The 55046-nt window shown below is 61.9% G+C and carries 44 protein-coding genes and 1 tRNA gene (1 of these 45 running past the window's edge); 28 read left to right on the top strand and 17 right to left on the bottom strand.

Annotated elements, in window-relative coordinates:
• Positions 1-91: 91 nt before the first annotated feature.
• Both VIE67_RS00565 and VIE67_RS00560 read right to left on the bottom strand, forming a co-directional pair.
• Positions 92-757, bottom strand: coding sequence for a TIGR02466 family protein (locus tag VIE67_RS00565; RefSeq protein WP_332022270.1), 666 nt, complete (start codon positions 755-757; stop codon positions 92-94).
• Positions 758-902: 145 nt separating this feature from the next.
• Positions 903-3386 carry an ATP-binding protein gene (locus VIE67_RS00560; RefSeq protein WP_332022269.1) on the bottom strand — a complete coding sequence of 828 codons (2484 nt, stop codon included), beginning with the start codon at positions 3384-3386 and terminating at the stop codon, positions 903-905.
• Between the two features lie 174 nt (positions 3387-3560).
• Here VIE67_RS00560 and VIE67_RS00555 point away from each other — a divergent pair, with 174 nt between their 5' ends.
• Together VIE67_RS00555 and VIE67_RS00550 are read left to right on the top strand one after the other, a co-directional pair.
• Positions 3561-4184 (top strand): hypothetical protein, encoded by a 624-nt coding sequence (locus VIE67_RS00555; protein ID WP_332022268.1) that lies wholly within the window; start codon positions 3561-3563, stop codon positions 4182-4184.
• 114 nt (positions 4185-4298) lie between these two features.
• Positions 4299-6458, top strand: a complete 2160-nt coding sequence (locus VIE67_RS00550) for an IPTL-CTERM sorting domain-containing protein (RefSeq protein WP_332022267.1) — start codon at positions 4299-4301, stop codon at positions 6456-6458.
• 91 nt (positions 6459-6549) lie between these two features.
• Here VIE67_RS00550 and VIE67_RS00545 read toward each other — a convergent pair whose 3' ends face one another.
• Together VIE67_RS00545 and VIE67_RS00540 are read right to left on the bottom strand one after the other, a co-directional pair.
• A complete protein-coding gene (locus VIE67_RS00545) occupies positions 6550-8706 on the bottom strand; it encodes a glycoside hydrolase family 36 protein (protein WP_332022266.1) in 2157 nt (718 codons plus the stop codon).
• Between the two features lie 26 nt (positions 8707-8732).
• Positions 8733-10625 carry an ABC transporter ATP-binding protein gene (locus VIE67_RS00540; RefSeq protein WP_332022279.1) on the bottom strand — a complete coding sequence of 631 codons (1893 nt, stop codon included), beginning with the start codon at positions 10623-10625 and terminating at the stop codon, positions 8733-8735.
• Positions 10626-10905: 280 nt separating this feature from the next.
• Here VIE67_RS00540 and metG point away from each other — a divergent pair, with 280 nt between their 5' ends.
• The 11 genes from metG (at position 10906) to VIE67_RS00485 (ending at position 25458) form a co-directional block, all read left to right on the top strand.
• Positions 10906-13044 (top strand): methionine--tRNA ligase, encoded by a 2139-nt coding sequence (metG, locus tag VIE67_RS00535; protein WP_332022265.1) that lies wholly within the window; start codon positions 10906-10908, stop codon positions 13042-13044.
• A 69-nt stretch (positions 13045-13113) separates the two neighbouring features.
• Positions 13114-14052, top strand: a complete 939-nt coding sequence (locus VIE67_RS00530) for an MBL fold metallo-hydrolase (RefSeq protein ID WP_332022264.1) — start codon at positions 13114-13116, stop codon at positions 14050-14052.
• A 305-nt stretch (positions 14053-14357) separates the two neighbouring features.
• The gene (gene kdpF, locus VIE67_RS00525; protein WP_332022263.1) at positions 14358-14450 is read left to right on the top strand and encodes a K(+)-transporting ATPase subunit F; all 93 of its coding nucleotides are present in this window, start codon (positions 14358-14360) and stop codon (positions 14448-14450) included.
• Positions 14447-16252, top strand: coding sequence for a potassium-transporting ATPase subunit KdpA (gene kdpA, locus VIE67_RS00520; protein ID WP_332022262.1), 1806 nt, complete (start codon positions 14447-14449; stop codon positions 16250-16252). The genes kdpF and kdpA overlap by 4 nt, the downstream gene beginning before the upstream one ends.
• 142 nt (positions 16253-16394) lie before the next feature.
• On the top strand, positions 16395-18464 hold the full coding sequence (gene kdpB / locus VIE67_RS00515; protein ID WP_332022261.1) for a potassium-transporting ATPase subunit KdpB: 2070 nt from the start codon (positions 16395-16397) through the stop codon (positions 18462-18464).
• A gap of 19 nt (positions 18465-18483) precedes the next feature.
• Entirely contained in the window at positions 18484-19053 is a 570-nt protein-coding gene (gene kdpC / locus VIE67_RS00510) for a potassium-transporting ATPase subunit KdpC (RefSeq protein ID WP_343230734.1), read from the top strand.
• 41 nt (positions 19054-19094) lie between these two features.
• On the top strand, positions 19095-21803 hold the full coding sequence (locus VIE67_RS00505) for a DUF4118 domain-containing protein (protein ID WP_332022260.1): 2709 nt from the start codon (positions 19095-19097) through the stop codon (positions 21801-21803).
• Positions 21800-22510, top strand: coding sequence for a response regulator (locus tag VIE67_RS00500; RefSeq protein WP_332022259.1), 711 nt, complete (start codon positions 21800-21802; stop codon positions 22508-22510). The genes VIE67_RS00505 and VIE67_RS00500 overlap by 4 nt, the downstream gene beginning before the upstream one ends.
• A 47-nt stretch (positions 22511-22557) precedes the next feature.
• Positions 22558-23253 carry an RnfABCDGE type electron transport complex subunit B gene (locus tag VIE67_RS00495; protein ID WP_332022258.1) on the top strand — a complete coding sequence of 232 codons (696 nt, stop codon included), beginning with the start codon at positions 22558-22560 and terminating at the stop codon, positions 23251-23253.
• On the top strand, positions 23250-23885 hold the full coding sequence (gene nth, locus VIE67_RS00490; protein WP_332022257.1) for an endonuclease III: 636 nt from the start codon (positions 23250-23252) through the stop codon (positions 23883-23885). The genes VIE67_RS00495 and nth overlap by 4 nt, the downstream gene beginning before the upstream one ends.
• Positions 23886-23922: 37 nt before the next feature.
• A complete protein-coding gene (locus VIE67_RS00485; protein WP_332022256.1) occupies positions 23923-25458 on the top strand; it encodes a CoA-acylating methylmalonate-semialdehyde dehydrogenase in 1536 nt (511 codons plus the stop codon).
• A gap of 151 nt (positions 25459-25609) precedes the next feature.
• Here VIE67_RS00485 and VIE67_RS00480 read toward each other — a convergent pair whose 3' ends face one another.
• Positions 25610-26965, bottom strand: coding sequence for a porin (locus VIE67_RS00480; RefSeq protein ID WP_332022255.1), 1356 nt, complete (start codon positions 26963-26965; stop codon positions 25610-25612).
• 283 nt (positions 26966-27248) lie between these two features.
• On the opposite strand from VIE67_RS00480, the gene VIE67_RS00475 reads away from it, so the two are divergent.
• Together VIE67_RS00475 and VIE67_RS00470 are read left to right on the top strand one after the other, a co-directional pair.
• Complete coding sequence (locus tag VIE67_RS00475) at positions 27249-27383, top strand: hypothetical protein (protein ID WP_332022254.1); 135 nt, start codon at positions 27249-27251, stop codon at positions 27381-27383.
• A gap of 82 nt (positions 27384-27465) precedes the next feature.
• A complete protein-coding gene (locus VIE67_RS00470; RefSeq protein WP_332022253.1) occupies positions 27466-27963 on the top strand; it encodes a hypothetical protein in 498 nt (165 codons plus the stop codon).
• Positions 27964-28070: 107 nt separating this feature from the next.
• Here the strand turns inward: VIE67_RS00470 and VIE67_RS00465 are convergent, their stop codons facing one another.
• Entirely contained in the window at positions 28071-29123 is a 1053-nt protein-coding gene (locus VIE67_RS00465) for a putative porin (protein WP_332022252.1), read from the bottom strand.
• A gap of 277 nt (positions 29124-29400) precedes the next feature.
• The gene (locus VIE67_RS00460) at positions 29401-30780 is read right to left on the bottom strand and encodes a porin (RefSeq protein WP_332022251.1); all 1380 of its coding nucleotides are present in this window, start codon (positions 30778-30780) and stop codon (positions 29401-29403) included.
• Between the two features lie 472 nt (positions 30781-31252).
• Here VIE67_RS00460 and VIE67_RS00455 point away from each other — a divergent pair, with 472 nt between their 5' ends.
• From VIE67_RS00455 to cysK, 8 genes are all read left to right on the top strand, one after another.
• Positions 31253-31654, top strand: a complete 402-nt coding sequence (locus VIE67_RS00455) for a hypothetical protein (protein ID WP_332022250.1) — start codon at positions 31253-31255, stop codon at positions 31652-31654.
• Position 31655: 1 nt separating this feature from the next.
• A complete protein-coding gene (locus tag VIE67_RS00450) occupies positions 31656-32510 on the top strand; it encodes an HvfB family MNIO-type RiPP peptide maturase (protein ID WP_332022249.1) in 855 nt (284 codons plus the stop codon).
• On the top strand, positions 32494-33267 hold the full coding sequence (locus tag VIE67_RS00445; protein WP_332022248.1) for an HvfC family RiPP maturation protein: 774 nt from the start codon (positions 32494-32496) through the stop codon (positions 33265-33267). The genes VIE67_RS00450 and VIE67_RS00445 overlap by 17 nt, the downstream gene beginning before the upstream one ends.
• Positions 33268-33276: 9 nt before the next feature.
• On the top strand, positions 33277-33738 hold the full coding sequence (locus VIE67_RS00440; RefSeq protein WP_332022247.1) for a hypothetical protein: 462 nt from the start codon (positions 33277-33279) through the stop codon (positions 33736-33738).
• A 52-nt stretch (positions 33739-33790) separates the two neighbouring features.
• The gene (rnt, locus tag VIE67_RS00435) at positions 33791-34453 is read left to right on the top strand and encodes a ribonuclease T (RefSeq protein ID WP_332022246.1); all 663 of its coding nucleotides are present in this window, start codon (positions 33791-33793) and stop codon (positions 34451-34453) included.
• A gap of 194 nt (positions 34454-34647) precedes the next feature.
• Positions 34648-34929 (top strand): FmdB family zinc ribbon protein, encoded by a 282-nt coding sequence (locus tag VIE67_RS00430; protein ID WP_332022245.1) that lies wholly within the window; start codon positions 34648-34650, stop codon positions 34927-34929.
• A 101-nt stretch (positions 34930-35030) separates the two neighbouring features.
• Entirely contained in the window at positions 35031-37274 is a 2244-nt protein-coding gene (locus tag VIE67_RS00425) for a prolyl oligopeptidase family serine peptidase (RefSeq protein WP_332022244.1), read from the top strand.
• A gap of 73 nt (positions 37275-37347) precedes the next feature.
• Positions 37348-38286 carry a cysteine synthase A gene (cysK, locus tag VIE67_RS00420; RefSeq protein WP_332022243.1) on the top strand — a complete coding sequence of 313 codons (939 nt, stop codon included), beginning with the start codon at positions 37348-37350 and terminating at the stop codon, positions 38284-38286.
• A gap of 9 nt (positions 38287-38295) precedes the next feature.
• Here cysK and uvrB read toward each other — a convergent pair whose 3' ends face one another.
• On the bottom strand, positions 38296-40332 hold the full coding sequence (gene uvrB / locus VIE67_RS00415) for an excinuclease ABC subunit UvrB (protein WP_332022277.1): 2037 nt from the start codon (positions 40330-40332) through the stop codon (positions 38296-38298).
• 414 nt (positions 40333-40746) lie between these two features.
• Here uvrB and VIE67_RS00410 point away from each other — a divergent pair, with 414 nt between their 5' ends.
• The 3 genes from VIE67_RS00410 to gnd all read left to right on the top strand — a co-directional run bounded on the left by VIE67_RS00410 (position 40747) and on the right by gnd (position 43101).
• Entirely contained in the window at positions 40747-41925 is a 1179-nt protein-coding gene (locus VIE67_RS00410; RefSeq protein ID WP_332022242.1) for an FAD-dependent oxidoreductase, read from the top strand.
• A gap of 96 nt (positions 41926-42021) precedes the next feature.
• Positions 42022-42097, top strand: a tRNA-Asn gene (locus tag VIE67_RS00405).
• A gap of 98 nt (positions 42098-42195) precedes the next feature.
• Positions 42196-43101, top strand: coding sequence for a phosphogluconate dehydrogenase (NAD(+)-dependent, decarboxylating) (gnd, locus tag VIE67_RS00400; RefSeq protein WP_332022241.1), 906 nt, complete (start codon positions 42196-42198; stop codon positions 43099-43101).
• A gap of 195 nt (positions 43102-43296) precedes the next feature.
• Here the strand turns inward: gnd and pgm are convergent, their stop codons facing one another.
• The 7 genes from pgm to grxD form a co-directional block, all read right to left on the bottom strand.
• Positions 43297-44937: a phosphoglucomutase (alpha-D-glucose-1,6-bisphosphate-dependent) gene (gene pgm, locus VIE67_RS00395; RefSeq protein WP_332022240.1), complete on the bottom strand. Its 1641-nt coding sequence runs from the start codon at positions 44935-44937 to the stop codon at positions 43297-43299.
• Between the two features lie 22 nt (positions 44938-44959).
• The gene (locus VIE67_RS00390) at positions 44960-45124 is read right to left on the bottom strand and encodes a hypothetical protein (protein WP_332022239.1); all 165 of its coding nucleotides are present in this window, start codon (positions 45122-45124) and stop codon (positions 44960-44962) included.
• A gap of 125 nt (positions 45125-45249) precedes the next feature.
• Entirely contained in the window at positions 45250-46623 is a 1374-nt protein-coding gene (gene ppnN, locus VIE67_RS00385; RefSeq protein ID WP_332022238.1) for a nucleotide 5'-monophosphate nucleosidase PpnN, read from the bottom strand.
• A 170-nt stretch (positions 46624-46793) separates the two neighbouring features.
• Positions 46794-50081: a TonB-dependent receptor gene (locus tag VIE67_RS00380; protein ID WP_332022237.1), complete on the bottom strand. Its 3288-nt coding sequence runs from the start codon at positions 50079-50081 to the stop codon at positions 46794-46796.
• A 414-nt stretch (positions 50082-50495) separates the two neighbouring features.
• Positions 50496-51089 carry a YhgN family NAAT transporter gene (locus tag VIE67_RS00375; protein WP_414707232.1) on the bottom strand — a complete coding sequence of 198 codons (594 nt, stop codon included), beginning with the start codon at positions 51087-51089 and terminating at the stop codon, positions 50496-50498.
• Between the two features lie 74 nt (positions 51090-51163).
• On the bottom strand, positions 51164-51955 hold the full coding sequence (locus tag VIE67_RS00370; RefSeq protein ID WP_332022235.1) for an SDR family NAD(P)-dependent oxidoreductase: 792 nt from the start codon (positions 51953-51955) through the stop codon (positions 51164-51166).
• Positions 51952-52275, bottom strand: a complete 324-nt coding sequence (gene grxD / locus VIE67_RS00365) for a Grx4 family monothiol glutaredoxin (RefSeq protein WP_332022234.1) — start codon at positions 52273-52275, stop codon at positions 51952-51954. The genes VIE67_RS00370 and grxD overlap by 4 nt, the downstream gene beginning before the upstream one ends.
• A gap of 159 nt (positions 52276-52434) precedes the next feature.
• On the opposite strand from grxD, the gene VIE67_RS00360 reads away from it, so the two are divergent.
• Positions 52435-53013, top strand: a complete 579-nt coding sequence (locus VIE67_RS00360; RefSeq protein WP_332022233.1) for a superoxide dismutase — start codon at positions 52435-52437, stop codon at positions 53011-53013.
• Positions 53014-53113: 100 nt separating this feature from the next.
• Here the strand turns inward: VIE67_RS00360 and VIE67_RS00355 are convergent, their stop codons facing one another.
• Together VIE67_RS00355 and purE are read right to left on the bottom strand one after the other, a co-directional pair.
• Positions 53114-54259 (bottom strand): 5-(carboxyamino)imidazole ribonucleotide synthase, encoded by a 1146-nt coding sequence (locus VIE67_RS00355; protein WP_332022232.1) that lies wholly within the window; start codon positions 54257-54259, stop codon positions 53114-53116.
• Positions 54256-54762: a 5-(carboxyamino)imidazole ribonucleotide mutase gene (purE, locus tag VIE67_RS00350; protein WP_332022231.1), complete on the bottom strand. Its 507-nt coding sequence runs from the start codon at positions 54760-54762 to the stop codon at positions 54256-54258. Before purE ends, VIE67_RS00355 begins: the two co-directional genes overlap by 4 nt.
• A 75-nt stretch (positions 54763-54837) precedes the next feature.
• On the opposite strand from purE, the gene VIE67_RS00345 reads away from it, so the two are divergent.
• A protein-coding gene (locus VIE67_RS00345; protein WP_332022230.1) for a Trm112 family protein crosses the window boundary here: on the top strand, positions 54838-55046 show its 5' portion. The gene runs 58 nt beyond the window's last position; only the first 209 of its 267 coding nucleotides appear in the window; it begins with the start codon at positions 54838-54840; its stop codon lies beyond the right edge, outside the window.

Below are 55046 nucleotides of genomic sequence, written 5' to 3'. Positions count from 1 at the left end.
CATTGCAAGCAAAAGTTTTGCATAGAAAAACGCCGATGACGAGGTTAGTCCGCGGCAGATCCCGGCCGAGCCTCGGTGTTGCGCACTGCGCCTACTTGTCCAGCGCATTGAAGGCGATCGTGATGCGTGGTTCATCGCTGTTGTGCGGCTCCACGTAGTGTTCCATCCAGCACGGGAACAGCACCAGCAGGCCGGCATCAGGCGTGAGCTGAATATCGCTGTAGCCATTGGGCACCGCGCCTTTGACGTAGCCGTGAACCACACCCGGGCGCGGGTCGCGGAACACGAACTTGCCCGAGCCCGAAGGCACCTTCAGGTAAAAACTGCCCGACAGCAGAGACCCTTCATGCACATGCAGGAAGTTGAAGCCGCCGCGGTCGTGCAGATTGATCCACGATTGCAGATGAAACGCGATATCGCCCACGCCCATTTCGCGCAAGGCGCCGACGCACGCCGCGCGCACGGCTTGCTGCACCGGGGCGAAGACGGGTTGCTCGAGCACCGCCATGTCTTCGCTGTTCCAGCCCTGGCGGTTGGTTCGGCCGGCCGGCTTGGGACTGGCCGCGCGCAGAGCCAGCACGGCTGCGATCCATTGTTCCAGATGCGGGGCCAGCGCCGGCAGCTGAACTTGCCAGATGCGGGTCGGGAATAGATCGAAGGACTTCAGTGCCGGCACTGCTGCCGATGGCGGCGTTGAAAACGGCACCTGCCCCGCATCGCCCGGCCCCTTGAAGGTGAAAGTGAAATTTCCGGCCATCCATCGTTTCCCTGGCTGGGCATGCAAGGGGAATCCCGATCTGCCCTGTCGCCTCAATATTGCGCGCGAGCCGGTCGGACCTGCAAGGTCTTAGCGATCAAATCGAATCGAGCTGCGCAGATGAGGCGCCCGCGCGTGTCTCGCGTCAGCCTTGATTGTCCCGGACCGGCGCATGGCTGTCGCCTTGGCCTTCGTTGAGCCAAACTCGCGCCTCACCCAGCGCCGCTTCCAGCGAGAGTTCACGTCCACGCTCGTAGGCGAAGTCGTAAGCCTCGGATCCGAGTACCGCGCGGGGCTTCGAACTCAGCGATGCGAGTATCGGATCGTCAAACGACGTCCGCACTCCTCCCACCTTGTCCACCGCCGCGTCCGACGCACCCTGAAAGCGCGCCGCGGCAAACCAGTTGTCCTGTGCCGCGGCGAGACGTGAGGTGGCATCGAGTGCAAAATGGCCTCGGTACAGCGTGCCCATCTCGGTGACCAGACGTATCGCGGCGGCAAGCGTTTCTCGGGCGCGATCGAGAGCGCCGCGAGCGATGGAGACACGCGCTATATTGACGAGCACGTTATGCAGGTTGTGCAGATCGTGCGCTTTTTCAAACAGCAGCAACGCCTGCTCGTATGCTTCGACGGCCGCTGGAAAGTCGCCTATCACCCTGCAGACCCCGCCCCTTGCTGTCAATGCAAAACCGATGAGACGTTCGTCGCCTGTCCGCGTCGCGATCGCGAGCTCTTCGGCGCAGCATTCGAGCGCCAGTTTGGTCTGGCCAAGCCAACCGTAAGCGAGGGAGATTCGATCAAGGCAATACACCGTCAATTCGTCGTCGGCGTGTTCACGCGCGATCGAGAGTGCTTCCAGAGTTGGATCGAGCGATTCGTGCAATCGACCAAGGACATAGTTATGTTGCCCCAGCGCATAGAGCGCCCTGCCGCGCAACATGGCGCGTGAATCGGAGCTCTTGCGAGCCAGAGCTTCTGCATAGACTCGCTGGCCGTAGACGAAGAGGCCTCGCGCCAGCCAATAGGTGCGCAGATTCACTGCGAGGTCCAGACCCTGGTTCGTGCCGTCACGCGCCCGGTCGCACCAGGCGTGTGCGGCCAGCAGGTTGGGCAACTCGATATCGATCCGCTCCAGCCACTGGCGCATGGATTCTCCGAAGAGATTCGCCTGGGCCTTCCTGGCAAACTCAAGAAAGTGCGCGACGTGACGCTCGCGGACATCGTCACCAGCGCCAGCGGCGTGGAGTCTATCCTGCGCGTAATGGCGTACCGTCTCGAGCATGCTGTAGCGCGGTCCATGTGCAACCGTGCGATCAACCAGTACCAGCGACTTGTCGATCAGGCGCCCGAGTAGCTCGACAACCTGGATCTCTTCGTCATATCCGCCGATCGCAGTCGCGGCCTCCAGGGTCCAGCCGCTCGCAAACAGCGACAAGCGCAGCAAACACTGCTGCTCGTCCGGCGTCAGGTACTCGTAGCTCGACTGCAACGTCGCGAGCAAAGTCTGGTGCCGGGAGATACTGCGCGGGCCTCCGGTCAGCAGGCGAAACCGGTCGTCGAGTTTGCCGAGAATCTGCTCGACGGAAAGCAGCTTTACGCGCGCGGCCGCGAGCTCGAGCGCCAGCGGAATGCCATCGAGTCGGCGGCAGATTTCCGCGACGGCCGCTGCGTTGCCCTCGTTCAGGTCGAACTCCGGAGCGACCTGCCGGGCGCGCTCGACGAATAGGCACACCGCTTCGATCGCGATCAAGCTGCGCGTGTCCTGATCGGGGTCTGCAGACGGCAATGCCAGCGAGCGCACGCGGACGACGCTTTCGCCCGCTATCGCCAGTGCCTCGCGGCTGGTCACTAGCACGCGCGGGCCAGCAGCAGTTCCGAGGATGCTTCCTGCTATTGCGGCACAGGCTTCCACCAGGTGCTCGCAATTGTCGAGCACCAACAAGATCTGTTTGTCGGCAAGCCGCGAGCACAGCGTCGCTTCAATCGGCTTGTCGGCTTCTTCGCGCACCCCGATCGATGTCGCCACTGCCAGCGCCACATGCCGTGGATCCGTCACGGAGGCAAGATCGACGAAACGCAATCCGTCGGGAAACGATGCCGACACGCGCTCCGCCAACTTGATCGCGAGCCGCGTCTTGCCACATCCGCCCATACCGATCAAGGTAAGCAGGCGGGTACTCTGCAGTCGGCCGGCGAGCAGAGCAAGATCGTCTTCGCGACCAACGAAGCTGGTCAGAGGCCGGGGCAGGTTGCTGCCGAGCACCGCCGGCCGCGGGATCTCGCCATCGACCCGCTCGGCGTGCAGCGCAAACCGATATCCGTGCCCTGCGACGGTCGCGATGGAATCCGGCCCAAGCGCCTTGCGCAACGCCGACACGTGGACATGCAGGTTTGCGTCTTCGACGACCCGATTTGGCCAGACGCGCTCGAGCAGTTCGTCCTTCGTGACCAGCTGACCTGCGCGGTCGATCAATACGCTGAGCAGATCGAACGCGCGCGATTCCAGCGGCACCGGTTGACCATCGGCCAGGAGGCGCCGTTCTCCGCGCTGCAGAATGAAGCGGTCGAAGTGAAAATTCGCCGTGCTTCGTCCCTCGTTCACCGTGTCGACCTGCGCGGCATATACCAAGGTTCCTTGCCCAAGGCTTGCCCGGACTTCGAACTGAGAAATTCCTTAGATGGCCTTAAGGACAACGCCGCAGGCCCAGCCGATAGTGACGAGGCGGGCGGGCAAACAGCATTCAGAAATTCGCGACCCGAATGCAAGCGTGTTCCCCAACGGCGTTCCTTCAAAGGATCTCACATGAGCACCTATCGTAACTGCAAACGAGGAGTAGCGGGGCCGATGATCGGATATGTCATGTCGTCGCTGCTGTTGGCCGCGGGGGCGTCCGCCGCTCCAGGCGGCCCCACCGGCAACGGCAATGAAAATCAGATCCAAAAGGGCAATGAAAGTCAGGTCCAAAAAGGTTTCGAGATTAGCCCAATTCCGCTTTCCCAGCTTAATATGGCGGGCAAGAATCCGGCGCTCGTCGGCATGGGAAGCTACCTCGTAAACAGCTCTGGCTGCAACGATTGCCACACGCATCCGGCGTATGCGCCAGGTGGCAATCCGTTCCAGGCACAACCGGAGCAAGTAAATGTCGGCCAGTACATGTCTGGCGGCAGGACATTTCCGCCTTCGCCCTTTGTCTCCGCGAACCTCACACCGGACGCTCTGGGCAAACCCGCTGGCCTGACGTTTGCGCAATTCCGCGAGACCTTGCGCACAGGCCACAACCCGCTTGATCCGCCCGGAGCCCTGCTTCAGATCATGCCGTGGCCGGCGTTCGGCAAAAAGACCGATGGCGATCTGCGCGCCATTTACGAATATCTCAGCGCAATTCCATCGCTCCCGGACAATCCCAACCCCAGCCCGGAGCCCTGAGCCGGCTTGCCTCATCAGGTCGCAATCTTGATACGCCACGCGGCGCCCTCGCAGGGGCGCCGCGGTTGTTTTTGATCTATCCAATTTGCCGGCAACAATCAAGGAAAGACAATCATGCGTTTTCGATCATGCTGGACGGCGATATTCGCCTTGTGCATCGCTTCGCAGTCGTTCGCGGCGACCATCACGGTCACGACCGCAGCGGATACGGCTGTTGCAAACGATGGTGTGGTGACTTTGCGCGAGGCGATTACTGCGATCAACGCAGGTTCATCGGCCGATCCCGACATCGTCGCGCAGTCACCTGGCGTCTTCGGCACCCAAGACAAGATTCAATTCAATATTCCCGGCGCCGGTGTGCACACGATCACTGCGCTGACGAGCCTGCCCACGATTACCAAGCCGGTTTCCGTCAACGGCTATTCGCAACCGGGTTCGAGCGCCAATACCAACGCGCTGAATGCGGGAATCAATGCGGTGCTGCAGATCGAGATCACTTGCCAGCCGGGTGCTGTCGGCATTTCCGTTTCGATAGTTGCGGCCGGCACCTTCACTGTGATCCGCGGGCTCAATGTGCACGGCTGCGGCGGGGACCAAATCTCGATTTCGGCCGACAACGTCGTCATTGCCGGCAATTTCATCGGCACCAATGCCGCCGGCACGGCAGCGATGCCGAATCTGGGCGGAGGGTTTGCGGTTCGCGTGAATTCCGGCAACGGTGTAGCCATCGGCGGATCCACCGCAGCGGATCGCAATCTTCTCTCGGGGAACACACAGGGTGGCGTGATTCTTCCGTTTCCAAGCACGACAGGGCATCTGATTCAGGGCAATTACATCGGGCCGGATGTCACCGGGACTCTTTCATTGGGAGCGTTCACTGGCGAGGGCCTGCGCAATATCGGCGGCGCGAATATCGTCGGTAACCTGATTTCGGGAAATACCGACGGAGGCATCGGCGCGTTCAGCGACAATACGATTCGAGGCAATTTGATAGGCACGCAGCGCGACGGCGTCAGTCCGCTTCCGAACGGCAATTTCGGCGGTATCGCGTTCGACGGTACCAAGTCGATCGTCGGTGGTGCGGGCGCGGGCGCGGGCAACGTCATTGCCTACAACCAGGGCACAGGCGTAAGCCAAAGCTTCGCTTCGTCCGACAACACGATTTCACAGAACTCGATGTTTGGAAACAGCACCGAAGGGATTTGCTTGAATAGCGCGGGGTGTCTCCCGAAATTGAACACGGCGGGCGGCGCGCACAATTATCCGGTCGTGACTACGGCGTCGATCAGCGCGGGCAGCGCAGCCATCGCCGGCACATTCAACAGCGTCGCGGCCAGCGCTTACGTTCTTGAATTCTTCAGCAACGTCAGTTGCCACGCAGTCGGCTATGGCGAGGGAAAGACGTTTATCGGCCAGACGACGGTAACCACCGACGGCGGCGGAAACGCCAGCTTTTCCCTGACATTTGCGGTTCCCGCAGGCGAATCGGTGTTCACGGCCACGGCCACCTCATCCACGGGCTTCACATCTGAATTTTCGCATTGCCTCACAGCGAGCGGCGCACCGGCACCGACGAACACGGCCGTGATGTCCTCACTCAATCCATCGACGCTCGGGCAGTCGGTGACGTTCACGGCGACCGTCTCCGGCGGCACTGCGCCGACCGGGACGGTGCAATTCAAGGACGGCGGCGCCAATCTCGGTGCGCCCGTGACCCTGGTTGGCGTATCGGCGACCTTGGCCACCAGCGCGCTGGCACTCGGCACGCATCCGATCACTGCAATCTACAGCGGCGATGCCGGCAATACGGCGAGCACCTCTCCGGCATTGAACCAAGTGGTCAACGCAGCGGCACTCATACCCACCACGACAACTGTGATTTCATCGCTCAATCCATCGATGCTCGGGCAGTCGGTGACGTTCACTGCGACCGTCTCCGGCGGCACCGTGCCGAGCGGGACGGTGCAGTTCAAGGACGGCGCCGCCAATCTCGGCGTGCCAGTGATCTTGGTTGGCGTATCGGCGACCTTGACCACCAGCACGCTGGCGCTCGGCACGCATCCGATCAGTGCCATCTACAGCGGCGATGCCGGCAATGCGGCGAGCACCTCTACGGTTCTGAATCAGGTCGTCAACCCGGTTGTGGTCGCGCCACCGCCAGTCTCGGCTCCAACACTGTCCGAGTGGGCGTTGATTGCGCTGACGCTGCTGGTTGCTCTCCTCGGGATCAGCCGATTCGATCGGCGCGTTCGCAGCTCATATCGAGTGGATTGACGAAGCGTAATTCGCCGATTGGTGCGGGCGCCAGGTTTCACCGGCGCGCACATCAACGGACAAGAGAATACGATAGGCTGGATCTACGCATTCATTGCACGGCCCCGATCAAAACCAATTCGGAGGAATTCGCCAACGGCAACGTTACGGCCACTCCCGCATCCATCAACTCGCGCCCGCTGCGAACGAAATCCGCCGAACTGCGATCTTGAAAGCGCACGCGATAGTTGCGCCGCAGCTGCAGCCCCTTGAGCACAAAAGTATAGGTTTTGACATTTTCATCAGCACCGTGAAACGCATACACGACGCCCTTGCCGCGCTTCGGGTCGAAATATTCGATGCCATCCCAACCCTTGCCGTCAGCGCGCGGGCCGACATGGTAAAGATCGGCTGTACGGATCAGCGGCCGTAGCGTCGTCTTGTATAGTTGCAGTTCCGCGAGCGCCGCGTCGTGCTGCTCGTGGCTCCAACTCGTCGTATCAAGCATCAGGGTGAACCAACCCATCATTCCGCTGCGCAGCATGTAGCGGAAATTTTCGATGCGCGGCGTCGGCCATTCCTTGACGTAGGTTTCCAGCATCGCCGATGGCAACACATGGCTCGCGTCATAAAACGCCTGACGGTTGGACAGCGGATCGTAGGAATCGATGATCGAGAAGTAATCGCCGTGCGCCGCGCTGCCGAAGTCGACCATGCGGCCACCGTCGTTGCAGATTTCGAGCAGCAGCCCTGGATGGTCGCGTTTGAGTTGCGCGTAGATCGCGTAATAGGCGCGCGTCGCGCGATAGCTCACATCGCTCGAATTCGGGCCGTCCATCCAGATGAAATCCTCGTCGCTATACCGATGCACGTCTTTGGGATCGCAGGTCGCATGCAGATGATCGCCGCGATCGCAGCCTTGGGCGACCACGTAGCCGTCGTGTTCGAGCATGTCCAGATCGTAGTCATGCACGACGCGCTCGACCTCTTTCGACACCCAGGCCTGCACCACCGGTTGGCCGATATCGACCGTGATGCCCTTGAACTCCGCCGGCCGCCAGCCGGGCGGCGGATCGGTGGTCAGCCAGTCGCGCATTGCCGGATTCTCGACACTCATGGCGCCAGGCTGTGAGCTGTTGCCGGCCTGTGCCCAGTCCACCCAGAGGCCGAATTTCAATCCGTGTTGATGCGCGTAACTCGCAATTGTCGCCAGGCCCTGCGGGAATTTTTTCGCATCCGGATACCAGTCGCCGACAGCACGGAACCAGCCCGCGTCGAGGTGAAACATCTCGAAACCCAGATCGTGCGAATCGTCGATCATGCGCCGCGCCTGCGCGGTATCGATTGCCATGCCGCTGCCCCAACTGTTGTTGGTCAACCAGGGATAGGTCGGATCGCGCACGCTGCGCGGATCGTTCAACACTTCGCGCACCCAACGCCGTAACGTATTGCCGGCGTCGTCGATGCTGCCGCGACTTGCGCCGAGGAAAATCGTCGGCGTGACGAAACTCTCGCCCGGCGCCAGACGCGTGCGAAATGGGCCCGGCTGCGGATTAAGTCCGGCGCGGCCTTGCAGGGTGTCGCCATGCCGCTGCAGGCTCAGCGCGATGCGCCCGCTGAACTCCACGCCGAGATACCAGCCGCTGGCCGAGTTGTCAGCAGGCTTCACGAGAAAATACGGAATGATCTCGCGCGGTTCGTCGCCGCGCGGATGTGCGAACGTGCTCGATTCGCCCAGCCAGCGATAGCCGTCGCCGATGTCTGCCAGATGCGTACCGACGGGCGGCGCCTTGCCCGCGCCCTTGTCGATCCACAACTGCTGCAACGATTGATTGGCCTGCGTTTTCCAATCAAAGCTGAAGCTGTCCTGCAGTGGAATCCAGACTTCATGTCCGCTGCGATTCTCAATACTAATCGTATGTTCTAGCGGGCCATGCTGCGAGCGGGCTTGCCACTCCCAAGACAAGCGCAGATCGGGGTTGTGCGTTTCGTAGACCAGGGTCAACGATGTCGCCTGTACACGAGTTGCGGCACGATCGAAACGCCAATGCAGCTCTTTAGTCGCACCATCGACTGTCGCGTGATCGACCAGTGCCTCCGCGGCCGCACTTTCCCACGCGGGGCCTGCCGGCGAGGCAAGGCGCAATATGCGCGGCGCAGATGCCTCCGCCTGCAACGTCAGCTGCGTATCCTGATTGCCGAAATCAATCTTCTGCGTTGCAGCGGCGAGCGTCGGCACAAACGCTGCGGCAAAGCACACAAGTAGCATCGCAAGAGCGCCGTCCCACCGCTTCATCACCGATACCCCGCCGCTTGCAGTTCGAACAGTTCCGCGTAGTGGCCGCTCGCCGCAACCAGCTCGGCATGCGTGCCAGATTCCTCGATGCAACCGTTGCCGAGCACGATGATGCGGTCGGCCATGCGCACGGTCGAGAAGCGATGCGAGATGATCACCGCGGTCCGGCCCGCGGCAAGCTCCTTGAAGCGCTCGAACACCTGATATTCGGCACGCGCATCGAGCGCCGCGGTCGGCTCGTCGAGGATCAGCAACTGCGCATCGCGCATGTACGCACGTGCGATCGCGATCTTCTGCCATTCGCCGCCCGACAGATCGACGCCGCTCTTGAACAGTTTGCCGAGCATCTGGTCGTAACCCTTGGGCAATTTCGCGATCACCTCATTGGCAAGACTGCGCTGCGCCGCATCGGCGATGCGCGCGTGATCGCCTCGTGCCTCGATGCGTCCGACCGCGATGTTGTCCGACGCGGTCAGGTAGTAGCGCACGAAATCCTGAAAGATCACACCGATATTCGCACGCAATTCCTCGAGCGAATACTCGCTCATGTCGCGGCCGTCGAGCAGGATGCGGCCCTCGTCCGGGTCGTAGAGGCGCGCGAGCAGCTTGACCAAGGTCGTCTTGCCAGCGCCGTTTTCGCCGACCAGGGCCAGCACTTCGCCCGCGCGCAGGGTGAAATTCAAATGGCGCACCGCCCAGCGTTCCGCACCCGGATAGCGAAAACCCACGTCCTCGAACACAATGCCGGACTGGATCGGGCGCGGGAAAACCGTCGGACTCTCCGGCGTGCGGATTTCCGGCTGGATCTGGAAGAACGAAAACAGATCGTCCAGATACAGCGCCTGACCGGCGACATTGGAAAAACCGATCAGCAGGTTTTCCAAAAGGTTGCGCAGGCGCCGGAACGAGGCGGAGAGGAAGGTCAAATCGCCGATCGTGAAATCGCCGCGCGCGGTGCGCCAAGCGATCAGCGCATACGCGGTGTAGTAACCCACGGTGCCGATCGTGGTGAACAGTCCGCCCCAACCGGCGCGGCGCAGCGCGATAAGGCGATTGGCGCGATAGATCGATTTCGACAACTCGCGATAGCGCTCGACCAGAAAACCGCTGAGGCCGAAACTCTTCACCTCCTTGGCCATCGACGCGCTCGCGCCAAGCAGGCGCAGGTAGTCGAGTTCGCGCCGCTCGGGCGTCCATTGGAAATTCACCGCATAGCTTTCCGCGTTGAAATGCAGCTCGCTGATGAAGGCCGGCACCAGCGCGACGATGAGCAGCAGGATCAGCCACGGCGCATACACGAACAGGCCGACCGCGAAGCTGACGATGGTGACGATGTCCTGCGCCTGGCCGAGCAGTTGCGACATCAACGCGCTGCGACCGGCGACCTGGCGGCGCGCGCGATCAAGGCGATCCTGCAGATCGGCGTCCTCGAAATCCTCCAGATCGAGCGAGGCCGCGTGCTCCATCAGGCGCACGCTGGTGGTGTTGGAATACAGCTCGGACAGCAGCGAATCGATCAGCGAAACGACGCGACCGAGAATATCCGAGGCGACCGCGAGCGCGAACTCCAGGCCCAGCAGCATCCACAGATGGGTCAATTCGCCGCTGGCCAGCCATTCGTGCCAATCCGCGTGATGGCCGCCGGCACGCAGCAAGTGGGTGACTTCGTCGATGATCAGCTTGCCGACATACAGGGTGAAGACCGGCAGCAGCGCGCGCGTGAAGCGCAGCACGATGGTCGCAAAACTCAGCAGCGGACTGGTGTTCCAGATGCTGCGCAGGTACGGCGGCACATTGCGCAGCGCGACGAAGCGTTCGCGCAGGGTCTGTTTGGGTGGCGGCTCGTTGTGGCCTCTCGGCGCGCCCGCAGCCGTCGTGGTGCGGCCACCCATCGAATATTGACGTGGCATCGCTACTCCTTCCAATTCCTATCCATGACTTAAAACGTAGATCACGAACCCTTCTCCCACCGGAAGAAGGTGATGCGAAGCACCGGATGAGGGAAAGGCCTGCCCAGCGAAAATGTCGCTGCATCGGGCGATGTTCTCCCCTCATCCGCCTAACGGCACCTTCTCCCGGTGGGAGAAGGGCGAGTGTGCTTTGTACCATCCTCTGGGGAACTGGTGAACCGGCATGCGATAATCCGCACCGATCCATTTGGAACCGCAACGGATGTCTGCACGCGATATTCTCGTCACCCACGCCCTGCCCTATGCGAACGGCCCGCTGCATATCGGCCATCTGCTCGGCTATATCCAGAGCGATATCTGGGTGCGCGCGCGGCGCATGGCCGGCGACACCGTGCATTTCGTCTCGGCCGACGACGTGCACGGCACGCCGATCATGCTCGCCGCGGAAAAGGCCGGTGTGGCGCCCGAGGAATTCATCAAAGGCATGCAGACCAGCCACGAGGCGGATTTCCGCGATTTCGGCGTGGCCCACGATTACTACTACACCACGCATTCGTCTGAGAACCGCGAGCTGGCCGAATACGTCTACACGCGCCTGCGCGACACCGGCAAGATCGCGCGGCGTGGCGTGCGCCAATTCTACGATCCACTCAAGGCGATGTTTCTGCCGGACCGCTATATCAAGGGCGAGTGCCCGGTTTGCGGCACGCCGGATCAATACGGCGATAACTGCGAGAACTGTGGCTCGACCTATGCGCCCACGGATCTGAAAAATCCGCATTCGGTCGTCTCGGGTGCGACACCGGAGTTGCGCGAATCGGAACATTACTTTTTCGAGGTCGGCAAATTCGCGGGTTTCCTGCGCGGGTGGCTGGCCGGCGAGGTCGCGCATCCATCGGTCAAGGCCAAGCTCAAGGAATGGCTGGATTCCGAAGGCGGCGTGCGCGACTGGGACATCTCGCGCGACGCACCGTATTTCGGCTTCGAGATTCCCGACACGCAGGGTACAAAATTCTTTTACGTCTGGCTCGATGCGCCGATCGGTTATCTCGCCAGTTTCAAGAAATATTGCTCAAGCGAGCAAGGCCGACAGAAAGGGCTGTCGCCCGCGTACTTCCATCGATTCCTGCGTCCCGACGATCCGGATTTCCTGGCCGAAGCGCAGATGCATCACTTCATTGGCAAGGATATCGTCAACTTTCACGGCTTGTTCTGGCCGGCGATGCTGCAGGGTGCCGGCTATCGCGAGCCGGCCAACCTGCATGTGAACGGCTACCTCACCGTCAACGGCGAGAAGATGTCGAAGTCGCGCGGGACGTTTATCCAGGCGCGTACGTATCTGGATGCGGGGTTGAATCCGGAGTATTTGCGGTATTACTTTGCGACGATGCTGACGTCGGCGCCGACTGACATCGACCTCGACTTGAAGGCATTCGAGGAGCGGGTCAATTCGCATCTGATCGGCAAGTGGGTGAATATCGCGAGTCGTACTGCGGGCTTCGTGTACAAGATTTTCGACGGCAGGCTTGCCGACCAGTTTGACGAACAGGGCAACAAGCTATGGGGCTACTTGCTCAACTTCCACGAAAATACCCCCTTGCGCTATGAAGATGGCTCCTTCTCGGAGCTGACTCGGAATTTCGTGGACATGGCTGACCTCGTCAACGCCTATATCGCGGAGAAGGCGCCTTGGGTCATGGCCAAGGATGAGAGCCAGCGCCAGCAGTTACATGAGGTCTGCACGTTTGCGCTGAGCGCTTTCCGCCTTCTTTCCGGCGTGCTCAAGCCGATCCTCCCGGTCTCCGTGGAGGCAGCCGAACAATTCCTCGCCGCGCCGATCGTCAACTTCGACGATGCCCGTCGCAAACTTTGTGGCCATGTCGTCAACGCCTTCGACCCGCTGCTGTCACGCATCGACGGCAAGCGCATCGAAGCCATGGTGGACGCCTCCAAAGATTCGCTCGCAGCAACACCATCCCCACCCAACCCTCCCCTTGAAGGGGAGGGCTTAAAGCGAAGCGCTGCTGTCTTGAAACCGAGCCCCGAGCCCCGAGTCCCGAGTCCCGGCTCTCTCATCTCCATCGACGACTTCGCCAAACTCGACCTGCGTATCGGCAAGGTGCTGCATTGTGGATTTGTGGACGGCTCGGACAAACTCCTGCGCTTCGAGCTCGATGCGGGCGAGCTGGGCAAGCGGCAGATTTTCTCGGGCATCCGCGCGTCCTATACCGAGCCGGAGAAATTGATCGGGCGCAATGTAGTGTTCATCGCCAACCTCGCGCCGCGCAAGATGCGCTTCGGTGTGTCCGAGGGGATGATCCTGTCCGCGGGCTCCGGCAGCGACAATCTGTTCCTGCTTGATGCGGATCAGGGTGCGCAGCCGGGCATGCCGATCAAATGACCACAGGATGTTGTCATGCCGTGCAGCACAGGGATGTGCGATGACACGGTATCAAACTCCTATTCAAACATGACCAAGGACTTCGACCACGGCATCACAGCGATCGACACGGGATTCTTCCGCCCGTGTTTCGACGCCAGCCATTTGATCGTCGAGCACGGACGCGCGGCCTTTATCGACACCGGCACCAACTACTCGGTGCCGCTGCTGCTCGACGCGTTGCGCGCCAGGCAGCTTGCGGTCGATGCGATCGATTACGTGATCCTGACGCATGTGCATCTGGACCACGCCGGCGGTGCGGGACTGTTGATGCAGCAGCTGCCGAATGCGAAATTGGTCGTGCATCCGCGTGGCGCACGTCACATGATCGATCCGAGCGCCTTGATCGCGGGAGCGACGGCGGTCTACGGCGCAGAGGAAATCACGCACAGCTATGGCGTGCTGGTGCCGGTTCCCGCGCAGCGCGTGATCGAAGCCCCCGACGGCCACGTCGTCGATCTGGCCGAGCGCGAATTGCTCTGCCTCGACACGCCAGGCCATGCACGTCATCACATCAGTATTTACGATGCACGCAGCCGTGCGTTTTTTACCGGCGATACGTTCGGTTTGTCCTATCGCGAGTTCGATACCGATAAGGGCGCATTCATCCTGCCGACCTCGACGCCGGTGCAGTTCGAACCCGATGCGTTGCATGCATCGATCCAGCGCATGCTGGAGCGCGAGCCGACGCAGATGTTCCTAACCCATTACAGTCGCGTAACCGACGTGACGCGCCTGGCCAGCGACCTGTTCGTGCAGATCGATGCGATGGTCGCAATCGCGCGCGTGCATGCGCGCGCTGCCGATCGCCACACGCGTATTGCCGACGACCTGGCGGATTTGTATACTTCGCGCGCGCAGGCGCACGGCTGCCGCTTCGATGCCGCGCAGGTGCGCGAGCTGCTGACGATGGACATCGAGCTCAATACCCAAGGCCTCGAAGTCTGGCTGGACAAGAGCAAGCACTGAATCGCGGGTTCTTCCGGACCGGAGCGTGGCTTTCGTTCTTTACGCGTTTTTTATTTCGTGGCGCGCAATCGCTACACCTTACTTATTTCCCCCGAACTAGATTGGCGCCGTCCCAACAGCAGGTGCGGCCATGGATTTCCCCTATTTGCTTCTTCTGGTTCTGCTGATCGGCGCGACGGCCGGCTTCCTGCGCATGTGCATACGTCTGGAGGATCGCAAGTGATGTGCGTTTGCGCTGCGCTCGGTGCCATGTCGCTCACGCTGACAGGCTTGTATTTCGCGCTTTGCAAAGGGAAGGCACGCCGATGAACTTCGTCTATTGGATCGCTGCGCTGATTGCCGTCGCGTTGAGCGCGTACCTGACGATCGCCCTGCTCAAGCCGGAATGGTTCGAATGACCGCGAACGACTCTCTGCAACTCGGCCTGTATCTGGCCGTCCTGCTGTTGCTGGTCAAGCCGTTGGGCGGTTACATGGCGTCGGTGTTTGCCGACGCGCCCAATCGCATCACGCGCATCGGTGCGCCCATCGAGCGGTTCATCTATCGTGCCAGCGACGTTCGTGCGGACGAAGACATGAACTGGCAGCGCTACGCCGTCGCCATGCTCGCGTTCAACGTGCTCGGCCTGCTCGTCGTCTATCTGTTGCAGCGCGTGCAGCAGTGGTTGCCGCTGAACCCGCAGGGTTTCGGCGCGGTCACGCCCGATTCGGCGATGAACACCGCAATCAGCTTCGCCACGAACACGAACTGGCAGGGGTACGCCGGCGAATCGACGATGAGCTACCTGACCCAGATGCTTGGCCTCGCGGTGCAGAATTTTCTTTCCGCCGCAACCGGCATCGCCGTGCTGATCGCGTTGATCCGCGGTTTCGTGCGCAAGACGGCGCAGGGCATCGGCAATTTCTGGGTCGATGTGACGCGCAGCACGCTCTATGTCCTGCTGCCATTGTCTTTCGTGCTGGCCCTCGCCCTCGTCTGGCAAGGCGTACCGCAGAACTTCAAACCTTACGCAAGCGTGCCGCTGGTGCAGGCGACGATCGCCACCGAAACAGTCAAGGACGCCGACGGCAATGCACTGAAGGACGCCGCGGGCAAGGACGTTACGAAGGAATCTCCGGTCACCGAACAGTCGCTGCCGCTCGGACCGGCCGCTTCGCAGATCGCGATCAAGCAACTCGGCACCAACGGCGGCGGCTACTACAACGCCAACTCCGCGCATCCGTACGAGAATCCGACGCCGCTGTCGAATTTCTTCGAAGCGCTCGCGATCCTGCTACTGCCCGCGGCGCTCTGCTACACCTTCGGCCAGATGGTCGGCGACCGCCGCCAGGGTTGGGCCTTGCTCGCGACCATGCTGGTGATCTTCGTGCCTCTGCTTCTCCTCTGCACAGCCGCGGAACAAGCCGGCAATCCGTTCTTTAGCGCGCTCGGCGTGGATCAGCAGGCGTCGATCGCGCAGGTGGGCGGCAACATGGAGGGCAAGGAGACGCGCTTTGGCATAGTCGATTCGACGATCTGGGCGACCGCGACGACCGCCGCATCGAACGGTTCGGTCAATGCGATGCACGACTCGTTCACTCCACTCGGCGGACTCGTGCCGATGTTGCTTATCCAGCTCGGCGAGGTGATTTTCGGCGGCGTCGGCTCGGGCCTCTACGGCATGCTTGCCTTCACCGTCGTCGCGGTGTTTATCGCCGGCCTGATGGTTGGCCGCACACCGGAATATCTCGGCAAGAAGATCGAAGCCTACGAGATGAAGATGGCAAGCCTGGTCGTGTTGATTCCCTGCACACTTGTTGTAGTCGGCACGGCAATCGCCGTGCTCGCTCCAGGCGGTGTCGCCGGCATCGCCAACCCGGGTATCCACGGCTTCAGCGAGATTCTCTACGCGCTGTCGTCGGCATCGAACAACAACGGCAGCGCGTTCGGCGGACTGTCGGCGAACACGCCGTTCTGGAACGCGCTGCTCGGCATCTGCATGTTCTTCGCGCGTTTCCCGCTTGCGATCAGCATGCTCGCGATTGCCGGCTCGCTCGCGGCGAAAAAACATATTCCGGTTTCGGCCGGCACGCTGCCGACGCATACGCCGCTGTTCGTCGTGCTGCTCGCGAGCACGGTGGTCGTGATCGGCGCGCTGACCTTTCTGCCTGCGCTTGCACTAGGGCCCATCGCTGAGCAGTTGTCGATGCTCGGGCACTGACAGTGCGAAAGCCTGAACCACGGAGAACACAGAGAACACGGAGAAGAGCTTTATTGTTTAAGTCAAATCTTGCTGGCGCTTTTCTCCGTGTTCTCTGTGTTCTCCGTGGTTCAATCTCTCTTGATCTTCGGAATTACGACTCATGACTACCCACCCATCAGCGAATGCGCTCAGCCGGGAATTACTGATCCCAGCGATCGGCGACGCGTTCCACAAGCTTTCGCCGCGCGTGCAGTTCCGCAATCCGGTGATGTTCGTCGTCTTCGTCTGCAGCATCCTGACCACGCTGTTGTGGCTGCAGGCGCTCGGCGGACATGGCGAAGCGCCGGCTGGTTTCATCCTCGGCGTGACGCTGTGGCTGTGGTTTACGCTGTTGTTCGCCAACTTCGCCGAAGCCATTGCCGAAGGTCGCGGCAAGGCACAGGCGGCCTCGTTGCGCGGTGCACGCCGCGACGTGATCGCCAACAAGATTCCGTCGCTGGAGCGGCGCGATGCCGTCAGCGTCGGCGCGGCCAGCGATCTGCGCAAGGGCGATCTCGTTATCATCAAGGCCGGCGAATTCATCCCGGGCGACGGCGAAGTCATCGAGGGCGCAGCGACCGTCGACGAAAGCGCCGTGACCGGCGAATCCGCACCCGTCATCCGCGAATCCGGCGGCGACCGCAGCTCGGTCACCGGCGGTACGCGCGTGTTGTCCGACTGGATCATCGTGCGCATCAGCAGCAATCCGGGCGAGAGCTTTCTCGACCGCATGATCGCAATGGTCGAGGGCGCGTCGCGACGCAAGACGCCGAACGAAATCGCGCTGACCATTCTGCTCGCGAAATTCTCGCTGATCTTCCTGCTCGCCTGCGCAACGTTGCTGCCGTATTCGTTGTACGCCGTGCAGAGTTCCGGGCATGGCGAGCCGGTCACGATCACCGTGCTCGTCGCCCTGCTCGTCTGCCTGATTCCGACCACGATCGGTGGCCTGTTGTCCGCGATCGGCATCGCCGGCATGGACCGCATGATCCAGGCCAATGTGATCGCGATGTCCGGCCGCGCGGTTGAAGCCGCCGGCGATGTCGACGTATTGCTGCTCGACAAGACCGGCACGATCACGCTCGGCAACCGCCAGGCCGTTGCATTTCATCCTGCGCCCAGCGTCGATGTGAACGCGCTGGCCGACGCCGCGCAACTGGCTTCGCTGGCCGATGAAACGCCCGAGGGCCGCAGCATCGTCGTACTGGCCAAGGACAAGTTCGGCCTGAGGGAACGCGAGATCGGCGGCAGCAACACGGTCTTCGTGCCGTTTACTACGCAGACGCGCATGAGTGGTGCCGATATCGGTGCGCGCAAGATTCGCAAAGGCGCGCTCGATGCGGTGAAGAATCATCTCGCCGTGCTGGGTGGCGACCTGCCCCAGGCCGTCGTCAAGGTCGCCGAGGACATCGCGCGCAAAGGCGGCACACCGCTGATCGTCGTCGAAGGTGCCTGTGCCCTCGGCGTGATCGAGCTCAAGGACATCGTCAAGGGCGGCATCCGCGAGCGTTTTGCCGAGCTGCGCCGCATGGGCATCCGCACGATCATGATCACCGGCGACAATCCACTGACCGCAGCCTCGATCGCGGCCGAGGCAGGCGTCGACGACTACCTTGCCGAAGCGACGCCCGAAGCCAAGCTCAAACTGATCCGCGACATCCAGGCCGAAGGCCGACTCGTCGCGATGTGCGGCGACGGCACCAACGATGCGCCCGCGCTGGCGCAGGCCGACGTGGCCGTGGCGATGAACAGCGGCACGCAGGCGGCCAAGGAAGCCGGCAACATGGTCGATCTGGACTCCAATCCGACCAAGCTGATCGAGGTCGTCGAGATCGGCAAGCAGTTGCTCATCACGCGCGGCGCACTGACCACGTTTTCGATCGCCAACGACGTGGCCAAGTATTTCGCTATCATCCCGGCCGCATTCGCAAGCACCTACCCCGCGCTGAACATGCTCAACATCATGCACTTGGCCACGCCGCAGAGCGCGATCCTGTCGGCGGTGATCTTCAACGCGCTGATCATCATTTTCCTGATCCCGCTCGCGCTCAAAGGCGTGCGCTATCGCGCTATCGGCGCCGGCGAGCTGTTGCGCCGCAATCTGCTGGTCTACGGGGTCACCGGCCTAATCGTGCCGTTTATCGGCATCAAGATCGTTGATCTGTTGCTTCTCACGCTCGGCCTCGTCTAACGATTTCGCGGAGCAAACCATGATTACCCTGCTGCGCCCGGCCTGCCTATTGTTCCTGGTTCTTAGCATCGTCACCGGCATCGTTTACCCGCTCGCGGTGACTGGTGCGGCGCAACTGTTGTTCCCGTACGCCGCGAACGGCAGCCTGATCGTGCAAGACGGCAAGGCATTCGGCTCCGAATTGATCGGGCAACCATTCGCCGATCCGAAGTACTTCTGGGCACGGCCGTCGGCGACAGCCCCGTTCGCGGACAACTCGGCCTCGTCGAGCGGTTCGAATCTGGGCCCGACCAACCATGCACTGATCGACGCGGTCGCGCAGCGCATCGATGCGCTGCGCGCCGCCGATCCGGCCAACGCAGATCCGATTCCGGTTGATCTCGTGACCGCATCGGCCAGCGGCCTGGACCCGGACATCTCGCCGGCTGCCGCGCGCTATCAGATCGCCCGCGTTGCGCGCGCGCGCGGCCTGTCGATCGCCGCTGTCGAAAAGCAGGTCGCAGCCGCAACGCAAGACCGTTTGTTAGGCGTGCTCGGCGAACCGCGCGTCAACGTACTCAAGCTCAACCTCGCGCTCGACCGCAAATAACCGATAGCCGACGGCGCGCTCGCTGCGTGCGACAATTCGGCATGGCCGCCAACCTGCCCGACAGTCGCCCTGACCCCGACGCTCTGCTTGCGCGCGTGCGGCGCGAAGAAGCGCGACGGCGGCGCGGTCGGCTGAAAATCTTTTTCGGCGCTGCCGCTGGCGTTGGCAAGAGCTATGCAATGCTGGAGGCTGCGCGCAGGCAGAAGGCCGACGGCGCCGATGTCGTCGTAGGCTATGTCGAACTGCACGGGCGGCCCGAAACCGAAGCCCTGCTCAGCGGGCTGGAGGCCCTGCCGCCGCAGGCGCTGGAACATCGTGGCCTGACGCTGGCTGAATTCGATCTCGATGCGTCGCTGCTGCGAAATCCACAAATTATTATTGTCGACGAACTCGCCCACAGCAATCATCCCGGCGCGCGCCACCCGAAGCGCTGGATGGATATCGTCGAACTGCTCGATGCCGGCATCGATGTCTACACGACAGTCAACGTACAGCACGTCGAAAGCCTCAACGACATTGTTGCGCAGATTACCGGCGTCACGGTGCGCGAAACGATTCCCGATCGCGTATTCGATGCAGCGGACGAAGTCGAGCTCGTCGACCTGCCGCCGGACGATCTGCTGCGGCGCGTGCGCGAAGGCAAGGTCTATACGCCGGAGAAAAGCCGGCATGCACTCGATACGTTTTTCCGCAAGGGCAATCTGATCGCGTTGCGTCAACTCGCTTTGCGCGCGACGGCCGAGCGCGTCGACGCGGCCATGCGCGAGTACCGCGACGATCATGCGATCAGCGACACCTGGGCGGCCGGCGAACGCGTGCTCGTTTGCGTCGGACCGGATCCTCTGTCCGAACGTCTGGTACGCGCCGCGCGCCGGCTGGCGTCGGCGCTGCATGCTCAATGGCATGCGATCTATGTGGAGACTCCGAACCTCACCCGTCTGCCGCGACCGGCGCGCGACCGCGTCCTGGAAACGCTCAAGCTCGCCGAGAGTCTCGGCGCCCAAGCCGCCAATCTCAGCGGCGAAAGCGTGGCAGGCGAGGTTCTCGCGTTCGCGCGCCAGCATAACGTCAGCAAGATCATCGTCGGCAAGCCGAGCCGGCCGCGCTGGCTGGATCGTTTTCCGCCGTCGCTGGTCGACGAGATCGTGCGGCGCAGCGGCCACATCGACGTCTACGTGATCACCGGCGAAGAGGATGCGGAAAGGACTCCCATGCGGGCGAGACTACCTGTTCGCACGAGTCGCTGGCCGGCATACGCCCGGAGCGCCGCCGTCGTCGCGGCGATCACCGTGCTGTGTGCGCCGCTGTATCCGCACATCGAGCGGACAAATCTCGTGATGCTGTATTTGCTCGGTACCGTGCTCACCGCGGTACGCTTCGGCCGTGGACCGTCGGTGCTCGCGGCCATCCTCAGCGTTGGCCTGTTCGACTTCCTGTTCGTGCCGCCGGAATACTCGTTCGCGGTTTCCGACACGCAATATCTGATCACATTTGCGGTGATGCTCGCGACCGGGCTCATTATCAGCAATCTCGCCGCGCTCGGCCGGCGCCAGGCCAGCGTCGCGCGCGCCCGCGAACGACGCGCGGCCGAGCTGTACGCCCTGTCGCGCGAACTCGCCCAGAGCCGCGATGTCGGCGAGCTCGGCGAAATCCTGCGCAGGCATCTGCTTGCCGGCATCGAGGGTCACGCCGCCGTGCTGCTGCCGGATGCGGACGGCAAGGTGCAGGACCCCGGGCGCTTCTGCGCACGTGGCGCAAGCGAGGCTCGCTATCCGGTACCAGGCAACGACCTCGGCATTGCCCAATGGGCCTACGATCACCGCGAGAAGGCCGGTCATGGCACGGACACGCTGGCCAGCGCCGAAGCGATCTTCCTGCCGCTGAATGCGCTCAGGCGCTGCATCGGCGTGCTTGCGCTGCGGCCGACCGATGCGCGCCAGCTCGACATGCCGGAGCAGATGCACCTGGTCGAATCGCTAGTCAACCAGACCGCGATCGCCATGGAACGGGTGCAGCTGGCACAGACTGCGCAGGCAGCCGACATGCAGATCGAATCCGAAAGGCTGCGCAATGTGCTGCTCAGCTCCATCTCGCACGATTTCCGCACGCCGTTGGCCAGCATTATCGGCGCGGCTTCGACTTTGAACGACGATACCGCCGGCACACCGCTCGACTCAGCGCAGCGACGCTCATTGCTGACGACAGTGCTCGACGAAGCGCAGCGCCTGCACAGACTCGTCGACAATCTGCTCGAGCTGACGCGGCTGACGCAAGGCCCGGTCGAGATAAAGCGCCAATGGATTGCGATCGAGGAGGTTGTCGGCAGCGTCTTGCATCGTCTGCGCGGGAAGTTGAGCGATCGCCAAGTCGAAGTCCATCTACCCGCCGATCTGCCTTTGCTGTACGTCGACGAGGTACTGATCGAACAGGTACTCTTCAACCTTGCGGAAAATGCGCAGAAGCACGCGAATGGAAGTGCCATCCGGATCGGCGCGGAAGCGTTTCGCGATGTCGTCGTCGTAAGTGTCCGCGATCACGGGCCTGGGCTGCCTTCCGGCGAGGAAACGCGCGTGTTCGAAAAATTCCACCGTGGCCGCAGCGAGGGCGCGCAGAGCGGTTTTGGCCTCGGCCTGACAATCTGCAAAGTCATTGTCGCTGTGCACGGCGGGAGCATCAGCGCACACAATGCTCCGGACGGCGGCGCCGAATTCCGCTTCACGCTGCCGCGCGATGCGGAGCCGCCAGCGTGAACGCAGTGCCGATGAAGCTGCTCGTAATCGAGGACGATCCGCAGATCCAGCGCTTTCTTTCGGCGGCGCTGAAGGCGCACGGCCACACACTCGACATAGCGGGAACCGGCGCCGAGGGGCTGCGTCTGGCGACGCTGCGACAACCCGATGTCCTGATTGTCGATCTGGGTTTGCCCGACATCTCCGGCCTCGACGTCATTGCGCGACTGCGCGAGTGGTTCAGCCGGCCGATTCTCGTGTTGTCGGCGCGCAGCCAGGAAAACGACAAGATTGCAGCGCTCGATGGCGGCGCCGACGACTACCTGACCAAGCCGTTCGGCATCGGCGAGTTGCTTGCGCGCCTGCGCGTCGCGCAACGTCATCTGGCTGAACGCGATGGCGACGCAACCACGCCGCTCATCGAAGCCGGCGGCTTGTCGATCGATCTCGCCGCGCATCGCGTAAAACGCGACGGCGCCGATGTGCACCTGACGCCGATCGAGTACAAGTTGTTGACCACACTGGCGCATCACCGCGGCAAAGTGCTGACCCATCGCCAACTGCTGCGCGAAGTCTGGGGTGCGGCGCATGTCGAATCACCGCACTATCTGCGTATCTACATGCGCGCCCTGCGCCGCAAAATCGAACCCGACCCGGCCCGGCCCCGCCATCTGCTCACCGAAGTCGGCGTCGGCTACCGATTGATCGACGAAGAAGTCGACAGATGACGATGCGCAAGCTGCGTTTCCCCGTGGAAACCTGAGAAAATCGCCGCATGCCACCTGATATAGGTCCAGTAACGGATTTACTTGCGCAACGCATCGACGCGTTGCTGCCGCAAACCCAGTGCACGCGCTGCGGCTATCCGGCCTGCCTCGCCTACGCGCAGGCGATCGCGTGCGACGCAGCGGATATCGATCAGTGCCCGCCCGGTGGCGCGGCTGGCATAGCCGAACTCGCCGCCCTGCTCGGACGCGAAACCAAGCCGCTCAATCCCGTGCATGGCATCGAGAAGCCCGCGGAAATCGCGATGATCGACGAGGAAGCCTGCATCGGCTGCACCAAGTGCATCCTGGTCTGTCCGGTCGATGCGATCGTGGGCGCGTCGAAGATGATGCACACGATCCTCGAACAGGAATGCAGCGGTTGCGAGTTGTGTATCCCGGCCTGCCCGGTCGACTGCATTGCGATGGTCGAAATCGGCGACAGCCGACTGAATGCGCGACTGGGAGTCCGAACGGAAGCGGCTGCAGGGACGGATGCTTGCGGCGAGACCTCAATGACGCGCGCAACTCAATACCGCCGCCGCTATGAGGCGCGCGAAACGCGACTCGCGCGCGAGCGTGCGGAGCGCAACGCCATCCTTGCCGCGAGAAAAGCCGAAGTGCACGGCGCACCCGGCGCGCGCAGCGCAGTGCTCGATGCGATCGCGCGCGCCAAGGCGAAGAAATCCGGGTCGGTCAACCCATGAACGCAGCCACACGGCATGAGATCTTCGTGCGTCTGCGCGAGGTGAATCCGAAACCGACGAGCGAGCTCGAATACGCCACGCCATTTCAATTGCTGATCGCCGTGATCCTGTCGGCGCAGGCTACCGATGTCGGCGTCAACAAGGCGACGAAAAGACTCTTTCCGGTCGCAGGCACGGCGCAGGCGATACTTGCGCTCGGTGAGGAGAAACTGAAAAGTTACATTTCCAGCATTGGACTTTTCAATGCGAAGGCGAAGAACGTTATCGCAACTTGTCGCATGCTGGTCGAACAGTACGGCGGCGCGGTGCCGCGCACGCGCGCAGCGCTCGAAGCGCTGCCCGGTGTCGGCCGCAAGACCGCGAATGTGGTGCTCAATACGGCATTCGGCGTGCCCACGATCGCGGTCGATACGCATATCTTCCGCGTCGCCAATCGCATCGGCCTGGCCAAGGGCAAGACCGTGCGCGCGGTCGAGGACAAACTCGAAAAAGTCGTGCCGGACGAGTTCAAACAGGATGCGCATCACTGGTTGATCCTGCACGGACGCTACGTGTGCAAGGCACGCAAGCCCGACTGTCCGCAGTGCGTGATCCGCGATCTTTGCGAGTACCGGCACAAGAGCGCATCATAGAAAGTCCAACGAGCGTCAGACGACAAACAGGTCAGCCATGAATATCCAATCGCCCGAACTGAAAACGCGCGGAATCGAGACGAGACGCGTCAATCACTTCATCAACGGCCACGAAATCGCCGGCATGAGTGGACGTTCTGGCGATGTCTTCGATCCCGCGCACGGCAGCGTCGCCGCAAAGGTCGCGCTGGCCAGCACCGAAGAAGTGAACAGCGCGGTCGCGGCGGCGCGCGCGGCATTTCCCGCCTGGAGCGAAACTCCACCGCTGCGGCGCGCACGCGTGCTGTTCGCATTCAAGGCATTGCTCGACGCGCACAAGAACGAATTCGCCGAGTTGCTCACGCGCGAGCACGGCAAAGTGCTGTCGGACGCGATGGGCGAGGTCACGCGCGGCATCGAAGTCGTCGAGTTCGCCTGCGCGGCGCCACAGCTGCTCAAGGGCCAATACAGCGACCAGATCGGCGGCGGCATCGACAACTTCAGCCTGCGCCAACCGCTTGGCGTCGTCGCCGGCATCACCCCGTTCAACTTCCCATTCATGGTGCCCCTGTGGATGGTGCCGATCGCGCTCGCCTGCGGCAACACCTTCGTACTCAAGCCGTCCGAACGCGATCCGTCGGCGTCGAACCTGCTCGCCAAACTGCTCAAGCAGGCAGGCCTGCCGGATGGCGTGTTCAACGTCGTGCACGGCGACAAGATCGCGGTCGACGCGTTGATCGCGCATCCCGATGTCGAGGCGCTGTCGTTTGTCGGCTCGACCCCGATTGCGGAGTATATTTATGCACAAGCCAGCGCGCGAGGTAAACGCGTGCAGGCGCTTGGCGGTGCAAAGAATCATCTCATCGTCATGCCCGACGCCGACCTCGAACAGGCCACCGACGCGTTGATCGGCGCCGGGTACGGTTCGGCCGGCGAGCGCTGCATGGCGATCTCGGTCGCGGTCGCGGTCGGTGATGTCGCCGAAAAGCTGATCGCGAAACTCGTGCCGCGCGTGAAGGCGCTCAAGATCGGCAACGGCCTTGACGCCGGCGTCGAAATGGGTCCATTGGTTACCGGCGTACATCGCGAAAAAGTCACCGGCTATATCGAGTCCGGTGTCGCCGAAGGTGCGACATTGCTCGTCGATGGGCGCGGCCACAGCGTCGCCGGACTCGAAGAGGGTTTCTTCATCGGCGGCTGCCTGTTCGATGACGTGACACCCGACATGAAGATTTATCGCGAAGAAATTTTCGGGCCGGTGCTCAGCATCGTGCGCGTACCCGATTTCGCCAGCGCGGTCGAACTGATCAACGCCCACGAATTCGGCAACGGTGTGTCGTGCTACACCTCGGACGGCGGCGTCGCGCGCGCGTTCGCGCGCCAGATCAAGGTCGGCATGGTCGGCGTCAACGTGCCGATACCAGTACCCATGGCCTGGCATTCGTTCGGCGGCTGGAAGCGCTCGCTGTTCGGCGACCACCACATCTACGGCGAGGAAGGCGTGCGCTTCTACACGCGCTACAAGAGCGTGATGCAGCGCTGGCCGGACAGTATCGCCAAAGGCGCGCAGTTCACCATGCCGGTAGCCCACTGAGACGCTGGAGCGCGCCGCGCTTTTTCAGCACGACGTGCGCAGTTCACGATGCCGGACGCGCACTAGCCGTACGAAAAAACAAAGGCCGGGACAAGCCCGGCCTTTGCGATCCATGGCCGACCCTGGCCTTTGTGTATCCCGCAGGGAATCTTTAGAACTGGAAGCGGGCCCCCGCCACAGTCGCGAAAGTCGACTTGTTCAGGAAACCGTTTGAAAGACCGTTAGATACCTTCGAAGTCTGCGCTCCCGCATATACGTCGAAGCGCTTGGTCAGGCGGTAATCGACACGTGCCGACCAAACGTCCTCGTCACCGCTGCAGGTGCCGAGGCTGTTGTTCGAGCAGCTTACCTTGCCATAAGAGTTCTGGTCGTAGTGGTACCACGCGCCAGTAACGTCCAGATCCTTCGTGATGTTGTACTTCACGCCGAGCCAGGAAATCTTGAGGATCTTGTCGCTAAAGAACGCAGCATTGTTCGTGAAGCTTACCCAGTAGCCACCAAGTCCAGCGAAACCGGGGGCTACAGCCAGCGATGGGTTCGAGTAGTCGATCCGCTCGAAACCACCGGAAGCCTTCCAGGGACCGTTGGTGTACGCAGCCAGCAACTGGTAGCCCTCGTTGTCGGAGACCGTTGCGGCAAGAGAATCAAACGGAACGCCAGCCGTTGCAACCTGCGCAGCGCTGAGAGACCCCAACGAAAGAGCGTCCTTCTTCTTTCCGTACAACGCGTCGACCGAGAAACCAGCGTAGTCGAAACCACCCCCGATCTGCCAGGCTTCGCCGGGGCTCGAATTGGTCTTGCCGAACTGATACAGCGCAGCGAGATGGAACATGTCGTACTTGTAGGTGTACTTCACGGACTCGTCCAGGCGCGCATCTTCCGTGTCGCCAAAGCCGCCGGCCACGCCGGAGTAACCGATGATCGACAGCGCGTACGAGCCATTCATCGGATCGTACTTGACGATGTTGTCGAGGGACACCGCATTCTGGCGCCCTAACGTGAGCGTTCCGTAATCCTTCGAACTGAAGCCAGCGTTTGCACCGCGGGCGAACACCTGTCCGGCAAGACTGCCGTCGCCTCCCGACTTCTGGTTGGCGAGAGCGACACCGTTGTTCCCGATAAGACTCTTGGGGGCATCAGAGAGTGCGCCCGATGTCGGCTGGAAACCTATCTCGACATTGGCGATGAAAGAGAACTCGTCGTTGAGCGCCTCTTTCGCGCGCGCACCGATGCGCGACTGGGTCATTGGGTTGGAGACGATGCCCGAAACGGATTTGTTGCTGTTCTTCGAAATCAGCCATTCCGCACCGGGATACCACGAGTCCGTATACGGTGTGCCGTGGTTCTGATACGCCACACCGACGTCAATGGCACCGTAAAGCGTAATACCGTTCCAGGTAAGACTGGTGTCGTCGGCGGCTTTCGCGACGTTGGCAAGGCTCGCGCCGGCGATGCCGGCAACAACGGCCATCGCAAGCATCGACTTTCTATTTGGAGAGTTATTCATGAATTTCACCTCGGGGTGGGATGTTGGACTTGGTATGTGATGCGGCGATGATCTTCCTGCTGCGATCGTTCCATGACGCAAGGCAGTCTGTGCGAAGCACGCATGTTAGAAATTCATTCTGATAGTTACTTTACCGACTATCCGATACCGATGCTGCTTGCGTTGCAACACGATCATGGAATCAACCACCGGAGCCCTCTTCCTGTGCATTTTGGTGCGCAGAATCGCAGTTAGCAGGCCGCGCACCTATTGGACTTAGGTACTAGCTTGCCGAGATTCTATTTTGTCCGCACAGGCCCTGGGATTCAGTGGGGATCATTGTCTTGCCGCACCGGCCTTTCTGATGTTCGTGGCCTACCGCGGCTACAGCGTGATCCTGTTCACGCCGGTCGCGGCCATGGCCGCCGTCCTGGGCTGACCTGAGTAGCCGCTTCTGTAACCGAGACGTCATGCGCGGCGCCTAGGCTTGCGGTTTTGTTACCGCTGCGCTGGAGAAGCCCATGCACATAGCTCGTCATCGCAAGACCCCTCTTGCCGTTCTGCTCGCCGCCTGTCTTTGCACGACCGCTTTTGCGGCAGGCGGCGGCTTTTCCTCGCTCGAAGAGCGCATGTCGTACAAGGAATTCACGGAATACGGGCTGGACAAGCTGGCGCCGGAGCAATTGCGCGGCCTCAACGAGTGGTTGCGCAACCACGGCTCGGGGAGCAGCAGCGTCGCGGCCGTCGCGTACCCGTCGTCAACGCCGCAGGCGTCCGAAGCCACGCCACCACAGATCGTCAGCCGCCTCGCCGACGATTTCAACGGCTGGCACCAGGGTACGATCCTGACGCTTGAGAATGGGCAGCACTGGGAAGTGCGCGACGACGATACCGTCTACGCGCACGACGCTAGCCACCCGCGCGTGACTATCGAGCAGGGGGGGATCATCGGCGGCTGGCGCCTCACGCTCGAAGGCCACAACGATATCGCCCACGTCGTGCCCGTCTCACCGAAATAGCGATCGCAGATCCAGCGGTTCGCGCATTCGCAGCTGACGCGGGACAAAAGCAAAACGGCGGACCGAAGTCCGCCGTTTTTTCTTGCCCGTCCGTCGCCTGCCTTGGCTTAGAACTTCACTTCGGCCCAGAGACCGATTTCATCGCTCTTCGTGTTGGTCGTGCTGAGAGCGTTCTTGAGCGTATCGTGTTTGTACACGCCGGCAATCTTGATGCCTTTGCGCGGCACGAATTCCAAACCCAGGTACTCATACTGCTCTTTCAGCGACGGTACGGTGTCCTGATTCGGCTCGGTATGATCGTAACGGGCGAATACGGCCCAGTCCTTGGTGAAGGAGAACCAGCCCCACGCGGAATATCCTTCCGACGAGTCCTTCAGCGGCGATCCCGTCGCTGCCGTATAGACGATGTTGTTCTTGTTGTTCGACGCGGAAAAGTACTCGGCGCCGAGGCGCAAGTCGGACGTGTTGTACGCGGCAACCGCGTCGAAGCGCGTGAACGTGCGCGTGTCCGACGTCGATGCGAGATTTGCCACGTCCTTGCCCAATTCACCGCTGTATCCACCAACCGCGAGCATCAGACCCGGCAGCGGCTGGATGCCGACGCGGCCTTCGAAGTCGACCGAGTTGGAACGGGTCGGGTTCTTGTAGCCGGCACCGTTGGTCACTGCGGCGTTGTAGTTCCAGAAATTGCCGGCACCGGTGCCGAGAACGTGGATACCCCAATCAGCGGAATTGCCGAAGCCCGATTTGTCGACGAGCGAATTCTCGACGTAGCGCAAACCCGAAAGTCCGTCGACGAACCCGATCCAAGGTTGGTCGTCCGAACCGATGCGCACCGCGAATTCGTTCAACCACTTCGCCTGCAGCCATGCCTTCTTGATGAACAGCTGCGTTTCGGAATCGGCGCTGACATAGTTGAAATCGGTCGTGATGTTGGCCGACCAGAAATCGTCGAACTTGTGATCGATCGTGAGATAGCCACGTTTCACATCGAGGCCGGTGCCAGCCGCGGCCGTGTCCTTGCCTAACGCGGTCTGATCCAGATGGGTGAAATCGATGAACAGGACGCCGCCGGCAACGGTGTTGACGTCCGCGTGAGCGGCGGCGGAGAAACCACCGAGCGCGACGACGAGTGCCGCCGCGATAAGATTCTGGCGCATTGCAATACTCCTACGAGGTTTGAAAAACTGACGGACAGCCCGACCCCGGGGCCGTCGCCAAGAAATCGTTAAAGCGTCAGGGCGCGCAGCTTGACGCCAGGAGGTTGCAATTTGATGTAAGAAATATTGAAGAAATATTGCATCGCTCTCGGGCACGCCTTGCCCGCAGGTACCATGTGCTCGAAATTTCGCACGTAGAGACCTGCACTGATCCATCCGCATCGCGGATACCCAAGGAAAAGGTCAGGATAGACCCGGCCCCTTTTACGAAGCTCGATCAGAACTGGAAGCGAACGCCGACCGTTGGATCGACATTGGACGTGAACAAGAATCCGTTCGAGAGGCCGTCCGACACCTTCGAATAGGCTGCGCCCGCATAGACATCGACACGCTTCGTCAGGCGATAGTCGAGGCGCAGCGAAAACACGTTCTCGTTGCCGCTGCAGTTTGCCGCGGCCTTGATCGAGCACTTGGTTGCGCCGTACGCATTCTGCTCGTAATGGTAGTAGGCGCCGGAAACGTCGAGCTTGGGTGTGATCAGATATTTCAGGCCGATCCACGACACTTCGAACACCTTAGGATGCGCAAACGCGGTGTTGTTGGTTGCGCTGATGTAGTAACCGCCGAGGCCGGAGAATCCGGCGGCGACGGGCAGCGATGGGTTTTCGAACTTGATGTGCTCGTAACCACCCGACACCTTGAACGGCCCCGCCGTATAGGCCGCGCTCAACGTGTAGGACGTGTTGTCCGAGATCGTCGCCGACAACGAATCTTGCGGCAGCGTCTTTATCTGCGTGGCGTTCAACGACGCGAGCGAAATCGAATCCTTCTTGTGCGCATAAACGCTGTCGATCGACAAACCTTGGTAGTCGATGCCGACATTGCCCTGCCACGCCTCGCCCGGGCTGCTGTCCGACTTGCCGAACTGATACAGCGCACCAACATGGAACAGTTCGTACTTGTAGAGATACTTCAGCGTATCGTCGAGCCGCGCGTTTTCGGTATTGCCACCGCCGCTCGCGATGCCCGAGTAGCCGATCAGCGAGAACGCGTAGGAGCTGTTCATCGGATCGAATTTGCCGATGTTGTCGAGCAGGAAGGTGCTGTTGCGTCCGACCGTCAGCGTACCCAGCTGCTTCGAGCTGAACCCCGCATAGGCGACGCCGTTGAACAGTTGGCCTGCGCGCGACGAATCCGAGCCGGATTTCTGGCTGGTCTGCGCCACGCCGTTGTTGTTGATCAGCGACGCCGGGCCGTCGGCGAGCTTGCCGGAGATCGGATTGAATCCCATCTCGGCGTTGAAGATGAAATCGAAGTCGGCGGCGACTTTTTCCTTGCCGCGCAGTCCGAGGCGCGATTGGCTGAGGCCGCCCGGCGTGATCGTCGTGATCGACCTGTTGCTCGCTTTCGAAATCAGAAACAACTCGCCCTGAGCCCAGTCCTGGCTGAGCGGCGCGCCGTGCTGCTCGTGCGACACGGCAACGTCTACGATGCCGTACAGGGTGATGCCGTTCCAAGTCAGCGCGGGATCATCGGCCGCAAATGAGGACAGCGAAACGCAGCCCAACGCCACCGCGGTCACGAGAGAGCGTAGCGGCAGGCTTGCCTTGTTCCCTTTGCAGCGAATGCGCTGAAGCGGGTGTGAAAACTTGATCATCTATTGATTCCTCGAGCGGACCTGGCCGCAAGCATGATTGGCCGTTATCGATATAGTCAAATAACTATATCGATAGTGCACCACAACTTGTTTCATTGCGAAATGCTGCACTGCACACAAAGCCGAATGAGCCCGGCAGACGAATTATTAATGTCCGCGGGACTAATCTCGTGTGAGTTTGCGGACTTGGGTCATGCCCGTGAGGCACGCCTTGGCGCACACCGCCAACGGCTCGTCGCATCGATGTAAGCTTTTTCACTCTATATCTGTCATATCCGCAACGCGTGTAATTGCGCGTGTTCCCGATGTACCGGTTTTGAATGCGGTACAGCGGTGAAGGCTTAGCCTCGGGGGAGGTGCCGCGTTCTACAGATGCTTTACGTCACTTCCATATGGCCGGATGAAAGAATGCCGCCCGGCGGCAATCCTGTGCGGGACCAAATCCCGCTTTTTCAACCACGGAGAAAATCTCATGTCGAACAAAATCGTCAAACCCCTCGCAATCGCCATCGGCAGCACTCTGATCGGCTCGCTCTCACTCGCCCAGATCGCCGCGGCGAATCCGTCGTTCCACATCGCCAGCCTCACCTCGGGCTATGCGCTCGCCGTTGCCGGCGAAGGCAAATGCGGCGAAGGCAGATGCTCGGTCGCCAAGATGGCCAAGCCCGGCGAAACCGCCGTGACCAAGGAAGAAGCCATGGCGCACGGTTTCAGCGAGAGCCAGTTCAAGGCCTGGGACAAGGACAGCGACGGCAAGCTCGAAGCAAACGAGTTGGCCGCGATGCATGCCATCGTCGACACACAGAAGAAAGGCAAGGAAGGTTCCTGCTCGGCCGACAAGAAGGGCAAGGAAGGCTCCTGCAGTAGCCACTAGGATGCAGCAGCGTCCCGCCTTGAACGGCGCCGGACTCGGCCTGCGGCGGGCCCTTCTGGGTCCGCTGCAGGATTCTCCGGATGCGGCGATCGATTTTTTCGAAGCCGCGCCGGAAAACTGGATCAATGTCGGCGGAAAATTCGGCAAGATCTTCCGTTCCTTCACCGAGCGCTATCCGTTCGTCTGTCATGGTTTGTCGCTATCGCTCGGCGGCCCCGCGGCGCTCGACGAAACCCTGCTGCGGAAGATTCGCCGCCTGCTCGACGAACATCAGATCCGCATCTACAGCGAACATCTGTCGTACTGCGCGGACGATGCGCATTTGTACGATCTGCTGCCGATTCCATTCACCGAGGAAGCCGTCGACTGGGTCGCAGCGCGCATTCGCCGCGCGCAGGATATTCTCGGCCGACGTATCGCGGTGGAGAACGTCTCCTACTACGCCGCGCCGGGTCAGCAGATGCGCGAGATCGACTTCACCAACGCGGTGCTGGCCGCGGCGGACTGCGAACTTCTGCTCGACGTGAACAATATCTACGTCAACAGCGTGAACCACCGCTACGACGCGAAAGCCTTCCTCGATGCGTTGCCGGCTGAACGTGTCGCCTACATCCATATCGCCGGCCACTACAACGAGGCGCCCGACCTGATCGTCGACAGCCACGCAGCCGCGGTGATCGATCCGGTCTGGGATCTGCTCGATCACGCCTATGCGCGCTGCGGCGTGCTGCCGACCCTGCTCGAACGCGATTTTCGTTTTCCGCCATTGGGCGAACTGGTCGGCGAACTCGACCATATCCGCGAGATCCAGGCGCGGCACGGTATCGGCGAAGAACGACATGCACGCCGCGCCTGAATCCAGCACGACGCAGCGGCTGCAATACGCCTTCACCGCACACCTGCGCGACCCGATGCATGCGCCCGCGCCTGACGGCATCGAAGACCGCCGCATGGGAATCTATCGCGACCTCGTGTTTGCGAATATCGAAAGCTTTATTTCTTCCAATTTTCCAGTTATTCGCAGTTTATACAATGATACGCAATGGGATGCGCTCGCTCGCGAGTTCCTGCGCGAGCATCGTTGCCATACGCCGTTGTTTCCCGAATTCGGCCGCGAGTTCCTGCGCTATCTGGAAGCGCGCCAGGAGCAGGGGCGCGGCGATCCGCCGTTCCTCGTCGAACTGGCGCACTACGAATGGGCGGAACTGGCGCTGTCGCTGGACGAATCCGACATCGCGTCCGTACCCCACGATCCGCACGGCGATCCCGTGAACGGCGTACCCGTGATTTCGCCTCTCGCCTGTGTGCTCGGCTATCGCTTCCCGGTACAACATATCCGTGCCGAATTCCGTCCCGACCAGGCACCCGCCGAACCGACCCTGTTGCTGCTGGTGCGTGGCCGCGACGATCAGGTGCGTTTCCACGAGATCAATGCGCTGAGCGCGATGCTGATCGAACGTCTGCAGGCGAATGCCGACCGCAGCGGGACACAATGCCTGGACGACGTGCTCGCCCAGTTCGACGCGGGTGTCGCGCACGACCTGCGCGCAGCCGGCGTTTCGATGCTGGTTGACTTGAAAGCACGCGAGGCGATACTTGGCACTCGCGTGTAGCGAGTTGCCATGTCCACACCTGAGCCAGAAGCTCCCGCACAAGTCGAACCGCTGCGCACAAACCTGCGCCGCAACGCCGTCGCCTTGATCAGTCTTACGGTCGCGCTGTTCAGCACGAGCTACAACACCTGGCGCAACCAGGCCACGGAAGCGCATCGCAATGTGCGCGAAGCCTCGTTCCGGCTGATCGAGGAAGCCGGCGGACTGGCGCAGGTGATGCAGCACCGCTACTACGGCGGCGACCACAGTCAGATGAACTGGATCGAAGGCTGGGGCAAGGCCACCCTGATCCGCGATATGGCGCCGCTCGTGTCACCGGCCGTGCAGAAGCGCGCCGATACCGTGTTCGCGACCTGGAAGGAGTGCGCGGGCGATCTCGAAACCGGCCAGGGCGATTCCGCGCAGCGCATCGAGAAGACCCTCGACGACTTGAATGGCGAGATCAGAAACGAATTGCTTGCGCTGCATTGAACAGTCGCACATCGACGTTGTGAGCGACGGCGGCGGCAGTTATGCTCAACGCATGGCCGCACCCGCACTCAGCAACGCGCACTCGATCAAATTCGCCGAACGTTTCCGCGGGTTTCTGCCCGTCGCCGTCGACGTCGAAACCGGCGGCTTCGACAACGAACGCGATGCGCTGCTGGAAATCGCCGCCGTGATCGTGCGCATGGATGAGGCGGGTCTGGTGCATCCCGATCCGGTCGTGTCCACGCATGTCGTACCGTTTCCCGGCGCGAATATCGACCCGCGCTCGCTCGAAATCACCGGTATCGATCCGACCCATCCGTTTCGCGGCGCCGTTGAGGAACGCGAAGCGCTCGAACTGATCTTCAAGCCGATCCGCAAGGCGCTGCGCGACGCCGAATGCCAGCGTGCCGTGCTGGTCGGCCACAACGCCTCGTTCGATCTGGGCTTCCTCAATGCCGCGATCCGCCGCACCGGATACAAGCGCAGCCCGTTTCACCTGTTCAGTTGTTTCGACACCGCAACGCTCGGCGGACTCGCCTACGGCCAGACGGTGCTGAGCCGCGCGGTGCAGGCAGCGGGTTTCGACTGGAACGAGAGCGAGGCGCACTCGGCGGTGTACGACGCCGAGCGCACGGCCCTGCTGTTCTGCGACATCGTCAACCGCTGGAAGACGATGAGCGATGCCTGGCAGGCGCAAACCGGCGCGGCTGCGTAGCGAGCCTCTGAATAAGCTACTGCGCTAGACATCTTGCGCGCCGGCGGTGCTCGGAATCCTCATTTACTTCTCCGTAAACTCCGGTTCCTGCGCTCCGGCGACGCACAAGCTGCCGTCGCTCGCTACGCTTATTCAGAGGCTCCATAGCTTTGGTTTTATCTTTTTTAAACGCCGCATCGAATAAGATTCGCTCCATGCCCATCTACGAATACGCCGCCGTTGCCCAAGGTTGCGCCTATTGCACAGCGCATTTCGATCTGCGGCAGAAGCTCGACGAAGCGGAATTGACCGCCTGCCCGCAATGCGGTGCGCCGGTGCAACGCGTGCTCAGCGCAGCGGGAGTCGCGATCGGCAATGCGCATGTGCTCAAGGAAAGCAACGTCGAGAAGAAAGGCTTCACCCAGTACCGCCGCGCCGGCAACGGCGTATACGAGAAAACCGCGGGCAAGGGACCGAAGTTCATCAGCGGCGATTGACGTTTAGGCGCAGCCGGCAATCATCTGTCATTCCGGCGGGGAATGACGAGCAAGAAATTACCTGATTCCCTCAGTACTCAATACAGCCTCCGGAGTTTGGAATGCGTCATCCTGCACTTCTTTCGCTCGCCTGTGCAGTCTTGATCGCCGCATCTGGGCTCATCGGACCGGCAGCTGCAGCGGACTCGACCAACACACTCACTTATCCCGTCGCAAAAAAGGGATCGCAGGTCGACAACTACCACGGCACCCAAGTCGCCGATCCCTATCGCTGGCTGGAGACGATCGATGCGCCGGATACACGCGCGTGGATCGAAGCCGAGAACAAGCTCTCGTCCGCGTATCTCGCACAGATCCCCGGTCGCGACCGGCTCAAGCAGCGCCTGACTGAACTGTGGAATTTCGAACGCTACAGCCCGCCGCAACTGCGCGGCGGCAAGTATTTCTACACGCGCAACGACGGGTTGCAGAATCAGGCCGTGCTCTACGTCGCCGATGCGCTCGACGCCACGCCGCGCGTGCTGCTCGATCCGAACGCGTTGTCCGCCGACGGCACCGTGGCCCTGAAGAGTTATTCGATCAGCGAGGATGGCAAATACCTGGCCTACGGCCTGTCCTCTGGCGGCTCGGACTGGGAAGAATGGCATGTGCTCGACGTCGACACCGGCAAGGCGACCGGCGACGTGCTCAAGTGGGTCAAGTTTTCGACCGCGAGCTGGCGTCGCGACGGCACCGGCTTCTTCTACAGCTGCTACGACGAACCCAAAGCAGAGGCGCTCAAGGCCGCGAACAAATTTCAGAAACTGTACTTTCATCGACTAGGCGACGATCAGGCGGACGATGAGCTGTTTCACGAGGACAAGGACCAGCCCGACTGGCGCTTCAACGGCGAGGTCAGCGACGACGGCCACTGGCTCGTGATCAGCGTGAACCGCAGCACCGAACCGAAGAATCTCGTGCTCTATCGCGATCTGGCCAAGCGCCACGAGGAGAAGCAGCCGAAGGCGCCGCGGATAACCACAGCGCAGGGGCCAGGACCGAAGGTCGGCGGCAAGCGTGCGCAGAAACAGCCCAGGAAGCACGTGCTGACGCCAGTCGAAACGCTGATCGGCGACTGGAACGCGAGTTACGAATTTCTCGGCAACTCCAAGAACGTGCTGTATTTCCTGACCGATCTCGACGCGCCACGCTATCGCATCGTGGCGATCGACCTCAATAATCCGGACAAGGCACACTGGAAAGAGATCGTCGCGGAAGGCAAGGACACCCTGCAAAGCGCGCGCATCGTCAATCACAAGATCGTCGCCACCTACATGAAGGATGCGCACAGCGAGGTGCGTCTGTTCGACGAAAAGGGTGCGGCGCTCGGCGAGATCGCCCTGCCCGGCATCGGCACGGCCTCGGGCTTCAGCGGACGCACGGACGATGCGGAGACTTTTTATACATTTTCCAGTTATACGACGCCGCCCAGCGTCTATCGCTATGACCTATCGCTGTTTCACGGCGGCGTGTTGCGTACGCCCAAGGTCGCCTTCGATCCGGCGCAGTACGAAACGCAGCAGATTTTCTACACCAGCCGCGATGGCACGCGCGTACCGATGTTTATCACCGCGAAGAAAGGCATGGCTCACAACGGCGCTAATTCAACGATTCTCTACGGCTACGGTGGCTTCAATATTCCCGTACAGCCCGCGTTTTCTCCTGCGGTCGCCACATGGCTCGATCTGGGCGGCGTCTACGCGGTGGCGAATCTGCGCGGCGGCGGCGAATACGGCCGCGATTGGCACGAGGCCGGAATCAAGACGCACAAGCAGAATGTGTTCGACGACTTTATCGGCGCAGCCGAGTGCTTGATCAAGGAGAAGGTTACTTCTGAGCAGAAGCTGGTGATTCGTGGCGGCTCCAACGGCGGTCTGCTCGTCGCCGCGGTCGAACTGCAGCGCCCCGACCTGTTCGCCGCGGCGATCCCGCAGGTCGGCGTGCTCGACATGCTGCGCTTCCGCGACTTCACGATCGGCAAGGCCTGGGAATCGGACTACGGTTCGGTCGACGATGCCGACGAATTCAAGGCGCTGTACGCCTATTCGCCACTGCACAACGTCAAGTCTGGCATCGACTATCCGGCGACCCTGATCCTGACCGGCGATCACGACGACCGCGTATTCCCGGCGCACAGCTTCAAGTTCGCCGCCACGCTGCAGGCCGCCGACCCGCACGGCAGACCCGCGCTGATCCGCATCGAAACCCGTGCCGGGCACGGTCAGGGCAAGCCAACCTCAATGCAGATCGACGAGATTACCGATGTTTATTTGTTTATTCTCAAGGCGCTCGGCCAGACATCCTGAACGGGACTATTATTGAAAGCCCAGCGACATCAACGCGAGACATCCCCGCGTCTCGCCTCAAGCGGAGCCAGCCATGATCTACAACAGCATTCTGGAAACCATCGGTCGCACGCCGATCGTGCGCATCAATCGTCTCGCACCCGCGGGCGTGGAAATGTACGTCAAGGTCGAGGCGTTCAATCCGATGTCCTCGGTGAAAGACCGCCTCGCGATCGGCATCATCCTCGACGCCGAAGCCCGCGGCGCGCTCAAGCCCGGCCAGACTGTGGTCGAGGCCACCTCGGGCAATACCGGCATCGCGCTCGCGATGGTGTGCGCGGTCAAGGGTTATCCGTTCGTCGCCTTCATGACGGAAACCTTCTCGGTCGAGCGGCGCAAACTCATGCGTGCATTCGGCGCGAAAGTGATCCTGACGGCCGCTGCGGAGCGTGGCGCCGGCATGGTCAAGCGCGCCAAGGAATACGCCGACAAGCATGGCGCCTTCCTCGCGCGGCAGTTCGAGAACGAGGCGAATCCCTCGTATCACCGCAACACCACCGGCCCGGAAATCGTGCAGGACTTTGCGGGCAAGCGCCTGGACTGGTTTGTCACCGGCTGGGGCACGGGCGGCACGCTGACCGGTGCCGGCGAAATCATCCGCCTCGCGCGGCCCGACGTGAAAATCGTGCTGACCGAACCGGCGACCGCCGCGCTCGTGTCCGGTCATGAGTGGAAGCCGCACAAGATCCAGGGCTGGACGCCCGACTTCGTTCCGGCTGTGCTCAACCGCAACGTGCCGCATCAGATCGTTCCGGTCGACGAGATGCTCGCGCGCGACACCGCGCGCGCGCTGGCGAAGAGCGAAGGCATTTTCTGCGGCATTTCCTCGGGCGGCACGTTCGCTGCAGCACTCGAAGTCGCCAAGCAGGCCAAGCCGGGCGATGTGATTCTGGCGATGCTGCCGGATACCGGCGAGCGCTATCTGACGACGATCCTGTTCGAAGGAATCAACGAAGGCACCGACGAGGAATAACCGCCGGCGTCAGCCGAGCAAGGCATGCGCCCGCACGCGCTGCAGCTCATCGCGCACGCGTGCGGCTTCCTCGAACTGCAGGTCCTGTGCATGTTTGTACATCTGCGCTTCGAGCTTCTTCAGCTTGGCCGCTAGTTGCGCAGGTGAGAGCAAGCTGTAGTCCACGGTGGGCTCGGCCACGCGGCGCAAACCGTTGGCGCCGCGCCCGCGCGCGCCCTGTGCGTCGGCATCCGCGTCGTCGCGCGCGCCTTCCATGATGTCCATGATCTTGCGTACGATCGAGGTCGGCGTGATGCCGTGTTCGAGGTTGTATTCGATCTGCTTCTGCCGGCGCCGATCGGTTTCGTCCATCGCGCGGCGCATCGAATCGGTCACGCGATCCGCGTAGAGAATCGCCTTGCCGCGCACGTTGCGCGCCACGCGGCCGATGGTCTGGATCAGCGATCCGGTCGAACGCAGGAAGCCTTCCTTGTCCGCATCCAGAATGCCGACCAGCGACACCTCGGGCATGTCCAGACCTTCGCGCAGCAGGTTGATGCCGACCAGCACATCGAACTTGCCCAGGCGCAGATCGCGCAGGATTTCCACGCGCTCGACCGTTTCGATATCCGAATGCAGATAGCGCACGCGCACGCCGTGCTCTTCGAGATAGTCGGTCAGGTTCTCCGACATGCGCTTGGTCAGCGTGGTGACCAGCACGCGGTCGCCCATCTTCACGCGTGCGTGAATTTCGCTGAGCAGATCGTCGACCTGGGTGCGCACCGGACGCACTTCGACCTCCGGATCGATGAGTCCGGTCGGCCGCACGACGAGTTCGACGATGCTGTTCTGCGAGTGCTCGATCTCGTAGCGCGACGGCGTCGCCGAGACGAAGATCGAGCGCGGCGCGCGCTGCTCCCACTCGTCGAATTTCAGCGGGCGGTTATCGAGCGCGGACGGCAGGCGGAAGCCGAATTCGACCAGGGTTTCCTTGCGCGAACGGTCGCCTTTGTACATCGCCCCGAGCTGCGGAATCGTCACGTGCGATTCGTCGACGACCAGCAGCGAATCCGGCGGCAGGTAGTCGAACAAGGTCGGCGGCGGCTCGCCCGGCTTGCGTCCGGTCAGATGGCGCGAATAGTTTTCGATGCCCTGGCAGTAGCCGATTTCCGCCATCATCTCGATATCGAACTGGGTGCGCTGTTGCAAACGCTGCGCCTCGACCAGTTTGTTCGCTTTGTATAATTGTTCCAGGCGTTCCTTGAGCTCAACCTTGATCGTCTCGACCGCATCGAGTACGGTGCGCCGCGTGGTTACGTAATGCGAGCTCGGATACACGACATAGCGCGGCACCTTGCGCAGAATCGCGCCGGTCAGCGGATCGAAGACCGCAAGATTCTCGATCTCGCCGTCGAACAATTCGATGCGCAGCGCATCGGTTTCGCTTTCGGCTGGGAACACGTCGATCACGTCGCCGCGCACGCGGAAGCTGCCGCGATGCAGTTCGTAATCGCCACGCTCGTATTGCAGTTCGGTCAGATGGCGAATCAGTTCGCGCTGGTCCACGCGCTCACCTCGCGCGAGAATCAAACGCATGGACAAATAATCTTCCGGGTCCCCAAGACCATAAATCGCCGACACCGTCGCCACGATCAGCGCATCGGGCCGCGACAGCAGCGCTTTGGTCGCCGCCAGGCGCATCTGCTCGATATGTTCGTTGATGCTGGAATCTTTTTCGATGAACGTGTCGCTGGCGACCACGTAGGCTTCGGGCTGGTAGTAGTCGTAGTAACTGACGAAATACTCCACCGCATTGTGCGGAAAGAATTCCTTGAACTCGCCGTAGAGCTGCGCGGCCAGTGTCTTGTTCGGCGCGAGCACCAGCGTCGGCTTCTGCACCGCCTGCACCACGTTGGCGATCGTGAAAGTCTTGCCCGAGCCGGTCACACCGAGCAGGGTCTGGTGCGCGAGGCCCGCATCGAAACCCTCGATGAGCCGACGAATCGCATCGGGCTGATCGCCAGCGGGCTGGAACGGTGACACCAACTCGAATCGATCGGCGGCCATCTTGCTCATGTGCTGGGTGCGCGAATAACTTGCAAGTATAACGCGACGCGCTGGTCCGACCTGTGTGCGTCACGCTCTGCCACATGGCATATCGGCATTACTTGTACGGCCTATTTCATGTCTTTTTGCCGATCTCGACGTAGGCCGCGCAACGCGGTCGCTTGCATCGATGAAACCGCTTACTCAGAAGTCAGTAAACAGCACGACCTAGATCGCTGTTTCCCCTCTCCCCTTGCGGGAGAGGGTGGCGCGTAGCGCCGGGAGAGGGGAAGGCGCAGCAGGCGCCTGCTGCGCAGGCGTCACCCTCTCCCCAACCCCCCATCAAGGGGGGAGGGGCTCATTCCCACATCAGCAAACCGCACCGCATCGATCCGCCTGTTCCCTTACTTCCTGACCAGCCTGTAAATTACGCCGATGAATCGCAGACTCTTCCTTCGCCAAGGCGGCATGCTCGGCGCTTCGCTGCTCGCTGCCTCGCCGCTCGCGCTGCTTTCCGGCTGCGCGACCACTCCATCAACCCGTTCGCTGCGTCGAGACTACATCGCGCCCGATACGTCCTTTGTTGGCAGCGCCTGCGGCTTGCCGCCGGTTCGCGTATCTGCAGATCGCGAAATTCGCACGGTGGTCGGCCTGCGGCCGTATCGACCATCCGGCTTCGTCGTGCGCGCGGAAAAGCTCGGCGAAACGCTGGTCGTACACAACTACGGGCACGGCGGCGCGGGCATCACGCTGTCGTGGGGTACCGCCAAGCTCGCGGTCGATATCGGTGCGCCGGGACACAGTGGACGCGTCGCGGTGCTCGGCTGCGGCGCGGTCGGTCTGGCAACTGCACGCTTGCTGCAGGAGGCGGGCTTTGCGGTGATCATTTACGCGAAAAACCTGCCGCCGGAAACCACGTCCAATATCGCCGGCGGCCAGTGGTTCCCGGCCTTCCTCTCGGATCCGGCCAAACGCACCGACGCATTCAACCGGCAACTGCTCGCCGCCGCCGACTACGCCTATCGCCGCTACCAACTCATGGTCGGGCCGCGCTTCGGCGTACGCTGGATGCGCAACTATTTCCTGCGCAACAGCGAATTCGCGGAGACCGGCTACATCGGCGAGCAAAGCGTGCTGCGTTCGATGATGCCCGAGTACCGCGACCTTGCGCCTGACGAACACCCGTTCAGCGGCTACAAGTACGTGCGCCAGTTCGACACGATGATCATCGAACCGCCGGTTTATCTCAGCGCCATGCTCGACGAGTTCCACATCGCCGGCGGCGCGATCGTCGTGCGCGAAATCGCCGACCGCGCGCAGATCGAGGCGCTACCCGAGAAACTCGTGTTCAACTGCACCGGCCTCGGCGCCAAGGCCTTGTTCGACGACGAGGAACTAACCCCGGTCAAAGGACAACTGACCATTCTGCTGCCGCAGCCGGAAGTGCAATACGCCGTTTGTCCCGGCGATCTGTACATGTTCCCGCGCTCCGACGGCATCGTCCTAGGCGGAACCCACGAAGAAGGCGTGTGGTCGCTCGAACCCGATCTGGTCCGCAAGCAGCAGATTCTGTCTGCGCACCAGGCGTTTTTTGGGTCGTTTAGAAGCTGTTGAGGGCCGGACCAGCGCGTTGAAAACACGACAGAAACCCACAGTCGCACTTGACGCGCCCGCCATTGTCCCAGAAAATAGGCGGCTCGCTTATGCGATTCCCCGATAGCTCAGTCGGTAGAGCAAGTGACTGTTAATCACTGGGTCGGCGGTTCGAGTCCGTCTCGGGGAGCCACTTCCGAAAGGCCGCATGGATTCCATCCTGCGGCCTTTTTGTCTTTTCGTCTACATATCTAGCTGGCGACACCCCTTTCCGGAACTCGGAGCGTAACGATGGAACTTGGCATGATCGGCCTCGGCCGCATGGGCGCGAACATGGCGCAGCGTCTGGTTCGCGGTGGGCATCGCGTGGTCGGTTTCGATTTCAGCGCGGACAGCCGAGTGCTAGCAGGGAAAAACGGCATCGAGCCGGTTGCCGCGTTGGCGGAAGCCGTCGCCGCGCTGAAGGCACCGCGCGTGCTGTGGCTGATGGTGCCGGCGGGCGCGCCGGTCGACTCCACGATCGAAAATCTGCTGCCGCTGCTCAGTGCGTGCGACACGCTGATCGACGGCGGCAATTCACTCTACAAGGACACGTTGCGGCGCGCGAAACTGCTTGCCGAACACAAAATCCACTACGTCGATTGCGGCACCAGCGGCGGCGTCTGGGGTCTGCAGGAAGGCTATAGCCTGATGATCGGCGGCGACGAGCAAGCCGTGCAGCGCCTACAACCGATCTTCGCCACGCTGGCGCCTGCGGCGGATCGCGGCTGGGGTCGCGTCGGGCCGGTCGGCTCGGGGCACTTCACCAAGATGATCCACAACGGCATCGAATACGGTTTGATGCAGGCCTACGCCGAAGGGTTTTCGATACTGCAGCATAAGCAGGAATTCGCGCTGGATCTGGCGCAGATCGCGCAGATCTGGCGGCACGGCAGCGTGGTGCGCTCCTGGCTGCTCGATCTGACCGCCGATGCGCTGGGAAAAAATCCGACGATGCACGGCATCGCGCCGTTCGTCGCCGATTCCGGCGAAGGCCGCTGGACACTATCGGAGGCGATCGAGCTCGGCGTCTCCACGCCGGTGATCGCGCAGTCCCTGCTCGAACGCCTGCGCTCGCGCGACAAGGATTCGTTCGCCGACAAACTGCTCGCGGCGATGCGCAATCAGTTTGGCGGGCATGAGGTCAAGAAGGAGTAAGCGTACTGTGCAATGCATTTCTGCCTCGCCCTCGCGGGGCTCAAAGCGCGCCCTTCCGGCTGCCGCCACCTTCCCCCGCAAGCGGAGGAAGGATTCACATTGCGATGTTTCGATTTTTCCCTTCCCCTGCGCAGCGGGGGAAGGTGCCGAAGGCGGAAGGGGGCGAGCCCCCGATCGAATGTTTCAGTCCGTCACTCAGCCAGCGCCAATCGTTTTGTCGACGACGCTCTGCGCCTCGCTGAGAATGCGTTTCAGGTGCGCATCATCGATGAAACTTTCCGCATAGATCTTGTAGATGTCTTCGGTGCCTGACGGACGCGCGGCGAACCAGCCGTTTTCCGCCATGACCTTGATGCCGCCGATGCGGCCGTTGTTGCCCGGGGCGCGGTCGAGCACGTGCTGCACCTTTTCGCCCGCCAGCTCGGTGATCTGGATTTTCTCCGGCGTGAGTTGCGACAGCTTTTTCTTCTGCTCGGTATTCGCGCGCGCATCGACGCGGCTGGATTTCGGCTCGCCGAGCACCTGCGTGAGATCACGGTAGTACTCACCCGGATCGCGGCCGCTGCGCGCGGTGATCTCGGCGGAAAGCAGCGCCGCGGCGATGCCGTCCTTGTCGGTCGTCCACACCGTGCCGTCGATGCGCGTGAACGTGGCGCCGGCGCTTTCTTCGCCGCCGAAACCGAGCGAACCGTCGAGCAGGCCGTCGACGAACCACTTGAGCCCGACTGGTGTTTCGTACAGGCGCCGCCCGAGCCGTGCAGCAACGCGGTCGATCATTGCGCTGCTGACCGCGGTCTTGCCGACCGCAGCATCGCTGCGCCAGCGCGGGCGATTGCGGAACAGGTAGTCGATCGCCACGGCCAAGTAATTGTTCGCCGGCAGCAACCCGACGCTGCGCGCGACTATACCGTGGCGGTCGTGATCGGTGTCGCAGGCGAAGGCCACATCGAAGCGATCCTTGAGGCCGATCAAGCGCTGCATCGCGAACGAAGACGACGGATCCATGCGGATGCGGCCGTCCCAGTCGAGCGACATGAAGCGGAAGGTCGGATCGACGGTTTCGCTGACCACGGTCAGATCGAGTTTGTACTGCTCGGCGATGCGCGCCCAGTAGTGCACGCCCGCGCCGCCGAGCGGATCGGCGCCGAGCTTGATCCCGGAGCCGCGGATCACGTCCATGTCGACCGCATTGTGCAGATCGTCGACGTAGGCGCCGAGGAAATCGTGCTCATGCGTCGTCGGCGCGCGGCGCGCCTGCGCGTATGGCATGCGCCGAACTTGCACGAGGCCGCCTTCGATCAGGCGATTGGCCTCGGTTTCGATCCAGCCCGTCGCGTCGGTATCAGCCGGACCGCCATTCGGCGGGTTGTACTTGAAACCGCCGTCCTCGGGCGGGTTGTGCGACGGCGTGATCACAATGCCGTCGGCGAGTCCCGCGCTGCGGCCACCGTTGTACACAAGTATCGAATGCGAGATCGCCGGCGTCGGCGTGTATTCGCCGCCCGCGGCGATCATGGTCTCGATGCCGTTCGCCGCCAGCACTTCGAGCGCCGTGGCGAATGCAGGCTCCGACAACGCGTGCGTGTCGACGCCAATGAACAGGGGTCCGTCGATATTCTTGTTTTTGCGGTAGGTGCACACCGCCTGGCTGACCGCGGCGATATGCGCGTCGTTGAAACTTGCACGCAGCGAGGAGCCGCGATGACCCGAAGTGCCGAATGCTACCCGTTGCGCAGTGATCGCCGGGTCGGGCTTGCCGGTGTAATACGCGGTGATCAGGCGCGGAATGTTTTCGAGCGCGGATTCGGGCGGAAGTTGGCCGGGAGTTGCGTTCATATGATTCGTCCTTCAAGAGCCGTCATTCCAGCGAAAGCTGGAAGGGCTTTACAACAGCGAAGCTGGTCATCCGGTTTGTATACTTTGAAAGAAGAAATGGATCCCAGCCTTCGCTGGGGTGGCGAGCCAAATTATTGTCGAGCCACAGACTCTGGCCAAGCGCGTGCAGTCGTTGCGTCGAATTCATAATGTTTTCCTTCCCGCCACTTCCCTTCTCCCGCCGGGAGAAGGTGGCCCGGAGGCCGGACGAGGGTACGCCCCCGCAGCAAGGTTACGAGGAAGGCGAACCCTCTCCGGGCGGGAGAAGCCTCTTCATGTTTTGACTCGATAGCAGGGCACGTAGGAGCTCGTACCCGGCAACTTCATGCGCTGTTGCGCGACGAAACTGGCGAGCATCTTGTCCAGCGCGCGCATGATTTGTGGATCGCCGTCGATCTCGAACGGACCGTGCTCGGCGATCGCCTTCATGCCGCCCTCCTTGACGTTGCCGGCGACGATGCCGGAGAACGCACGGCGCAAATCCGCCGCGAGCAGATGCGCCGGCTGATCGCGGCGCAAATTCAGCGCGGCCATGTTCGCGTGGGTCGGCTTGAATGGCTTCTGGAACTGCAGTTCGATATGCAGTCCCCAGTTGAAGAAAAACGCATCCTGGCTGTTGATGCGGAACTCGCGCACCTTCTCGATGCCCTTGTGAACGACACGCGCGGTCTCGACCGGATCGTCGATCACGATGCGATAGCGCTGCGCGACCGTGTCGCCAAGCGCGAGGCGCAGGAACTGGTCGATCTGCTGGAAATATTCCGCCGACTCCTTCGGTCCGGCGAACACCAGCGGAAATGGCATGCCGGCATTGTCCGGATGCAGAAGTATACCGAGCAGATAGAGAATCTCTTCCGCGGTGCCGACGCCGCCTGGAAACACGATGATGCCGTGGCCGATGCGCACGAATGCTTCGAGGCGCTTCTCGATGTCCGGCATGATCACGAGGTGATTCACGATCGGGTTCGGCGATTCCGCTGCGATGATGCCGGGCTCAGTGATGCCGATGTAGCGCTTGGAACGCAGGCGCTGCTTGTCGTGCGCGATCGTCGCGCCCTTCATCGGCCCCTTCATCGCGCCCGGTCCGCAGCCGGTGCAGATGTCGAGCCCGCGTAGGCCCAGATCGTAGCCGACGAGCTTTGTATACTTGTATTCCGTGCGCCCGATCGAGTGACCGCCCCAGCAGACGACCAGATTCGGTTCCACGTTCGGCCGCAGCACGCGCGCGTTGCGCAGGATTTCGAACACCGCGTGGGTGATGCCATGCGAGTCGTCCAGGTCGAAGCGGCCCGCATCGATCTGCGTCGCCACATAGGCGATATCGCGCACGACCGCGAACAGCAGTTCGTTGATGCCGCGGATAATCTTGCCTTCGACGAACGCGCGCGCCGGCGCATTGCGCAGTTCGAGTTTCACCCCGCGATCCTGCTGCAGCACCTGGATATCGAAGTCCGGATAGCGCTCGAAAATGCTGCGTGGATCGTCGTCGGTGGAGCCGCCGGAAACGAGCACGGCCAGCGCGCAGCGGCGCAGCAGGTTGTACAGTCCGCCCTTGGTCGCATCGCGCAGGCGCGTGACCTCGTTGCGCGACAGGACGTCCATGCCCGCGGCCGGCGAGATGCGCGCGCTTACAGTCGGATTTGCCATTTATTTTTCCTTGCTTGTGCAATCGACGCGTTCACGGGAAATCTCGTCGTGACGCGGGTCTTGTAGTATCTGGATCGTCGCAGTCATGCGCAAGCCGCCGACAAAAAAACCGGCGTCCTTGCGGACGCCGGTTTCGTGTTGCGGTCGCGCGATCCCTTCGCGCGATCCAATCAGAACTTGTACTTCAGAGTCAGCAGCATCTGCCAGCGGGAAACCACGCGTGCCGGATTGGTGTAAGTGTCGTACAAGGTGTAGGCCTGCGGCGGCCTGCTCAGGTTGTAGACGTAGTGGCCGTTGGCGACGGACGCGGAGGAGACCAGGTTGCGCGTGCCGAAGAAACCGGCGTTTTCGACGTCGCCCCACTTCTTGTTGAGCAAATTCAGGAAGTTGTAGATGTCCAGGCGGACGATGAACTTGTCGTTGCCGAAGAAGCCCGGCAATTCCTGCTGCAGGCCCAGGTCGAGCTGATTCACCCACGGCGAGTTCGAGGCATTGCGTGTGGCAATCTGTCCGCGGCGAGATTTCAGGTACGAGTTGTTGTCGATGAAGGCATTGAAACTATCGATCTGCGCCTGGGTGGCGCTGCCGTAGCTCACGAGCGGGTCGTTTTTCAGCGGGATATAGGCCAGATCATCGAAGGCCAAGGAGTCGCCATTCACGTCACTGCCGAAGGTCCAGCTGTAGGGCAGACCGCTATGACCAGTGTAGAACAACGACGCCGTGGTCTTGTTGTCGCCAAAGAAAGCGTGATCCCAGCTCAACGCAGTCTTGAACGACAACGGAATGTTGAAACGCGAATTCGCCGCAACGATTTCGTTCGCGTTGACGCGTGGGTTGTAGTTGAAGTTCGAATACGCCTGCGAACTGGTGCCCGGGTTGACATCCGTCGAGTGGGTGAAGGTGGCACTGACGGTACCGCTCAAGCCATTTTGCCACGGCTTGCTCAACGCCAGGGTCAGCGAATTGCTCATGCCCTGGCTGGTGTTGGTCAGCTCGGTGGAACGGGTGTTGATCTCCGGGTAGGCGCCGAAGTTGGCGCCGGTGCCGGAGGTGCCAGCGGTCTTCCAATACGAATCGCGACCATCGGGCAAGGTGCCGTTGGTTACTCTGCCGATGTTTGGGGCGATGTAGGCGATGGCGTCGCTGGCCTTGATGAACAGGTACTCGGCCGAGCCGACCAGGCCCCACCACGGCAGCTCGGAGTCGAAGGCCAGGTTGAGCTTCAACGAGGTTGGCAGCTTGAAATTCGGATCGAGGGTGTCGATCTGACAGACGCCGGCTGAACCGCCACATACGCCAGCCGTGACGGTCGCGGGGCCGGGCTGGTGGTTCGGGTCGGGGCTGAAGGGAGGGTTGCCCAGCGAGTTGTTGGTGTACTGTTTCGACCCGACCACGCCGTTGTTGACGTACGGGTTGGACAGCCACACCGTGGGTGGAACGCTTTGGAACAGGCCCACGCCACCGTGCAATTGCATCTTGAGTTCGGTGTCGAAGCTATAGTTGAAGGCCACGCGCGGCTCGACGACCGAATTCCTGCTGCCCAGCTTGGTGTTGCTGGGATAGCCGAAACGGCTCTGCCACACGGGCGCGCCCGCCGTCACGCCGGAAATTCCCGCATTCTCGACCGCAACCGGCGGCGCATGGTCGGAATTCGGCATGTCGATGCGTACGCCGTAGACCAGCGAGAATCTGTCGGTTGCCTGCCAGATGTCCTGCAGGAACGGGCTGATCTGCGTGTACTTCCACGTACCGGCGCTGTCGGCCAGAGTGACGCCGTCCGGCAGGACGTTCACGACGTACGTGCCATAGTTGCCGGCGGCGATCTCGTCCGCAGGCGTGCCATTGCCGTTCTTGTCGTAGAACCCGTACGAACCATGCAGCAACTGGCCGAAAACGTCGGCCGTCTTGTTGCTCAGGTAGTCGAAACCGGCCTTGACGACATGGTCGCCCAAGTGCCAGGTGCCGGCCAATGTGCCGTTGAGGCGCTTGCTGGCGATCGAGTTCTCGTGGCGGAACCGGTCCTCGCCCGCGATAACCCAGTCGACTGAGCCGGGAATGGAGGTGGGGTTATTGGGGCAGTTGGCTGCAACGGCGGTAAAGCACGCATACACCTCGGGCTGGTTCTTGGCCGCCCCATTGGTGTTGTCGAACTTCTGGTAGCCGAGCTTGAACTCGGTGCTGAAGGTGTCGGTCCAGTCGCTGAACAACTGGAAGGAATAATTGTCGGTCTTGCTGGCGGAAGTGTAAAAGTCGCTGGACAGGATGACGCTGGTGGGCAGCACGTATCCGCTGTACGGGGTGGGCTTGCTCTCCTCGGTGCGCTGGTAGGTGAAGCTGGCGCGCTGGCTGTCGGTTATGTTCCAGTCCAGCTTGGCGAGAGAGCGCTTGTCTTCCAGAGTCAAGCCGGAGCCACCGCTGCCATTGGTTCCCGGGTCGATGCCGATGGACGTGAACGCGTGGGCGACTGCATCCACCTGCGCCTGCGAGAGACCCCCGATGCTGCTGACGGCGTCGGTACCGACGCCCTTGATGCCGGTGATCTTCTGGTCTTCGTAGGCGGCAAAGAAGAACAGCTTGTCCTTGATGATCGGGCCACCGAACGTGGCGCCCCAGGTCTTGTTCTTGTCGAAGCCCGAATAATCGGCGCCACCGCGACTGCCGACCATGCTGCTGGCGTCCGTATACGCACCGTACACCGAACCGTGGAACTCATTGGTGCCCGACTTGGTGACGGCGTTGATGTTCGCGCCGACGGAATCGAATGCGGCGTCGTAATCGGTGGCCTTGATTTCGTAAGCGGCGATGGTGTCGGGCGAGATCGGCGACCCGCTGAAGCCCAGGCCGTTGGAGTTCAGGCCGAAGGGATCCCTAACCGACAGGCCGTCGACGCTGATCTCGTTGAAGCGGTTGTTCTGGCCGGCCAGCGAGATCGATCCGTCGTTCTGGTCGGTGACGGTGATGCGCGGGTCGAGACGCGCGATGTCGTCCAGCGAACGGTTGCCGCTGACGGCGGTTTCCAGCGCGCGGCCGCTGACGTAGGTACCCAGGCCCTTGTTGTCCGAGTTGAAGGTCGAGTTCAAGGTGCTGGCGGAGACGATAATGCCTTCGAGCTGCGTCGCCGCTGCGGCGCCTTCGACGAGGTTTGCGGTAGCGACCTGGCCAAGCTCGATGTACACGTTGTCGACATCCACTTCCTTGATGCCGTTGCCCTGCGCTTCAATGTGATACGGGCCACCGACGCGCAAACCCTGCGCCTGATAGCGGCCGTTGGCATCGGTGACGGCATTCGATGCGGTGCCCGACGGCACATGCACGATGCGCACCTTGGCGCCCGCGACGGGGCTGCCATTGGCGCTGGTGACGCGGCCGGAAACACCCGATGTCGTGTCCTGTGCGTAGACCACGCTCGACATCGCAAGGATGGAGGAAAGCACCAGCGGCAACAGCTTCATATTCATCTTCATCATTATTTTGCCCTTTTTGCCCTTTTTGCTTATTTATACTTTGTGCAGCCCGAACGCAAAATCGGCAAGCGGACCCTGCTGTGAAGCCGCAAGATCCCTCTAATTTGCGCGTATGTTTTTCAGCATGAACACCGCATCGGCGTTGATCGGGATAACCCGGAACGCTGAATCGTTAACGCAAGCTTAACTGCACTTTATGACAATTTTCCAACGTTTGCCAGCCCGAGTTTGGAATTTACAAAACTGAACAAGGTGCGGCAAAGTGATGCGACGAAGGTGCCATAACGACCGATCTTAATCGGATCGCTGCCCGTCGGCCCTGTCTGGCGATTCGGGCCCGGATCGCGGCGAATTCGTGCCAGTGCGGGCCGCGACCGCGAAGGGTACGTCTGCAGCGCCCACGCGTGCTCAGCCCAAGCGCAAATACGCGGACACCCCGTCGAGAAACATCTGCACGGACAATGCGACCAGCAGCATTCCGACGAGACGCTCGATCGCGGTCAGCACGCTGTCGCCGAGACAGCGATACAGATAGGTCGACGACAGCAGAATCACGGCCGTCGCGACCCATGCGCCGAACAGTGCGATGCTCCAATCCGCCGTGCGGCCTGGATTGGAATTGGCCATCAGCATCAGGGCCGCCATCGCCGACGGACCGGCGACACCGGGTATCGCCATCGGCACGATAAACGGCTCGGCGCCTTCCGGCCCGCCGAAAATGCTGCCGTCACGCGGCGGAAACACCATCTTCACGCCGATCAGGAACAGCACGATGCCGCCGGCGATGCTCACCGATTCGGGCCGCAGTTGCAGCACCTTGAGCACGAAACCACCGCAGAACAGAATCGCGAACAGCGCGAACAGTGCGATCACCAGTTCGCGCGCGAGCACAAAGCGCCGCCGTTCTGGCGCAACGTTCTTGAGCAGACCGAGGAACACCGGCACGTTGCCGAGCGGATCCATGATCAGGAACAGCAGGATTCCCGCCGACAAGGTGCTGATGCTGGTATCCACGATTCCCCCAACGCCCGAATAATCTTCGCCCGGATGGTGAGCTTAACCCTATTGCTTCCCGCTCAGCGCAAATCCAGGACGCGGCCGCGGGCGGCTCGTGCATCGTCGCCAAGCAGATAGACGACGGCCTGCGCCGTAGTGTCGGCCACCGGCAGGGCGAGCGTATTCTCGCCGAAGTAGGCCGTGCGTCGCAGCATGCTGCGCATCGGCGCGGGCAGCAAGGCGTGTATACGCACGCGGCTCGATTCGCATTCCTCGTGCAGGATCGAAACCAGTCCTGCCAGCGCAAATTTGCTCACGCCGTAAGCGCCCCAAAACGCCTTGCCCACGCGCGCCGGATCATCAAGCACGAAGACCACGCTGGCATCGGTGGGCGAAGTGTCCGCAGTCGCAGCGCCGTGCAGCAAGTCCGCGCAGGCCTGGATCAACAGGAACGGCGCACTCAGATTGACCTGCAGTGCGCGCAGCCACGCCTCGGGCTTGATATCGGCGACCGGCTGCAGACCATCGAAATGCGCGGCGGCGAACACGATGCCATCGAGCCGTGTGTACTCGCGCGCGATCGTTGCCGCGAGATCGGCGTAGTGCTGCGGCGTCGCACCGGAAAGATCGAGCGGGTAAATCGCGGCCGCACCCGGATGCACTGCTTCGATCTCGTCGTATACTTTTTCCAGCGCGCGCGGCGTGCGCCCGAGCAGCACGACGCGCGCACCGGCCTGCGCTGCCGCCAGCGCGCTCGCGCTGCCCAGCGCACCAGCCGCGCCGACGATCAGGACGACGCGATCGTGCAGCGATCCAGCGAGCGGTTTCCAGTCCGCCGGCAAGCGGGCGGCGGCGCCAACGGCGAAATTCACGCGGGCGCTTTCTGCGCCTCTTTCACCATACGCGCCAACTCGCCGCTGTCCTGCAGTTCGAGCGTGATGTCGCAGCCGCCAATCAGCTCGCCGTTGATGAACAGTTGCGGGAAAGTCGGCCAATTGGAATAGCGCGGCAGGTTGGCACGGATGTCCGGATCCTCGAGCACATTCACCGAGGTGAACTGCGCGCCGGCGGTCTTCAGCGCCTGCACGGCGCGCGAGGAAAACCCGCACATCGGAAATTGCGGCGTCCCCTTCATGAACAGCAGGATCGGATGGTCTTGCACGGTTTGCTGAATGCGTTCTTGTATGTCCACGGTGATCTCGTTACTCATTGCTCGCACGATGCTCCATTGTAGCAGCAGCGGCCGCTTGCGATCTGCAACGTAGTGCATGTCTATCGATCGATAACGGTTAGCGCAGGGCGATTGTTTTATACTGCCAATCCCCCAAGTCCACTGCCAAGGAGACGCCCGATGGCGATCGAACTTCCCGCCCTGCCCTACGCGCGCGACGCACTCGCGCCGCATATTTCCGCTGAAACGCTCGACTATCACTACGGCAAGCATCACCAGGCCTATGTCACCAATCTCAATAATCTGATCAAGGGCAGCGAGAACGAGAACCTCGATCTCGTCAGCATCGTCAGGAAGGCGCAAGGCGGCGTGTTCAACAACGCCGCACAGATCTGGAACCACACGTTCTACTGGAACTCGCTTTCACCCAAGGGCGGCGGTGAGCCGAGCGGGAAACTGGCCGATGCGATCGTGAAATCGTTCGGCGGTTTCACCCAGTTCAAGGAGGAATTCTCGAAGACGGCGGTCACGACCTTCGGCTCAGGCTGGGCCTGGCTCGTGCAGCGCGCCGATGGAAGTCTGGGCCTCGTGAGCACGAGCAATGCCGCCACGCCGATTACCGGCGCCGACCGCCCGCTGCTGACTTGCGATGTGTGGGAGCACGCCTATTACATCGACTACCGCAATGCGCGGCCGAAATATGTCGAGGCGTTCTGGAATCTGGTCAATTGGGAATTCGCGGGGAACCAGCTGGCCTGATTTGACTCGCGTCGAAAAAAAGGCCGCCTTGAAGGCGGTCTTTTGCTGCGTGCCTCGCCTCTGCCGTCATTCCCGTGCAAGCGCGAATGACGGGCAGAAGCTAAGCGTGCGAGCGCGATTCCGCCAACGCAGCGATCACGGGCGCCACCTGCGCCTCGCGCCCAAGCGCGCGCGCGACACTCACCAGGCGCTCACGCATTTCCGCTGACCCATCCGCACGCAGGGTTGCGTGCCCGACCTTGCGTCCCGCACGCGGCGATTTGCCGTAGTCGTGCCAATGCGCACGCGGCTCGGCGAGCACCGGCAGCGCGTCGGGCAGCTCGCCGATCCAGTTGAGCATCACGCTGATGCCAAGCGCCGACGTATCGCCCAGCGGCAATCCGAGCACGGCGCGCACATGGTTCTCGAACTGGCTGCAGACCGCGCCTTCGATCGTCCAGTGCCCGGAGTTGTGCACGCGTGGCGCCATTTCGTTGCCCAGCAGGCGGCCGTCGCTGACGAACAGTTCCAGCGCGAACGCACCGACGTAGTCCAGATGTTCGGCGATCGCGCGCGCGTGACTCAGCGCAGGTCCGGTCAACGCTTGCGTGTCCGCCGCCGGCGCGAGGCTTGCGGAGAGAATGCCGTCGGCATGCCAATTCTGTACAAGTGGATAAGTACAGAATTCACCGTTGCGTCCGCGTACCGCGACCAGCGAGACCTCGCGCTCGAATGCGACCCAGGCCTCGAGGATCAGCGGCACGCCGCCGAGTGCGGACCATGCCGCGTCGACGTCGGCTGCGGATTTCAGGCGGAACTGGCCCTTGCCGTCATAGCCGAGGCGGCGCGTCTTCAGCACGGCGGGACAACCGATCGCCGCCAGCACACGTTCGAGATCGGCGCGGCTGTCCACCGCGGCGAACGCGGGCGTATCCAGGCCCAGTTCGCGGAACAGGTTTTTTTCGGCGAGGCGATCCTGGGTGGCGGCGAGCGCGCGCGGATTCGGAAACACTTGCGTACGCTCGGCCAGCCAATGCGCGGTGTCCGCCGGCACGTTTTCGAAATCGAACGTGGCGACGTCGACAGCCTGGGCGAAATCCTCGAGCGCGGCGAAGTCGCGCCAGTCGGCCTTAAGCAGCGGCGCGACTTGGCCGGCACAGGCATCCGGCGCATTGTCCACAACGATAAAACGCACACCGAGCGGCGCGCCCGCGAGCGCGAGCATGCGTGCCAGCTGGCCGCCGCCGAGAATGCCGACCGTACTCATGGATTGCGCGGGTCGGGTTTCGCCAGCACCTGTTCGGTCTGCGCTGCGCGAAAATCCGCGAGCGCACGCGCGACGACCGCGTCTTCGAGGGCGAGCATGCCCGCCGCAAACAGCGCGGCGTTGACCGCCCCGGCCTTGCCAATCGCGAACGTCGCCACCGGCACCCCGGCCGGCATCTGCACGATCGAGAGCAGCGAATCGACGCCGTTGAGCGCCTGCGATTGCACCGGCACGCCGAGTATGGGCAACGCGGTTTTCGCGGCGAGCATGCCCGGCAGATGCGCGGCGCCACCGGCGCCGGCGATGATCGCTTTCAGTCCGCGCGCGGCGGCCTGCGCTGCATAGTCGAACAGCAGATCGGGCGTGCGGTGCGCCGACACCACGCGCACTTCATGCGCGATGCCAAGCTTGCCGAGGATGTCTGCCGCGGGCGCCAGCGTGTCCCAGTCCGAACGCGACCCCATCACGATGCCAATGCGCGGCTGTGTGTCGTCTTTAGTCATGGCCTGATCTGCTCGTGGCCCCGGTGCGGCAAAACCGATATTCTAGGCGTAAATTCCAGCCAGTCATACTTCGTCATGGACAAACGCCTGCTCGACATTCTCTGCTGCCCGGTCACCAAGACGCCGCTCAAGCCGCTGAGCCGCACCCAGCTCGACGCGCTCAACCGCGAAATTTCCCGACATGCGGTGCAGACCATCGCGGGCGCGGAAGTCGCCTCTCCGCTGCAGGCCGGCTTGCTGACCACGGATGGCAAAGTCATCTATCGCATCGAAGACGAGATTCC

It is taken from the genome of Rudaea sp., assembly GCF_036560865.1.
GTDB lineage: Bacteria > Pseudomonadota > Gammaproteobacteria > Xanthomonadales > Rhodanobacteraceae > Rudaea.
Note: the sequence above shows the minus strand (reverse complement) of the source record. Positions and strands in the feature narration are given on the sequence as shown.

What these genes read in the sequence shown, in the direction of transcription:
- VIE67_RS00565 (WP_332022270.1), bottom strand. Translation starts at nt 757, where the DNA reads ATGGCCGGAAATTTCACTTTCACCTTCAAGGGGCCGGGCGATGCGGGG.
- VIE67_RS00555 (WP_332022268.1), top strand. Translation starts at nt 3,561, where the DNA reads ATGAGCACCTATCGTAACTGCAAACGAGGAGTAGCGGGGCCGATGATC.
- VIE67_RS00550 (WP_332022267.1), top strand. Translation starts at nt 4,299, where the DNA reads ATGCGTTTTCGATCATGCTGGACGGCGATATTCGCCTTGTGCATCGCT.
- VIE67_RS00545 (WP_332022266.1), bottom strand. Translation starts at nt 8,706, where the DNA reads ATGCTACTTGTGTGCTTTGCCGCAGCGTTTGTGCCGACGCTCGCCGCT.
- VIE67_RS00540 (WP_332022279.1), bottom strand. Translation starts at nt 10,625, where the DNA reads ATGGGTGGCCGCACCACGACGGCTGCGGGCGCGCCGAGAGGCCACAAC.
- metG (WP_332022265.1), top strand. Translation starts at nt 10,906, where the DNA reads ATGTCTGCACGCGATATTCTCGTCACCCACGCCCTGCCCTATGCGAAC.
- VIE67_RS00530 (WP_332022264.1), top strand. Translation starts at nt 13,114, where the DNA reads ATGACCAAGGACTTCGACCACGGCATCACAGCGATCGACACGGGATTC.
- kdpF (WP_332022263.1), top strand. Translation starts at nt 14,358, where the DNA reads ATGAACTTCGTCTATTGGATCGCTGCGCTGATTGCCGTCGCGTTGAGC.
- kdpA (WP_332022262.1), top strand. Translation starts at nt 14,447, where the DNA reads ATGACCGCGAACGACTCTCTGCAACTCGGCCTGTATCTGGCCGTCCTG.
- kdpB (WP_332022261.1), top strand. Translation starts at nt 16,395, where the DNA reads ATGACTACCCACCCATCAGCGAATGCGCTCAGCCGGGAATTACTGATC.
- kdpC (WP_343230734.1), top strand. Translation starts at nt 18,484, where the DNA reads ATGATTACCCTGCTGCGCCCGGCCTGCCTATTGTTCCTGGTTCTTAGC.
- VIE67_RS00505 (WP_332022260.1), top strand. Translation starts at nt 19,095, where the DNA reads ATGGCCGCCAACCTGCCCGACAGTCGCCCTGACCCCGACGCTCTGCTT.
- VIE67_RS00495 (WP_332022258.1), top strand. Translation starts at nt 22,558, where the DNA reads ATGCCACCTGATATAGGTCCAGTAACGGATTTACTTGCGCAACGCATC.
- nth (WP_332022257.1), top strand. Translation starts at nt 23,250, where the DNA reads ATGAACGCAGCCACACGGCATGAGATCTTCGTGCGTCTGCGCGAGGTG.
- VIE67_RS00485 (WP_332022256.1), top strand. Translation starts at nt 23,923, where the DNA reads ATGAATATCCAATCGCCCGAACTGAAAACGCGCGGAATCGAGACGAGA.
- VIE67_RS00480 (WP_332022255.1), bottom strand. Translation starts at nt 26,965, where the DNA reads ATGAATAACTCTCCAAATAGAAAGTCGATGCTTGCGATGGCCGTTGTT.
- VIE67_RS00470 (WP_332022253.1), top strand. Translation starts at nt 27,466, where the DNA reads ATGCACATAGCTCGTCATCGCAAGACCCCTCTTGCCGTTCTGCTCGCC.
- VIE67_RS00465 (WP_332022252.1), bottom strand. Translation starts at nt 29,123, where the DNA reads ATGCGCCAGAATCTTATCGCGGCGGCACTCGTCGTCGCGCTCGGTGGT.
- VIE67_RS00460 (WP_332022251.1), bottom strand. Translation starts at nt 30,780, where the DNA reads ATGATCAAGTTTTCACACCCGCTTCAGCGCATTCGCTGCAAAGGGAAC.
- VIE67_RS00455 (WP_332022250.1), top strand. Translation starts at nt 31,253, where the DNA reads ATGTCGAACAAAATCGTCAAACCCCTCGCAATCGCCATCGGCAGCACT.
- VIE67_RS00450 (WP_332022249.1), top strand. Translation starts at nt 31,656, where the DNA reads ATGCAGCAGCGTCCCGCCTTGAACGGCGCCGGACTCGGCCTGCGGCGG.
- VIE67_RS00445 (WP_332022248.1), top strand. Translation starts at nt 32,494, where the DNA reads ATGCACGCCGCGCCTGAATCCAGCACGACGCAGCGGCTGCAATACGCC.
- VIE67_RS00440 (WP_332022247.1), top strand. Translation starts at nt 33,277, where the DNA reads ATGTCCACACCTGAGCCAGAAGCTCCCGCACAAGTCGAACCGCTGCGC.
- rnt (WP_332022246.1), top strand. Translation starts at nt 33,791, where the DNA reads ATGGCCGCACCCGCACTCAGCAACGCGCACTCGATCAAATTCGCCGAA.
- VIE67_RS00430 (WP_332022245.1), top strand. Translation starts at nt 34,648, where the DNA reads ATGCCCATCTACGAATACGCCGCCGTTGCCCAAGGTTGCGCCTATTGC.
- VIE67_RS00425 (WP_332022244.1), top strand. Translation starts at nt 35,031, where the DNA reads ATGCGTCATCCTGCACTTCTTTCGCTCGCCTGTGCAGTCTTGATCGCC.
- cysK (WP_332022243.1), top strand. Translation starts at nt 37,348, where the DNA reads ATGATCTACAACAGCATTCTGGAAACCATCGGTCGCACGCCGATCGTG.
- uvrB (WP_332022277.1), bottom strand. Translation starts at nt 40,332, where the DNA reads ATGGCCGCCGATCGATTCGAGTTGGTGTCACCGTTCCAGCCCGCTGGC.
- VIE67_RS00410 (WP_332022242.1), top strand. Translation starts at nt 40,747, where the DNA reads ATGAATCGCAGACTCTTCCTTCGCCAAGGCGGCATGCTCGGCGCTTCG.
- gnd (WP_332022241.1), top strand. Translation starts at nt 42,196, where the DNA reads ATGGAACTTGGCATGATCGGCCTCGGCCGCATGGGCGCGAACATGGCG.
- pgm (WP_332022240.1), bottom strand. Translation starts at nt 44,937, where the DNA reads ATGAACGCAACTCCCGGCCAACTTCCGCCCGAATCCGCGCTCGAAAAC.
- VIE67_RS00390 (WP_332022239.1), bottom strand. Translation starts at nt 45,124, where the DNA reads ATGAATTCGACGCAACGACTGCACGCGCTTGGCCAGAGTCTGTGGCTC.
- ppnN (WP_332022238.1), bottom strand. Translation starts at nt 46,623, where the DNA reads ATGGCAAATCCGACTGTAAGCGCGCGCATCTCGCCGGCCGCGGGCATG.
- VIE67_RS00380 (WP_332022237.1), bottom strand. Translation starts at nt 50,081, where the DNA reads ATGAATATGAAGCTGTTGCCGCTGGTGCTTTCCTCCATCCTTGCGATG.
- VIE67_RS00360 (WP_332022233.1), top strand. Translation starts at nt 52,435, where the DNA reads ATGGCGATCGAACTTCCCGCCCTGCCCTACGCGCGCGACGCACTCGCG.
- VIE67_RS00355 (WP_332022232.1), bottom strand. Translation starts at nt 54,259, where the DNA reads ATGAGTACGGTCGGCATTCTCGGCGGCGGCCAGCTGGCACGCATGCTC.
- purE (WP_332022231.1), bottom strand. Translation starts at nt 54,762, where the DNA reads ATGACTAAAGACGACACACAGCCGCGCATTGGCATCGTGATGGGGTCG.